Annotated in this window: 50 protein-coding genes and 16 pseudogenes; 59 read left to right on the top strand and 7 right to left on the bottom strand. The window is 49.3% G+C overall.

The genetic code is table 11. The annotated features are described in order from the left end of the window. The first annotated feature begins 538 nt into the window (after positions 1 to 538). A pseudogene (locus JCM2765_RS04955) lies at positions 539 to 1,695 on the top strand (5-methyltetrahydropteroyltriglutamate--homocysteine S-methyltransferase). Between the two features lie 146 nt (positions 1,696 to 1,841). Beyond that, positions 1,842 to 2,189: a hypothetical protein gene (locus tag JCM2765_RS04960; RefSeq protein ID WP_225351969.1), complete on the top strand. Its 348-nt coding sequence runs from the start codon at positions 1,842 to 1,844 to the stop codon at positions 2,187 to 2,189. Positions 2,190 to 2,676: 487 nt separating this feature from the next. Here the strand turns inward: JCM2765_RS04960 and JCM2765_RS04965 are convergent, their stop codons facing one another. From JCM2765_RS04965 to JCM2765_RS04980, 4 genes and pseudogenes are all read right to left on the bottom strand, one after another. Continuing rightward, on the bottom strand, positions 2,677 to 3,750 hold the full coding sequence (locus JCM2765_RS04965; protein WP_054734506.1) for an ABC transporter substrate-binding protein: 1,074 nt from the start codon (positions 3,748 to 3,750) through the stop codon (positions 2,677 to 2,679). Then, positions 3,750 to 4,555 (bottom strand): annotated as a pseudogene (locus tag JCM2765_RS04970) (ABC transporter permease). The gene JCM2765_RS04965 and the pseudogene JCM2765_RS04970 overlap by 1 nt, the downstream one beginning before the upstream one ends. Then, a pseudogene (locus tag JCM2765_RS04975) lies at positions 4,552 to 5,372 on the bottom strand (ABC transporter permease). Before JCM2765_RS04975 ends, JCM2765_RS04970 begins: the two co-directional pseudogenes overlap by 4 nt. Continuing rightward, positions 5,369 to 6,472, bottom strand: coding sequence for an ABC transporter ATP-binding protein (locus JCM2765_RS04980; RefSeq protein ID WP_054734509.1), 1,104 nt, complete (start codon positions 6,470 to 6,472; stop codon positions 5,369 to 5,371). Before JCM2765_RS04980 ends, JCM2765_RS04975 begins: the two are co-directional and overlap by 4 nt. A gap of 324 nt (positions 6,473 to 6,796) precedes the next feature. Here JCM2765_RS04980 and JCM2765_RS04985 point away from each other — a divergent pair, with 324 nt between their 5' ends. The 6 genes from JCM2765_RS04985 (at position 6,797) to JCM2765_RS05010 (ending at position 10,607) form a co-directional block, all read left to right on the top strand. Then, a complete protein-coding gene (locus JCM2765_RS04985; RefSeq protein ID WP_054734512.1) occupies positions 6,797 to 7,477 on the top strand; it encodes a Crp/Fnr family transcriptional regulator in 681 nt (226 codons plus the stop codon). A gap of 15 nt (positions 7,478 to 7,492) precedes the next feature. Then, on the top strand, positions 7,493 to 7,852 hold the full coding sequence (locus JCM2765_RS04990) for a YxeA family protein (protein ID WP_054734513.1): 360 nt from the start codon (positions 7,493 to 7,495) through the stop codon (positions 7,850 to 7,852). A gap of 524 nt (positions 7,853 to 8,376) precedes the next feature. After that, positions 8,377 to 8,805: a MarR family winged helix-turn-helix transcriptional regulator gene (locus JCM2765_RS04995; protein ID WP_054734516.1), complete on the top strand. Its 429-nt coding sequence runs from the start codon at positions 8,377 to 8,379 to the stop codon at positions 8,803 to 8,805. A gap of 4 nt (positions 8,806 to 8,809) precedes the next feature. After that, on the top strand, positions 8,810 to 9,538 hold the full coding sequence (locus JCM2765_RS05000) for an SDR family oxidoreductase (protein WP_054734519.1): 729 nt from the start codon (positions 8,810 to 8,812) through the stop codon (positions 9,536 to 9,538). 99 nt (positions 9,539 to 9,637) lie between these two features. Continuing rightward, a complete protein-coding gene (locus tag JCM2765_RS05005) occupies positions 9,638 to 10,195 on the top strand; it encodes a nucleoid-associated protein (protein ID WP_054734522.1) in 558 nt (185 codons plus the stop codon). A 4-nt stretch (positions 10,196 to 10,199) separates the two neighbouring features. Beyond that, positions 10,200 to 10,607, top strand: coding sequence for a nucleoid-associated protein (locus JCM2765_RS05010; RefSeq protein ID WP_054734525.1), 408 nt, complete (start codon positions 10,200 to 10,202; stop codon positions 10,605 to 10,607). 123 nt (positions 10,608 to 10,730) lie between these two features. Here JCM2765_RS05010 and JCM2765_RS05015 read toward each other — a convergent pair whose 3' ends face one another. Together JCM2765_RS05015 and JCM2765_RS05020 are read right to left on the bottom strand one after the other, a co-directional pair. Beyond that, on the bottom strand, positions 10,731 to 11,039 hold the full coding sequence (locus JCM2765_RS05015) for an AP2 domain-containing protein (protein WP_156301685.1): 309 nt from the start codon (positions 11,037 to 11,039) through the stop codon (positions 10,731 to 10,733). A 1,070-nt stretch (positions 11,040 to 12,109) separates the two neighbouring features. Then, positions 12,110 to 12,672: pseudogene (locus JCM2765_RS05020) on the bottom strand (cob(I)yrinic acid a,c-diamide adenosyltransferase). A 473-nt stretch (positions 12,673 to 13,145) separates the two neighbouring features. On the opposite strand from JCM2765_RS05020, the pseudogene JCM2765_RS05025 reads away from it, so the two are divergent. The 31 genes and pseudogenes from JCM2765_RS05025 to JCM2765_RS05160 all read left to right on the top strand — a co-directional run bounded on the left by JCM2765_RS05025 (position 13,146) and on the right by JCM2765_RS05160 (position 37,330). Then, a pseudogene (locus JCM2765_RS05025) lies at positions 13,146 to 13,660 on the top strand (ECF transporter S component). Then, complete coding sequence (cobD, locus tag JCM2765_RS05030; RefSeq protein WP_054734531.1) at positions 13,657 to 14,730, top strand: threonine-phosphate decarboxylase CobD; 1,074 nt, start codon at positions 13,657 to 13,659, stop codon at positions 14,728 to 14,730. The pseudogene JCM2765_RS05025 and the gene cobD overlap by 4 nt, the downstream one beginning before the upstream one ends. A gap of 15 nt (positions 14,731 to 14,745) precedes the next feature. Continuing rightward, positions 14,746 to 16,120: pseudogene (locus JCM2765_RS05035) on the top strand (cobyrinic acid a,c-diamide synthase CobB). Next, positions 16,107 to 17,068 (top strand): annotated as a pseudogene (gene cbiB, locus JCM2765_RS05040) (adenosylcobinamide-phosphate synthase CbiB). The pseudogenes JCM2765_RS05035 and cbiB overlap by 14 nt, the downstream one beginning before the upstream one ends. A gap of 76 nt (positions 17,069 to 17,144) precedes the next feature. Further along, positions 17,145 to 17,737, top strand: a pseudogene (locus JCM2765_RS05045) (cobalt-precorrin-8 methylmutase). A gap of 11 nt (positions 17,738 to 17,748) precedes the next feature. Beyond that, positions 17,749 to 18,888, top strand: coding sequence for a cobalt-precorrin-5B (C(1))-methyltransferase CbiD (gene cbiD, locus JCM2765_RS05050; protein WP_054734534.1), 1,140 nt, complete (start codon positions 17,749 to 17,751; stop codon positions 18,886 to 18,888). Beyond that, complete coding sequence (locus tag JCM2765_RS05055; RefSeq protein ID WP_054734537.1) at positions 18,885 to 19,484, top strand: cobalt-precorrin-7 (C(5))-methyltransferase; 600 nt, start codon at positions 18,885 to 18,887, stop codon at positions 19,482 to 19,484. Before cbiD ends, JCM2765_RS05055 begins: the two co-directional genes overlap by 4 nt. After that, positions 19,477 to 20,036 (top strand): annotated as a pseudogene (locus tag JCM2765_RS05060) (decarboxylating cobalt-precorrin-6B (C(15))-methyltransferase). Before JCM2765_RS05055 ends, JCM2765_RS05060 begins: the two are co-directional and overlap by 8 nt. 5 nt (positions 20,037 to 20,041) lie before the next feature. Further along, a pseudogene (locus JCM2765_RS05065) lies at positions 20,042 to 20,820 on the top strand (cobalt-precorrin-4 methyltransferase). Further along, positions 20,801 to 21,856 (top strand): cobalt-precorrin 5A hydrolase, encoded by a 1,056-nt coding sequence (locus JCM2765_RS05070; protein ID WP_054734540.1) that lies wholly within the window; start codon positions 20,801 to 20,803, stop codon positions 21,854 to 21,856. Before JCM2765_RS05065 ends, JCM2765_RS05070 begins: the two are co-directional and overlap by 20 nt. A 30-nt stretch (positions 21,857 to 21,886) precedes the next feature. Next, positions 21,887 to 22,612 carry a precorrin-3B C(17)-methyltransferase gene (cobJ, locus tag JCM2765_RS05075; RefSeq protein ID WP_054734542.1) on the top strand — a complete coding sequence of 242 codons (726 nt, stop codon included), beginning with the start codon at positions 21,887 to 21,889 and terminating at the stop codon, positions 22,610 to 22,612. After that, the gene (cobK, locus tag JCM2765_RS05080; RefSeq protein ID WP_054734546.1) at positions 22,609 to 23,361 is read left to right on the top strand and encodes a precorrin-6A reductase; all 753 of its coding nucleotides are present in this window, start codon (positions 22,609 to 22,611) and stop codon (positions 23,359 to 23,361) included. The genes cobJ and cobK overlap by 4 nt, the downstream gene beginning before the upstream one ends. Before the next feature lie 21 nt (positions 23,362 to 23,382). After that, positions 23,383 to 23,883, top strand: coding sequence for a uroporphyrinogen-III C-methyltransferase (cobA, locus tag JCM2765_RS17915; protein WP_225351972.1), 501 nt, complete (start codon positions 23,383 to 23,385; stop codon positions 23,881 to 23,883). Then, complete coding sequence (locus JCM2765_RS17920; RefSeq protein WP_225351973.1) at positions 23,874 to 24,491, top strand: hypothetical protein; 618 nt, start codon at positions 23,874 to 23,876, stop codon at positions 24,489 to 24,491. The genes cobA and JCM2765_RS17920 overlap by 10 nt, the downstream gene beginning before the upstream one ends. Then, on the top strand, positions 24,452 to 24,805 hold the full coding sequence (locus tag JCM2765_RS17925; protein WP_225351974.1) for a uroporphyrinogen-III synthase: 354 nt from the start codon (positions 24,452 to 24,454) through the stop codon (positions 24,803 to 24,805). The genes JCM2765_RS17920 and JCM2765_RS17925 overlap by 40 nt, the downstream gene beginning before the upstream one ends. Further along, positions 24,777 to 25,568 (top strand): sirohydrochlorin cobaltochelatase, encoded by a 792-nt coding sequence (locus tag JCM2765_RS05095; RefSeq protein ID WP_054734552.1) that lies wholly within the window; start codon positions 24,777 to 24,779, stop codon positions 25,566 to 25,568. The genes JCM2765_RS17925 and JCM2765_RS05095 overlap by 29 nt, the downstream gene beginning before the upstream one ends. Further along, the gene (locus tag JCM2765_RS05100; protein ID WP_054734557.1) at positions 25,568 to 26,278 is read left to right on the top strand and encodes a cobalt-factor II C(20)-methyltransferase; all 711 of its coding nucleotides are present in this window, start codon (positions 25,568 to 25,570) and stop codon (positions 26,276 to 26,278) included. Before JCM2765_RS05095 ends, JCM2765_RS05100 begins: the two co-directional genes overlap by 1 nt. A 245-nt stretch (positions 26,279 to 26,523) precedes the next feature. Then, on the top strand, positions 26,524 to 28,035 hold the full coding sequence (locus JCM2765_RS05105) for a cobyric acid synthase (RefSeq protein WP_054734559.1): 1,512 nt from the start codon (positions 26,524 to 26,526) through the stop codon (positions 28,033 to 28,035). Continuing rightward, entirely contained in the window at positions 28,028 to 28,501 is a 474-nt protein-coding gene (locus JCM2765_RS05110) for a precorrin-2 dehydrogenase/sirohydrochlorin ferrochelatase family protein (protein WP_054734562.1), read from the top strand. Before JCM2765_RS05105 ends, JCM2765_RS05110 begins: the two co-directional genes overlap by 8 nt. A 3-nt stretch (positions 28,502 to 28,504) precedes the next feature. Next, positions 28,505 to 29,352: pseudogene (gene hemA, locus JCM2765_RS05115) on the top strand (glutamyl-tRNA reductase); the annotation flags it as partial. 93 nt (positions 29,353 to 29,445) lie between these two features. After that, positions 29,446 to 29,796, top strand: coding sequence for a glutamyl-tRNA reductase (locus JCM2765_RS19355; protein ID WP_500797375.1), 351 nt, complete (start codon positions 29,446 to 29,448; stop codon positions 29,794 to 29,796). Continuing rightward, positions 29,786 to 30,696, top strand: a pseudogene (gene hemC, locus JCM2765_RS05120) (hydroxymethylbilane synthase). Before JCM2765_RS19355 ends, hemC begins: the two are co-directional and overlap by 11 nt. 54 nt (positions 30,697 to 30,750) lie before the next feature. Continuing rightward, complete coding sequence (gene hemB / locus JCM2765_RS05125) at positions 30,751 to 31,719, top strand: porphobilinogen synthase (RefSeq protein WP_054734564.1); 969 nt, start codon at positions 30,751 to 30,753, stop codon at positions 31,717 to 31,719. A 20-nt stretch (positions 31,720 to 31,739) separates the two neighbouring features. Further along, complete coding sequence (gene hemL, locus JCM2765_RS05130) at positions 31,740 to 33,035, top strand: glutamate-1-semialdehyde 2,1-aminomutase (RefSeq protein ID WP_054734566.1); 1,296 nt, start codon at positions 31,740 to 31,742, stop codon at positions 33,033 to 33,035. 2 nt (positions 33,036 to 33,037) lie between these two features. Then, positions 33,038 to 33,778, top strand: a complete 741-nt coding sequence (locus JCM2765_RS05135; RefSeq protein ID WP_054734570.1) for a hypothetical protein — start codon at positions 33,038 to 33,040, stop codon at positions 33,776 to 33,778. A gap of 5 nt (positions 33,779 to 33,783) precedes the next feature. After that, a complete protein-coding gene (locus JCM2765_RS05140) occupies positions 33,784 to 34,377 on the top strand; it encodes a bifunctional adenosylcobinamide kinase/adenosylcobinamide-phosphate guanylyltransferase (RefSeq protein WP_054734573.1) in 594 nt (197 codons plus the stop codon). Positions 34,378 to 34,391: 14 nt separating this feature from the next. Then, complete coding sequence (locus tag JCM2765_RS05145) at positions 34,392 to 35,153, top strand: adenosylcobinamide-GDP ribazoletransferase (RefSeq protein ID WP_054734575.1); 762 nt, start codon at positions 34,392 to 34,394, stop codon at positions 35,151 to 35,153. Further along, on the top strand, positions 35,153 to 35,584 hold the full coding sequence (locus JCM2765_RS05150; protein ID WP_225351977.1) for a histidine phosphatase family protein: 432 nt from the start codon (positions 35,153 to 35,155) through the stop codon (positions 35,582 to 35,584). Before JCM2765_RS05145 ends, JCM2765_RS05150 begins: the two co-directional genes overlap by 1 nt. 2 nt (positions 35,585 to 35,586) lie before the next feature. Next, on the top strand, positions 35,587 to 35,739 hold the full coding sequence (locus JCM2765_RS17935; RefSeq protein ID WP_225351978.1) for a hypothetical protein: 153 nt from the start codon (positions 35,587 to 35,589) through the stop codon (positions 35,737 to 35,739). A 28-nt stretch (positions 35,740 to 35,767) separates the two neighbouring features. Next, positions 35,768 to 36,472 (top strand): uroporphyrinogen-III synthase, encoded by a 705-nt coding sequence (locus tag JCM2765_RS05155; protein ID WP_162231393.1) that lies wholly within the window; start codon positions 35,768 to 35,770, stop codon positions 36,470 to 36,472. A gap of 150 nt (positions 36,473 to 36,622) precedes the next feature. Further along, entirely contained in the window at positions 36,623 to 37,330 is a 708-nt protein-coding gene (locus JCM2765_RS05160; RefSeq protein ID WP_054734581.1) for an MIP/aquaporin family protein, read from the top strand. Positions 37,331 to 38,221: 891 nt separating this feature from the next. Here the strand turns inward: JCM2765_RS05160 and JCM2765_RS05175 are convergent. Continuing rightward, the gene (locus tag JCM2765_RS05175; RefSeq protein WP_054734589.1) at positions 38,222 to 39,340 is read right to left on the bottom strand and encodes a helix-turn-helix domain-containing protein; all 1,119 of its coding nucleotides are present in this window, start codon (positions 39,338 to 39,340) and stop codon (positions 38,222 to 38,224) included. Between the two features lie 324 nt (positions 39,341 to 39,664). On the opposite strand from JCM2765_RS05175, the gene JCM2765_RS05180 reads away from it, so the two are divergent. The 20 genes and pseudogenes from JCM2765_RS05180 (at position 39,665) to JCM2765_RS05275 (ending at position 55,837) form a co-directional block, all read left to right on the top strand. After that, positions 39,665 to 39,958, top strand: coding sequence for a BMC domain-containing protein (locus JCM2765_RS05180; protein WP_054734591.1), 294 nt, complete (start codon positions 39,665 to 39,667; stop codon positions 39,956 to 39,958). A gap of 46 nt (positions 39,959 to 40,004) precedes the next feature. After that, a complete protein-coding gene (pduB, locus tag JCM2765_RS05185) occupies positions 40,005 to 40,829 on the top strand; it encodes a propanediol utilization microcompartment protein PduB (protein WP_082405000.1) in 825 nt (274 codons plus the stop codon). A 21-nt stretch (positions 40,830 to 40,850) separates the two neighbouring features. Continuing rightward, complete coding sequence (locus JCM2765_RS05190) at positions 40,851 to 42,527, top strand: propanediol/glycerol family dehydratase large subunit (RefSeq protein ID WP_054734596.1); 1,677 nt, start codon at positions 40,851 to 40,853, stop codon at positions 42,525 to 42,527. 28 nt (positions 42,528 to 42,555) lie between these two features. Further along, positions 42,556 to 43,230, top strand: a complete 675-nt coding sequence (locus JCM2765_RS05195; RefSeq protein ID WP_054734599.1) for a propanediol/glycerol family dehydratase medium subunit — start codon at positions 42,556 to 42,558, stop codon at positions 43,228 to 43,230. 18 nt (positions 43,231 to 43,248) lie between these two features. After that, entirely contained in the window at positions 43,249 to 43,761 is a 513-nt protein-coding gene (locus JCM2765_RS05200; RefSeq protein ID WP_054734602.1) for a diol dehydratase small subunit, read from the top strand. Positions 43,762 to 43,783: 22 nt separating this feature from the next. Then, positions 43,784 to 45,613: pseudogene (locus JCM2765_RS05205) on the top strand (diol dehydratase reactivase subunit alpha). A 2-nt stretch (positions 45,614 to 45,615) separates the two neighbouring features. Next, on the top strand, positions 45,616 to 45,966 hold the full coding sequence (locus JCM2765_RS05210) for a glycerol dehydratase reactivase beta/small subunit family protein (RefSeq protein ID WP_054734606.1): 351 nt from the start codon (positions 45,616 to 45,618) through the stop codon (positions 45,964 to 45,966). Positions 45,967 to 45,983: 17 nt separating this feature from the next. After that, complete coding sequence (locus JCM2765_RS05215) at positions 45,984 to 46,637, top strand: BMC domain-containing protein (RefSeq protein WP_054734609.1); 654 nt, start codon at positions 45,984 to 45,986, stop codon at positions 46,635 to 46,637. A gap of 10 nt (positions 46,638 to 46,647) precedes the next feature. Continuing rightward, the gene (locus tag JCM2765_RS05220) at positions 46,648 to 46,926 is read left to right on the top strand and encodes a BMC domain-containing protein (protein ID WP_275453041.1); all 279 of its coding nucleotides are present in this window, start codon (positions 46,648 to 46,650) and stop codon (positions 46,924 to 46,926) included. 32 nt (positions 46,927 to 46,958) lie between these two features. After that, positions 46,959 to 47,617, top strand: a pseudogene (gene pduL / locus JCM2765_RS05225) (phosphate propanoyltransferase). Between the two features lie 29 nt (positions 47,618 to 47,646). Next, positions 47,647 to 48,150 carry a PduM family microcompartment protein gene (gene pduM / locus JCM2765_RS05230; RefSeq protein ID WP_054734615.1) on the top strand — a complete coding sequence of 168 codons (504 nt, stop codon included), beginning with the start codon at positions 47,647 to 47,649 and terminating at the stop codon, positions 48,148 to 48,150. Next, positions 48,132 to 48,401, top strand: coding sequence for a EutN/CcmL family microcompartment protein (locus tag JCM2765_RS05235; protein ID WP_054734617.1), 270 nt, complete (start codon positions 48,132 to 48,134; stop codon positions 48,399 to 48,401). Before pduM ends, JCM2765_RS05235 begins: the two co-directional genes overlap by 19 nt. Before the next feature lie 17 nt (positions 48,402 to 48,418). Next, on the top strand, positions 48,419 to 48,997 hold the full coding sequence (locus tag JCM2765_RS05240) for a cob(I)yrinic acid a,c-diamide adenosyltransferase (RefSeq protein ID WP_054734620.1): 579 nt from the start codon (positions 48,419 to 48,421) through the stop codon (positions 48,995 to 48,997). A 2-nt stretch (positions 48,998 to 48,999) separates the two neighbouring features. Continuing rightward, positions 49,000 to 49,497 (top strand): GlcG/HbpS family heme-binding protein, encoded by a 498-nt coding sequence (locus tag JCM2765_RS05245; protein WP_054734622.1) that lies wholly within the window; start codon positions 49,000 to 49,002, stop codon positions 49,495 to 49,497. A 2-nt stretch (positions 49,498 to 49,499) separates the two neighbouring features. Then, positions 49,500 to 50,944, top strand: a pseudogene (locus JCM2765_RS05250) (aldehyde dehydrogenase family protein). A gap of 3 nt (positions 50,945 to 50,947) precedes the next feature. Beyond that, a complete protein-coding gene (locus JCM2765_RS05255) occupies positions 50,948 to 52,069 on the top strand; it encodes a 1-propanol dehydrogenase PduQ (protein WP_054734625.1) in 1,122 nt (373 codons plus the stop codon). Positions 52,070 to 52,402: 333 nt separating this feature from the next. Next, a complete protein-coding gene (locus tag JCM2765_RS05260; RefSeq protein ID WP_054734627.1) occupies positions 52,403 to 53,593 on the top strand; it encodes an acetate/propionate family kinase in 1,191 nt (396 codons plus the stop codon). Between the two features lie 26 nt (positions 53,594 to 53,619). Beyond that, the gene (locus JCM2765_RS05265; RefSeq protein ID WP_054734630.1) at positions 53,620 to 53,964 is read left to right on the top strand and encodes a BMC domain-containing protein; all 345 of its coding nucleotides are present in this window, start codon (positions 53,620 to 53,622) and stop codon (positions 53,962 to 53,964) included. A gap of 16 nt (positions 53,965 to 53,980) precedes the next feature. Continuing rightward, on the top strand, positions 53,981 to 55,054 hold the full coding sequence (locus tag JCM2765_RS05270; protein ID WP_054734632.1) for an oxidoreductase: 1,074 nt from the start codon (positions 53,981 to 53,983) through the stop codon (positions 55,052 to 55,054). A gap of 46 nt (positions 55,055 to 55,100) precedes the next feature. Beyond that, positions 55,101 to 55,837, top strand: a pseudogene (locus JCM2765_RS05275) (tyrosine-protein phosphatase). Positions 55,838 to 56,086 lie beyond the last annotated feature (249 nt).

Below are 56,086 nucleotides of genomic sequence, written 5' to 3' on the forward strand. Positions count from 1 at the left end.
TTTAAGTGACGCCGAATTTTGTAGCCTGAGAGCGCTGATTTTTATGCGGCTTTGGCGAGCGAAGCGATGACAAACAGCCTTCACCCAAAATCCACCCAATGCTTACGCTGGACACACGCGTCAGCAAAAAATAATCCACTCTTGACAATATGAGAAAGCCCGATTATAATCTAACTTAAATTTAATGAACGTTTTTAATTGCGTTGATGAGAAGAGTAGTAGTGCGAGCGGTTTACAAGGGAGTCGTGATAGTGGAACACGATAGCCGCAACCATTACGAAGATGAGCTCAGAGCAGAAGTTAGGTTCACGCTTAATTTCCGGTAGCCACCGATAACTGGCCGGGTATCAACAGGTACCTCGAGGTGTTGGCTGTGAAGCCAGTACGAACTAGGGTGGTAACGCGAGCTTTCGCCCCTATAACCGAGTCAGTCGGTGTAGGGGCGAAAGCTTTTTTCGTCAACAAGTGCCAGCAAATGAACGTTCATTAAAAAATTAAAACTAACGGATAGATTTCTAATTAAAGGGGATTACACATTATGAGCGAACAAACAGCAGTTGAATACACGAAACGAACAACATCACCATTCCGGTACGACGTGGTCGGCAGTTTCTTACGGCCTGAATCATTGAAGCATGCCCGGCAACAATTTGCCAACAACGAGATCAACGCTGCTGAATTAAAGCTAGTTGAAGATCAATCCATTATTGAACTGTTACACCAAGAAGAAAAGGCTGGGTTGAAGGCCGTAACCGATGGCGAATTTCGGCGGAGCTGGTGGCATTTAGACTTTTTCTGGGGCTTACAAGGGGTTGAAAAGGTTGACCTTGATAGTGGGTACGCCTTTCATGCCGAAGAAACACGGCTGAAAGTGCGCGCTTAACTGGTGAACTGAGTGGCGAAGACCATCCATTCGTTGAGCATTTCAAATTCACCCAAAAGCATGCTAGCGACAACGTGCTAGTGAAGCAAACGATTCCAGCGCCTGCGCAATTCTTAGCAGAATTACAACGTCCTGAAAACTTGAAGGCTACCCAAGCCGTTTACGCAACGGATGACGAATTGATCGAAGGCATCGCTAAGGCCTACCACAAAGTGATTTTGGACTTGTACGCTGCTGGTTGTCGCAATGTGCAATTGGATGACTGTACGTGGGGCATGTTAGTGAGTCGCCATGATGGCGCTCGCCCTGGCGATCCAACCCCTGAAGAAGAACAGTTAGATATTTTGAAGTTACAATACGTGACGGTCAACAACAAGGCCATCGCTGATTTACCAGCTGATTTGACGGTTAACACCCACATTTGCCGTGGTAACTATCACTCAACTTGGGCTTCTGCTGGTGGTTACGAATCAGTTGCTGAACCACTATTCACGAAGGAAAACGTCTCGGCATACTTCTTGGAATATGACAGCGAACGCGCCGGTGGTTTTGAACCATTGAAGAAGGTTGCGACTGACAAATTAGTTGTTTTAGGCCTAATTACGTCAAAGGATGGCAAGTTGGAAGACCCACAAGCCATCATCGACCGGATTCACGAAGCTGGCAAATACGTGCCATTGGACCGCCTCTGCTTGAGCACCCAATGTGGCTTTGCGTCAACTGAAGAAGGAAACATTTTGACCGAAGCCCAACAATGGGAAAAAATCGCGCTGGTTCGTAAGATTGCTAACAGCGTTTGGGGCGAAGAATAAGTCGTTGAAATAGTTGATTAATGATTAAATAGTCCCACAACTTCTCATACCGGAGGTTGCGGGACTATTTGCATTTGTGCTGGGTTAAATTTAGGTGATCAAAATGCTAAACAAAATCACCTTCAAGTCTAAAATAGACTGGAGAGGTGATTGGATTGAAACGGTCTGAACGAAACGTAAAACAAGGTGTCATTATTGATATGAATGATTTTCTGATTGCTTACGGCGCGCAAAAGCTAGGTAAGCGAGCGGATTTAGCTGAGGTGATTTACAACGCAGCTAAGCAGGATTTGAAGGGGTTAGATGACCTGTTCAAAGATAACGGTAATGCGCGCCAGCAAGTCTTTGAAGCGGTTGGCGAAGGCTTTATTGCCGACTACTTTGGTGACGATGACCCAGATCAACGTCAAAAACGCGCGGATGCGTTGACGCAAGAGGCGATTTCGTATCTTGGGGCGCATTTGAGGGATTTTGATGATTGGGAGAATAATTAGAGCTTAAAATAAAACGGTTAGAGACTGGAGCATAAGCCCCGCTCGCCAGAAGTCCCGGGCTTTGGGACTTGTGGTGAGCGGGGCCTATGTGCAAGTCTCTGTTTTATTTTAAGCGTTTCGGCGTGGTGGCCGGAAGGTGGGAAAGTTGGCGATTTCTAAAAGTAAATGGAACCCCAAGAAATATCAGTCTCACCCAAGCCGAAAACCAGTTGTCAGGAGCAGTGTCTTGACGTAGCGCTTTAAATTTACTGAGTATTACTGGCGACGCGCATTGCGATTACATATTTTCGGCGCCACTTAGGCTGTAGTTGGCAATGAATGGCATCATTATGAAGCCAATTTAGATTACCGCCTTGATTAGCCTGCGCCGAAACGAACTCCGCAAAGCAAAGACTTGCACATAAGGCCCTCCCAGCACAACCCCCAAAACCGGGGGTTATGCTGGGAGGGCCTTATGCTCCAGTCTTTAAACGCTTTGCTCCGCTCTCTAATGATGCATCTTAAACTCCAAATACAAATCATTATACTTCCCAACCATCACCGGCGACAGGTTTTTATAAATCTGCAGATGCGCCATGGTTTGGTCGTTTGGATAGAATTGTGGGTCGCTTCGGACTGATTTTGGTAAAAGGTCCTGCGCTTTTTTATTTGGGGTCGCGTAGCCCACGTAGGTTGCGTTTTGGGCTGCGTTTTTTGGTTGCATCATGAAGTTGAGGAAGGCGTAAATCGCTTTATAGTGCTTGGCCGTTTTGGGAATCACTAGGTTGTCGAACCAGAGGTTGCTGCCTTCCGTTGGGACCACATAGTGCAAATGCGAATTGTTGGCCATCATTTCGGCCGCTTCACCCGACCAGTCCACCGCGATGGCGGCTTCGTTTTCGGCCATGTACATCTTGATTTCGTCGGCAACAACGGCCTTCACGTTTGGACTCAGTCGATTCAACTTATTCTTAGCGGCCAGCAATTGTGCCGAGCTGGTCGTATTCATTGAATCACCGTTGGAGGCCAACGCAAAACCCATGATGTCGCGCGCCGAATCCACCAACATGATCTGGTTGCGGTACTTGGGTGACCAGAGCTGGTTCCAATGTTGCAGACTGCCTGGTTTGACCATTTTATCGTTATAAACGATGCCTAACGTTCCCCAGAAATAAGGAATTGAGTAGCGGTTGTCGGGGTCGAAATCCAGATTCATTAACCGCGGATCAAAGTTGTTGAGACCGGTCAACCGGGATTTGTCCAACGGTTTCAACAAATGCGCTGCTCGAAGTTTTTCAATCATATAGTCGCTGGGAACAGTCAGATCATAACTGGTACCACCTTGCTTGATCTTCGTGAACATGGCTTCGTTACTGTCAAAGGTTTCCACGTTCACGTGAATGCCGGTTTGCTTCTGGAATTTAGTAATCAAAGCGGGATCAATATAGTCGCCCCAGTTGTAAAGGTTTAACACGTTGTCACCGCCACCGGTGTTGTCGCTGGCAAGGAGTCGGTTGGCCGAAAAGCCCAACAGGCCACAAGTTGCCAAAATTAAAATGGCGAGGGTCATTAATCGTTTCATCAGCGCGCCTCCCGTCGTTTGGCCTTGGTTGCCGACTGTTGAACGAAGTAGTAGCCAACGATCAACGCTAGGGTCAGGATGAAGAGTAGGCCGGACAGAGCATTGATCTCCAGACTAATGCCTTGGCGGGCCCGCGAGTAGATTTCAACGGAGAGCGTTGAGAATCCATTCCCCGTCACGAAGAAGGTCACCGCAAAGTCATCCAACGAGTAGGTCAGTGCCATGAAGAAACCAGAGAAAATCCCCGGCGTAATAAACGGCACGATGACGTGGCGAAGAATCTGTGCTTGGTTGGCGCCAAGGTCAGCCGCCGCGTCCAGCATACTGCCGTTCAGTTCCTTTAAACGTGGCAACACCATCAGTACCACAATGGGAATCGAGAAGGCCATGTGACTGAGCAACACGGAAGTAAATCCAAGTGGAATGCTCAACGTTGTGAAGAAAATCAGGAAGCTGGCCCCGATGATGACGTCCGGTGACACGATCAGGATGTTGTTGAGGGATAGCAGGGTATTTTTAAATACCGGCCGGCTCGTTTGATGGATCCATAACGCACCCAGTGTCCCAATGGCGGTGGCCATTAACGCTGACAATAGCGCAATCACCAACGTTTCTAATACAATAGCGATCAGGCGCCGGTCCGCAAATAATTCGCCGTAGTGGGCGAGGGTAAAGCCCTGAAAGTGTCCATAGTTTGACCGCTGTTGAAGGAGTAAACGACTAGAAAAATAATCGGCGCGTACAACATGATGAAAACTAACGTCAAGTAGAGTCGCGACCATTTAAATGATTTTAAGCGGGTCATCGTGTCACCCGCCCTTCGAGTTTCCGGTCACCAGTTAAAATCATGATGACAACCATGGCGATGATCAACACGACGCCAATCGTGGAGCCCATGCCCCAGTTCATAGTAGTCAGAAAGTGTTCTTCAATCGCCGTCCCTAAAGTGATGACTTTGTTACCACCAATCAGGCGAGTCAACATGAAGAGCGAGAGTGAGGGAATGAACACCGATTGGACGCCAGCCTTAACGCCGGGCAGGGTCAGTGGCCAGATAACCTTTGAGAAGGTTTGCCAACCAGTGGCGCCTAAATCGTGACTGGCGTTTATATAGGAAGGATTTAAATCGTCCAACGCGTTATAAATCGGTAAAATCATGAACGGAATCTGAATATAAGTGGCCACGAACACGAAGCTAAAGTTCGTAAACAAAATCTGTTGGGGCCGATGCCAAATACCTGAAGGAACTGATTCACCACCCCGGACTGACTGAAAATGCCAATGAACGCGTAGGCCTTCAGCAGCAAGTTGATCCAAGTGGGCAGAATCGTCAGCAACAGCCAGAGTTGCCGGTGCTTGAGTTGGTGAATGTAGTAAGCCGCGGGATAGCTGATCAACAGCGTAAATGCGGTGATCAAGAAGGCCCACCACAGTGAGTTCACGGTCATCATCAGGTAGGTTTTCGATTCAAAGTAGGTCTGGTAATTGGCCAGGGTAAAGTGGTGATTTAAACTTAAAAAGGATTGGTAGATGATCAGGCCGACTGGCGCCAAAACGAACAGGCCAATCCAGAGCCCGTAAGGTACGTAGTAGGACCAGTTAGCAAATTGCCGACGATTCATTGCGCGACCTCCTCATCATCGTAGCTTTCCAACCGGGCGTCGAAGTCGGCTTCGGTTTCGTGAAGTCGCATAACGTGGATGTCATAGGGTTCGAAGGTCAGACCGACCACTTCGCCGTCTTTGGCCGGATTGATCGAGTGAATCAGCCATTCGTTGTGGTCGTCATCGTAGGCCACGATTTCGTGGTAGTCGCCCCGGAAGAGCTGGCTGTCGATGGTGACGGTCAACTTACCTTGATCAGGCGTGGTGATATCGAGGTCTTCAGGCCGTAAAACGACTTCGACTGGTTCGTTAGGTTTCATCCCAGCATCGGCACATTCAAAATGCTTACCGACGAACGCCACTTCGTAATCCTTGATCATGGTCCCCGTCAAAATGTTACTTTCGCCGATGAAGTCGGCAACGAAGTGGTTGATCGGTTCATCGTAAATATCCACTGGCGTCCCGCTTTGGAGGACGTTACCGTTATTCATGACGAAAATTTCATCACTCATGGCAAGGGCTTCTTCTTGGTCGTGGGTGACGAAAAGGAAGGTGATACCAAGTCGTTGTTGCAGATCACGTAGTTCGTACTGCATGTCTCGACGGAGTTTGGCATCCAACGCAGAAAGGGGTTCATCCAACAGTAACATCCGCGGTTTCATGACAATGGCACGGGCGATGGCGACCCGTTGCTTTTGGCCGCCAGAAAGTTCACTGATTTGGCGAGAGCCGTAGTCGGTGAGGCGAACGGATGCGAGGGCTTCGTTAACGCGTTGGTTGATGTCAGCCTTACTGATTGATTTTTGAAGCCGTAGTCCAAACGCCACGTTATCGTGCACGTTCATGTGCGGGAATAACGCATAGTCTTGGAAGACGGTGTTAACTTTACGTTGGTTAGCGGGCAGGTTATTGATGGCTTTGCCGTCAAATAAAATCGTACCCTCAGTTGCGTCAGTAAAGCCAGCGATGATGCGTAGAATGGTTGTTTTACCACAGCCGGAAGGACCGAGCAGGGTGTAGAACTTCCCCTGTTCAAGTGTAATGTCGATGCCCTTGAGAATCTCAGTGTCCCCGTAACGCTTCACAATGTGGTCTAAACGAATAATTGGTTCGGTCAATAAAAAGGCCCCCTTGAAGATCTAATTAAATAAGTGCAAGTTGCTTGCTATTTGGTGATATTTAGGCAATAATCACTTGTCATTATAAGTGGTTTAATGGGCAAAACCAAGCCCTGAGATCGTTGAATTGGTTCGGTTGATTAAAATACCCAGCGGTTCAAATTTTACACGACTTTTTAGCAAAAAAATCTAAAAATTTCATGGCAAAAACCGCTGAATTTTTCAGGTTCAACTTGACTTATGTCAAGGCAATCAGCGGACTGGCCTGTTACGCTAAACTATGATAGATTGATAGTAGTGAAACCATCCGAGGAGGGGTTTAACATGTTAGGTCATCATGATGCAATTGCGTGTGTTCAGTTAGTGCCGATTTTCCAAGATCTTGATCACGCCACGGTGTCAGCCGTTGCGGAGTTAGTTCAGGAACGGCACGTTGCGAAGGGTGAGTTTGTCTTTTTAGCGGGTGATCATGCGGATTCGTTGGTGATTTTAGCCCATGGTCAGGTCAAAGTGACGCAGAGTACGGCTAGCGGTCGGGAACAGTTGATCCGGCTATTACAACCAGGCGACTTTGACGGTGAATCAGTGTTGTTTGAAGAAACCGACCGGCAGACCAGTGCCCAAGCGTTGGTCGATTCTCAAATGTGCTTGATCACCCGGCAGGATTTCCAACAGCTCGTGCAACAATCACCAGCCGTTGCGCTGAATATGTTGAACGCGTTGGGCAAACGGGTGGCTGACTTGGAGGCGCAAGCAGCTGCCACGCTTACCACCAGTGTCGGTGAACGCCTAGCAAACTACCTCGTTGAAACCAGTTCCGAAATTGGCACGGCGTCATTTGACCTGCCACTCCAAAAAAAGGATCTGGCCCTGTATCTTGGAACCTCACCAGAAACGATCAGTCGCAAGCTCAGCCAATTTTCAAAGCAGGGCCTGATCAGTCAAAGTGGTCGAAGTCACATTACGATTCAGGACGAAGATGGGTTAGCACTAGTTGAAAATTAATTGGAGGACGTTAGGATGAAGAAGGGACTTTGGTGGCTTGTAGGGATTATCGTGGTGCTCGTCGGTATCGGCGGTGCCCTGTACGGCATTCAAAACTACGGCCGTAGCTACTACGCACAGGTTGGTAATATCAGTCATACCTACTTGCAAAAGCAAAAGGACGGCACCGTTATGGGCAAGAGTTACACCTATAACATGACCGGCTACGACAAGAACGGTAGCGCCAAAAAATTATCAGTCAACTCAATGACTGGTGTCAAATTCACGAAGGGCCACTACGTGAAAGTACTCTGGTCACCGGCTAAGGGTGTTAAGAGCTACGAACGTGTCAGCTGGTCACAAGTACCGAAAGCGGCACAGGCTAAATTGAAGTAGATTAACGTGGAACGTTGCGATGATTGCAGCGTTTCTTTTTTTGTTACGCTTGTGTCCGGCGTAAGCATTGGGTGGATTTTGGGTGAAGGCTGTTTGTCATCGCTTCGCTCGCCAAAGCCGCATAAAAATCAGCGCTCTCAGGCTACAAAATTCGGCGTCACTTAAACTGTCATTTCTAGGGTTCCTGAAGTTATGGAAACTTGTCAACCACGCGCTTTCTGGCCACCACGCCGAATGGTGCTGCGCGAGACTGAGAGCTGCATGTAGGGGCACATCGATAAAACCGCCAGGCCCGGGCGCTTTCACCGAAGTGCCCCTACACACCGCTCTCAACCCGTCTCGCTCCGCACACTATCGCTGGACACAAACGACAGTAATCGTTAAAAGTCGCAGAAAAGGTTAAGTCGCACGGTAATTCTTGATTTTCCGCAAGAACCATGCTAGCTTTAAACTGTTACCTCACTAACGATTTGGTGAGGAACGAACAACGGCCTGCCAACTGAGAGGCAAGGAGCGAATAATAAATGGAAGCAAGTGACACGGGGCGCTTATTACGGAAAGCAGCCAATCAATTGATCTATAACTTCGACCAGTTTGCTGGTCAGTATGGGTTAACCAGTATGCAGATGTCAGTGATCGATTATTTGAGTCGGCAAGGAAGTCACGTGGTGATTCAGCGGGATTTGGAACGCGAATTTAACGTGCAACGCTCAACGATGACCCTGCTATTGCAACGAATGGATAAAAAGGGCTTGGTGAAGCGACAAAAAGCGGTGACTGATGGTCGTCAAAAAGAAGTGACGTTAACGGCGAAGGCTCGTGAGATGGAGCGGATCATTCAAGATTACATGCAAGGTCAAGACCGCAAAATTCGCGCAACGTTTGATGATGAAACAATTGAACAATTTCAAGAGATCTTAACGTACTACATTAATTTGACTGAAGGGAAATGATGAGTTGAGTTTAGCGCAGCAACGGGTGTTGATTCTTGGTGGCACGTCTGGGTTCGGACTACAAGTTGCCCAACAGGCGTTGGCGGCTGGGGCCGAAGTGACGATTGTTGGTCGGCACGCTGACCGATTGATGAAGGCCCAACAAGCAATTATCGTAGCGCAACCAGAAGGCATTCTTGAAACGGCGCAGTTTAATGCGAGTGATGTTAAAACGCTAACGGCGTTCTTTGAAACGAACGAGCGGTTTGACCACGTGGTGTCGATGCTGGGTGGTGCCCTAGGTGGCGGTTTTTTAGCTAATTCGGTGGCGGATATTCGGGCGGCAATTGAGGCGAAGTTCTTTGATAACCTGAAAATTGCGCAGGTTGCTAGTCGGTATTTAAATGCCGGCGGGAGCTTAACGTTTACCTCGGGTTCGGGTGGCAGTCCCGCGACGGCATCTGGCGCAATTGTTGGTAACCAAGCAATCAATTTGATGGTACAGGGGCTAGCCGTTGAGTTAGCGCCCGACAAACGGGTTAACGCTGTATCGCCAACTTGGACGCCAACTGGTTTGTGGCGAGAGTTGTCCGACGATGAGGTTGCAGAACAGACCAATGCGTTTGCGGCAAACGTACCGTTGAAACGGGTCGCTAAGCCAGCGGAAGTTGCGTCAGCTTATCTCTACCTGATGCAAAATCAGTTCGTAACTGGACAAGTACTAGCAGTTGATGGTGGCGTTGATTTAGCTTAAGTTTAAAAAGTATCCGGTCGGCATTACAGGTTGTCACGGATACTTTTTTGATATGATATAGAGAATAGGCAACATAAAAAGTAGAGTAGGTGGCTTCAGATGAGAATATTAACGGCAGTGGTTCACGTTTTGGATAAGGATTCGGGTAACGTGGTCTTATCCCACAAGGATATGGACCCCAACGATGTTGTCGTTGAGGAGTATCTGCAAAAGGTCGTCCAAAAATTTGTGAATTCGGAGTACACGGAAACGGCCCTTGATGACTGTCCAATCGTTAAGTCATTGGTTGATGATCCGGCTAGTTTTATGGACCAAACGACTGAACTTAGTTTGGCTTTTTTTGAAGCAATTAAGGGTGCTGAAAAAATCGGTGGCGGTGATCTGCTGTTTTTCCGGGTTGAGAACGATGATCTGGCCGAGCTGACCGGGATGGTGAAGTTGGACTACAACGCGAAGTATTTACACACCATCGAGTACCAAGATGATGTGTTGGTCAACACGATCATTCAGAATAAAACCATTTTGCCGTCACCAGTTCAAACGATCAACGATGGCTTTTTAGTGATTGGTAACACGATTCGGGTTCGGTCGAAGAAGTATGACAACAATGGTGAGGACTGGAGTTTGCGCAAATATTCTAAAGATTCCGGCCGTTAAAAAGGTGTCAGAAGAGATTAAAATCATCGAAAAAACGGTGCAAGAAACGACGAAAAAATACACTGAAACTGATGTGCTAACCGCACCAGAAACGCGAAAGGCCGTTCATGATAGTATCAAGAAGGATGAAACGATCGATAGCAATTATGTTGCTGAGGCGGTTTTCCCGGATAATCCGGTTGCGAAGGAAGAATTTAAGGCAACGTTGAAAGAACGCGGCGTTGCTGAAACGGTGCCGGTACCTAACGCACCGATTTTTGAGAAGAAGTACCAAAAGCAAAAAATCAAGCTGGGTAACGGCATTGAAATGACGGTACCGGTTGAACTGTTGAAGAACAAAGACGTGATTGAATTTCGGACCAATCCGGATGGGACGATGTCCGTAATCGTGAAAAATGTTGAACGTGATTAGTTGTCCGCATTAAGGCAACCAATAAAAAAGGTTCAGACCAGTTACGGTCTGAACCTTTTTTATGATTTCAGTTGAAAAACAACCGGTTGCAATCAAACAACGGCGGTTATCTTGATCAGCGGTTTACAGGTACCGCTTCTCAGCTTCCTTCCGGGCTTCAACGGCGTCGCTCTTATCGGTAAACGTCCGGTTTAAGACGTACCGACCATTGAAGTATAACCGGGCGATCCAGCGATCCTGCGCTTGATCGTAACTCACACCAGTGACCCCACTCTTGTTGTTCGCCCGTCGCTCATCGGACTTAGGGTGCCACGTTTTTTGAAGCACTTCCCAGTTACCGATGTATTTACGAGTAGCTGGGTTTTCCCGGATCATTTGACGCGACCGTTGCTTGCGGATACAGCCGCAGCTCAGGGTTTTCTTGGTCCGCAATTGGTGACCATCAACCACACAGCTGTTACCACAATCACAGTGACAGTTCCAGGTAATATTGCCGTTGGGTAATTTACGGCCCGGCTTAAAACGGTTAAGCGACCGATGCGTTGCCCACGCATATCGATCATTTTCTGAGGCATGCTAATCCATCCTTCGTATTGATTTCAGTCCATTTTTAAGACATACAGGACTGTTTGTGTTGTTTCCTAGTATACCCGATGTGCTATGAAATTGATATGTCAAATTTCGGAGAGTGCTGGGTGATGGGGGTAAAATGCAAACGGGAAAAGGTTGGGTTGAGTTGATGATGGCGGGGTTAGTAGCGGGTGAGTGATGACTGATTTTTGGGGTAAAAATTTTTTTAAATTTTTGGTTTGGTTAGGGAAATTCGGTTGGTTTAGATTAAATTTAGGTGTTGTTAAGATAGTTGTCAGGTGGCGGTTGAAAAGGTGTTTGGTTGGTTTTGGTTGTCATGGAAGTTGACAATTGGGGTGGTGGGATGGTGCTTTTTTGATTGGGTAAATGGGTGTGAAATTGTCTCTTGAGTTGCTGCGTATGAGGCATGTCAGGCGGTCCCTATATTAAGTCGAGGGGCGTGACTTGGGTGGGTGACTGAGTGGGATAGGCGATGAGCGTTTAGGCAGCGTAGTTTTCGGCTAACGTTGGGCTGAGATTTTCCGGATCATCGTAACTATGGTGAAGTTTGTCAGCTTGACTTGGGTTAGGCGACCACGCCGAAACGCGTCAAATCGAGCGCTTAGAGACTTGCACATAAGGCCGCCTCACCATAAAGTTGAGGGTCATGACTTGGGTGAGTGACTGAGTGGTGGGAGGCGACGAGCGTTCGGGCGGCGTTATTTTCGGCTAAGGTTGGGCTTGAATTTTCCGGATAATCGCCACTATAGTGAAGTTTGTCAGCTTGACTTGAGTTAGGCAGCCACGCCGAAACGCGTCAAATCGAGCAGAGACTTGCACATAAGGCCCCCAGCACTAAGCCCCCGAAGTTCAGGGGCTTAGTGCTGGGGGCCTTATGCTCCAGTCTCTAAGCGCTCGATTTGACGCTCTCTCTATCTAAAAACCGGCTTACTATTCCGATACAAAATATCATCATGCTTCTCCAACATGTTTGCATAGCGCGCTGCTGCGAAGAAGTAGTCTGATAAGCGGTTCATGAAGACCAATACATCGTGGTTGATGTCGTCTTCGCCTTGTAATGTCACGATGCAGCGTTCTGCCGACGGGTGATCGTTCTTGCAACGTGCAATGCGGATGCTGGTTGCGCACCACCTGGCAGGATGAATTTTTGGACGGCTGGGACGGCTTCGGTGTACTTATCGATCTTGCCCTCCAACCACGTGGTTGCTTCTGGGTTGAAGATGAAGTCGCGCTTCGGGTCGTCGTTTAAGGTTGCTAAATCAGTGCCGGCGTCGAAGAGTTGTTGTTGAATCTCTTCCAGTTCGTCGTGAAGTTCAGCAGTGTTAGCCGTTAATAATGAGATGGTATAGCCCACCCAAGAGTTCAGTTCGTCAACGGTGCCGTACGCTTCAACCCGCGCGTCATCCTTGGTCACGATTTTCTTACCAATGATCCGAGTAGACCCTTTGTCGCCTTTTTTGGTATAAATCTTCATGTCAAAATCCTCCTTAGTGTGTGGTGCTCATGTGTGTCCATTGTACTCAAAAATCCCGGCAAGTCACGCTTTAGACGTTATAGAAACGCCAAAGCACCAGAATCGGGTGAAAAGTTACCGCGTGACCGGCTAAATTGTGGGGACAATGGGGTGATTTAGTCAAAAATGTGCTATTTTTACCGAAATTAGCAGTTATTTTCATTCCAAAAATAACAATCTAAAAATTCGTAAATTATAACGACCCCATTATACCAGTTCCGAAACGAAATACCAGCGTGAATCTTAACTGGTCCAGAACGAACTGATTTGCCAAAATTAGTAGTTTTTTATACTGATATTGAGAAGCGTTCCACAAATTTGTTAGACCGGTCACAAGCCGTTGAAAGACCGGCCCGGCTATCATATCTTTATATCAGGACGTTTTGTAAGCGACCTCATTTTAGCTAAAATTTGGACGAAGAAGGTTTACTGGTATGGATAATTCTGCAAGGTTAAAGCGAATTGTGTTGGCAGCCATGTTGCTGGCACTGTGTGTGGTCGGGGCCAACGTGAAGATTTAGGATCAATCGCGTTTGATTCCTTGCCCGCATTTTTAGGGGCGATTTTATTGGGTCCCGTTTTCGGTGCTTTTTTAGGCGTATTTGGTCACTTAGTCTCAGCTGGGTTAGCGGGGTTCCCTTATACGTTGCCAGTTCACTTGGTGATCGCCGTGATGATGGGCGTCTGCATGTTTGTTTTTGGCTGGATCCGTCAGCGATTCGGTAAGGACAAGCTCAGTGTCGTTTTGATCGCTGATGTGATCGGTTATGTCATCAACGTGCCATTGGAAGTGCCGTTGATGTACCCGTTCTTGAAAGGCACGATTTTCGCGCTCTTTATCCCACTGACGGTCGCCACCATCGTGAACCTTGCAGTTTGCGAAGTTGTCTACGCTTTCTTGCCACAACGCGTCAAACACGCACCATTTTTAAGGAGTGAGGCATCATGATCAAAGTGATTCATGGTGGTAACCGGGAGGCAATTGCACAACGAACTGGTCTTAACGCTGCGACGTTGATCGATTTTAGTGCCAATATTAATCCCCTGGGCCTATCGCCAAAGTTAAAAACGGTTTTGACCGAGTCGCTAGACGAACTGGTCTACTATCCCAATCCACAGTATCCGCAATTAAAAGCAGCTATTAGCCATTATTTAAACGTTTCTGCGGATGACGTGTTTGTTGGGAACGGGGCGGTTCAGATGATTTTTGACACGGCCACGGCGTTGCAATCAACGCACGCTGTTGTGTTAGCACCCACGTTTGGTGAGTACGAGCGCTCGCTGCGGCGGGCCGGGGCAACGGTTGACCATTATCGACTACGGGCAGAAAATCAGTTTCAAATTCAGCTGCCTGAGCTGATCCAGTTTCTGGACCAGCAACCGACCGTTGATCTGCTCTGCCTGTGTAACCCCAATAACCCGAGCGGCCAAGTCCTCTTACCAGATGAGGTGCAGCGGCTAGCCGATTACTGCCGCCAACACCAGATTTGGCTGATTTTAGACGAAGCTTTCATGGACTTTATTGACCACGACCGCCTCAGCTACATTAACCGGTTAAGCGAAACGGATCCGGTAATGATTATCCGGTCGGCTACCAAATTCTTTGCGATTCCAGGGCTACGGCTCGGGTTTGCAGTGACAAAACACCCGCAACTCAAACAACAGTTGCTTGAACAAGCCGAACCGTGGTCGGTCAATACGCTGGCCGCCCGGTTTGGAGAGCACATGTATGATGACCAGGCCTATATTCAAGCGACCTACGCTTGGTTATTAGCAGAAAAGAAAGCGCTTTACGAGGGCCTACAAACGGTCTCATACCTGACCGTGTACCCGTCATCAGCCAACTACTACCTCTTCAAGAGTGGCATTCCCCAACTACGAGAACGGTTGTGGCCAAAGGGGTTAATGATTCGAGACTGTTCCGATTACGTTGGCTTAGATGCGAGTTACTACCGGGTTGCGGTGCGGTCACATGATGATAATCAAACATTATTAGCAGCATTACACGACTTAGCTTAAGGAAGGTGACGGACGTTGAAGAAACTACTGATTGCGGGCGCAACGAGTGGTTCTGGTAAGACCAGTGTGACGTTAGCATCTTGGCGGCGTTACACAAGCAGTACCGAATTCAGCCTATAAAGTGGGCCCCGATTACGTGGATACGAAGTTTCACTCCCGGATCACTGGTCGCCAGTCACGTAACATCGACAGTTTTTTGGTGCCAGATCCGCAAACGTTACGGCAGTTGTTTGCGCGAGACACCAGCGATGTTGATTTGGGATTAATCGAAGGGGTGATGGGCCTGTATGATGGGCTTGGCACTGATAAGGACGCCCATTCAACCGCCAGTATTGCCAAACAGCTAGACGTCCCCGTAATTTTAGTTGTTAACGCTCGTTCAGCTTCTACCTCGGTGGCCGCTATCGTGAAGGGGTTTATGACCTTTGATCCGGCGGTTCCAATTGCGGGGGTGGTGGTCAATAACGTGATGAGCGAGAACCACTATCAGCTGATCAAAGGCGCCATCGACCGTTACGTTGGGTTACCAGTATTAGGGTATTTGCCCTTTAAAAAAGAGCTGGCCCTACCTTCTCGGCAACTTGGGTTGGTTCCCGATAATGAGTTACCGGAGATCGACAGTAAGATTGCAGCGCTGGGTGAGTTAGCAACTAAACATCTGGATTTAGACCGACTCTTGGCGTTGGCTGGGACGAGTACGGCCATTGAAAATCCACAACCGTTGGCCCGTCAGCGCGTTCGGTTACGGTTAGGGATTGCCCAAGACGATGCGTTTAGTTTTTACTACCGAGATAACTTGACCGCGCTGCGAGAAGCGGGGGTGACATTGATACCATTCAGTCCGATTCATGATGCTAAGTTGCCTGACGTTGATGCGCTATACCTTGGTGGCGGTTATCCAGAGGAGTTCGCCGAACAACTGGTAGCTAACGGCACCATGAAACAGTCGATTCGAGTATTTTCCGAAGCTGACAAGCCAATCTATGCCGAGTGTGGTGGCCTGATGTACCTTGGTCAGCAATTGCGCACGGCAGACGGGACGTTTGAAATGGTCGGAATCTTTAACGGTGACAGTCAGATGACGCCACGCTTGAAGCGGTTTGGTTACTGTCAGGCAACGCCAAGAACAACTACGGTGATAGGTGACGCCGGAACGGTCATTTACGGCCATGAGTTCCATCACTCGGTTTTTACCACGCACGACAACCAACTAAAACCAGTCTTGGAGATGGCAAAGGTGCGCGATGGTCAGACAGTGGCGACTTGGACTGGCGGTTATCAGGTTCGGCGGACGTTTGCCAGTTACCTGCACGTTCACTTTTATCAAAGCCGAGCGTTGTTTGAACGCTTGCTGCAACAGCTAGGGGCGGTGCGTGATGCAACTGATTAGCATGATCGTGATTGGTTTTGTGCTCGACTTGCTACTAGGTGATCCACCGAGTTGGCCGCACCCCATTAAGATAATTGGTCATGCCATCGGTGGTTTGACCAAGCTGTTTAACCGACCGAAGTACGCCGCAACAACGCGCCAATGGTTAGGGTTATTGATGTGGGTCATCATCGTTGGTGGCACTTGGTTGATCGTAGCTGGCTTGATGTGGTTGGTCCGCGACGTGCTCTGGTTGAAATTGGTGCTCGGTAGCTACCTGTGCTACACCTGCCTGTCGATCAAAGGACTGGCAGTGGAAAGCCGTAAGATCATGAGAAGCCTGAAAGCGGATGACCTGGAGAAGGCCCGTTATCAGGTAGGAATGATCGTTGGCCGTGATACAGCGGCACTTTCTGGTGAAGACGTCTGCAAGGCCACCATCGAAACGGTGGCGGAAAATACCAGTGACGGGGTCATCGCCCCGCTGCTGTTCCTGATTATCGGCGGACCAGCACTGGGACTAGCCTATAAGGCAGTCAACACGCTGGACTCAATGGTTGGGTATCAAAATGAAAAATACCGGGACATCGGCCGCGTGCCGGCGCGTCTCGATGACGTGTTCAATTACATTCCAGCACGGTTAACGTGGCTGTTCTTGGTGATTGCCAGTGCGCTGTTACGGTACGACGTTCACAAGGCGGTTTCAGTTGGTTTGCGTGACCGGGAGCATCACAAAAGCCTAATAGTGGCTTTTCGGAATCGGTTGTGGCGGGTGCACTCAACTTACGGTTGGGTGGTCCCCACTACTATTTCGGCGAGTTAGTGCCGAAACCCTACATCGGTAATGCGGATGCCGGGCCGGCGGATGCGCACGCTATTAACCAAACTTTGAGGCTATTGTACACGGCGTCAACGCTGGGCTTAATTGTTGTGATTGGCGTTCGCTGGAGCATTTTAGCACTGTTGTAACAACGAGTGAGAAGGAGGGATTCTCGTGACGGACTACATCACGATTCCAAATCAAATTACGGATAAGAGTTTTGAAATGATTCAAGCTGAAATTGATAAAATCGCACCGAATTACCACTTTGAATCACCGGTGGAAGAGGCGACCATTAAGCGGGCCATTCACACCACGGCGGATTTTGATTATTTGCATAACCTAAAATTCACCCATGATGCAATCAGCAAAATTGCCCACGTCATCACCAATGGTGGCACGATTTTTACTGATACGACGATGGCGCTATCAGGCATCAACAAGCGTAAGTTGGATGCGATTGGCTGTCATTATCACTGCTATATCAGTGACCCGGCGGTATTTGACCGGGCGAAACAACAGGGAATCACCCGCTCCATGGCAGCCATTGAGCTGGCGGCGGAAGTCCCAACCGAGAAACTGTTTGTGGTGGGCAATGCGCCGACTGCCCTCTATAAGATCCTTGAAATGACAAAGGCCGGTACGTTGAAGCCGGATGCGGTGATTGGGGTGCCAGTTGGTTCGTGGAAGCTGCCGAAAGTAAGCAGGCGCTCTACGAAAGTGAGATCCCCGCAATCGTTGCGTTAGGTCGCAAGGGTGGCAGTAACTTGGCTGCCGCGATGGTCAACGCGGTGTTGTACAACTTAGATTTAGTTTAGGCGGTGAGTAGATGCCAGCGGCAAAGGATGAGAATGATTATGTGTACTATAACGGTCGCAAGCTCCGAAAAGGCTACACGACTGGGACGACGGCAACAGCGGCGGCGGTGGCAGCGGCCCAAACGATTTTAGAGCAACAGGCCACTACAACGGTTCACGTGAACGCCGCCAACGGTCAGCCCGTTGACTTTGAAGTTCAGGATTGTCAGTTTGATGACCGGTCCGCACGAGTTGCGATTACCAAGGATGGCGGTGATGATCAGGATGCCACTGATGGGATGCTGATCGTTGCCACCGTGACGTTGCGCTCGGATGCTGAGATCACCCTCGATGGGGGTCAGGGCATTGGGCGGGTCACGCAGGAAGGGTTAGCGAATAAGCCCGGGATGCCAGCCATTAATCCAACACCGTATAAGTTGATCCAACAGGGCGTTCGGCAGGTGATAGGCGATGACCGGGGTGCGGACATCGTGATTTCGGCGCCCGAGGGTGAACGAGTGGCCAAGCTGACTTACAACCCGAAATTGGGCATCGTTGGCGGCATTTCGATTCTTGGGACTAGCGGCATTGTCACGCCGATGTCCGAAGAGAGTTGGAAGCACTCGATTTCAATTGAAATGAATATTCACCGTAAACGCGGCGATACTGCCTTGATCCTGACGCCCGGCAACTACGGCGAGGATTTTCTAACCGGTGAGATGCACATTGGCACCGAAAAGCAGGTGCAGATGAGTAACTTTGTTGGTTACGTATTGAAGGAAGTTCAGCGGTTGGGCTTCACCAAGCTGCTGATCGTCGGCGACCTTGGCAAGATGATTAAAGTTGCCGGGGGCATCTTCTCCACGCACAGTAAGGATGCGGATGCTCGGGCTGAAATTATGGTGGCCAACTTAGCACTGCTGGGCGCGCCGGTTGAGTTGTTAAAGCAGGTCAACGATTGTTTAACGACGATCTCGATGATCAAGCTCGTTAACGAAGCCGGTTACCAAGCGGTTTACCAAGTGTTGGTGGATAAGATCAAGGGCCGGGCCGAGAAACTACTGGCGCACCGGGAACCCCACATTGACATTGACGCGGTGATTTTTTCCCGCGATACCGGCTTTTTGGCGGCAACGCAACCACTAGCAGTGATCGAGGAGGCTTGGCAATGATTACGGTACTTGGCATTGGTCCGGGAAACTCGTACTTGATGTTGGCCGGGACTCAGCGGTATCTGGAAGACGCCACGCTAGTCATTGGGTCTAAGCGGCAACTGTCGCTTTTTCCCCAAGTTGCTTCTAAGCAGCTATTGCTGCCGAAGTTGAGCGTGCTCCGGGAGTTATTGACGACCCGGTTGGACGATAACGTGGTGCTATTAGCTTCTGGTGATCCACTTTTGTACGGCATCGGGACTTGGGCGTTTCATCAATTTGGTCGGGCGCGGGTTCAAGTCGTGCCGGGAATCAGCTCGATTCAGTATCTGTTTCACCAAACCGGACTGTCCATGAACGAGTGTTACTTCACTAGTAGTCATGGTCGCGTGCCGGACTTCGATTTTTTGCTGATGCACGACACGATCGGCATGGTGACGGATGACAAGATTGGGCCGTACGAAATTGCTCAAGCAATCGTCAAACGGCACCAGCATCGGCAAGTGATTGTAGGTGAGATGCTCAGTTATCCAGAAGAAACCATTACAACTTATCCGGCGGAAGCAGTTGAACAACGAGACTATCAAATGAACGTGGTGATTATAACAAATGCGTGATGAACTCTTTTTACGAACGAAGGTCCCGATGACCAAGGCAGAAGTCCGGGCGATTAGCATCGACCACCTGCGATTACAGGGAAAACAGCAGTTCCTCGATATTGGTGCGGGGACTGGTAGCGTGAGCTTACAAGCGGCGTTGATGTACCCCGACTTACAGGTGACCGCAGTTGAGAAAAGCGATGCGGCAATCGATATTATGCGTCAAAACATGGCCCAGTTTGGGACGACTAACCTGAACTTGATTCAGGGTGAAGCGCCAACGGCCATTCCGGATCAACAGTACGACGCCATTTTCGTTGGCGGCAGTGGCAGCAACCTCGATGAGATCATCGACTTTGCGTTAGCCCACCTCACAGCGGGAGGCGCATTGGTCCTGACTTTATTTTGCAGGAAAATGCGTTACAGGCCTACCAGTATTTGACCACTAAAAACGTGACCGATTTAGACATGACAGAAGCGCGAATCGCCAAATGGCACGCGCTTGGCAAGGGTCACTACTTTAAACCACAGAATCCCACGCTGATCATCAGCGCAACTCGAAAGGACTGAACAAAATGACATTAGTAAGCTTTGTTGGGGCGGGCCCCGGCGATAAAGATTTGATCACATTAAAGGGGTACCGGCGGCTTTCGGAAGCCGACGTCGTGATTTACGCGGGCTCGTTAGTGAACCCAGCACTCCTCGACTACTGTAAGGATGGCGCGGTTAAATCCGACAGTGCCAGCATGACGCTGGAAGACATTATTAACCAAATGGCTGAGGCCGTTGCGAATGACCAAACGGTGGTTCGGCTTCAAACCGGTGACTTCTCAATCTACGGGTCAATTCGCGAACAAATCGAAGAACTCAAGAAGCGTAATATCGGTTATGAATGCATCCCAGGGGTTAGCTCCTTCTTGGGCGCCGCTTCCAGCATGGGTGTTGAATACACGGTGCCAGACGTTGCTCAGTCGGTGATCATTACCCGAATGGCCGGCCGGACACCAGTGCCAGAAAGTGAATCGCTGAAGTCGTTAGCGCAACACCAAACGTCGATGGTGATTTTCTTGTCCGTTCAAGGTGTTCGCAAAGTGGTTCGGGAACTATTGGCAGGCGGTTACACTGAAGCCACCCCAGCAGCCGTGATCTACAAAGCTACTTGGCCAGAAGAAAAGATGGTCAAAGGCACCTTAGGCGACATTGCCGATAAGGTGAAGGAAGCGGCATTCGCCGGACAGCGCTGATCATGGTGGGTGAGTTCTTGGGCGATGAGTACAACTACTCAAAACTTTACGATGCTCAGTTTACGCACATGTACCGGAAGGGTGTTCCGGATGACAGCGACAACCAGTAACGCCAAGGTCGCCGTCATTGCGCTAACGGTTCACGGCGCAACGTTAGCGCGGCGGTTGAGCCAAGCGTTAACCAGTCAGTTAGTGTTACCCGCCCGGTTCGCACAGCCCGGTGAGCAGTCGTTTGAAAAGGGCATGTTCATCGCGACTTGTCAGCAGCTATTTCGAGATGTTGATTGCGTCATTTGCGTGATGGCGACTGGCATTGTGGTTCGTACGATCGCACCGTTGATTACTGACAAGACGGTTGATCCAGCAGTACTTGTGATTGATGAACAAGGCCATCACGTGATCAGCTTGTTATCAGGACACGTGGGCGGGGCCAACGCCTGGACAACGCAGGTGGCAACGATTCTGGATTCGGATCCGGTGATCACCACCGCAACCGATACGGAAAACGTGCAGGCGCTAGACACGCTGGCTCAGCGGGTGAACGGCTGGTATCCAGAATTCAAACGCAATACCAAACGGTTTAACGGTTTATTGGCGGCGGGAAAGCCCGTTGCCATTTACGTTGACCCGGTCTTTCGGCCCCAACTCACTGACTTAAGGGGCTGGACGGTGGTTGAACGCGTTGCTGACGCGCCGGCCGAGGCACCGCTTGTGATTGTGTCTGATCGGACTGATTTTGAGAAACGCGCTGACACGTTACCCGTAATTCCGCGGCTGAATGCCTTAGGAATCGGGTGTCGCCGAGATGTAACGACCCAAATGATGCAGGACACCTTTACTAAATTCTGCGCTGCCCATCACTTGGCTTGGCGGTCGATTGCCCAACTCGGCTCGATTGATGTTAAGCAGCACGAAGCCGCTATTCAGATGTTGTCAGCAACGCTAAATGTACCGGTTAAATTTTTCACCGCTGACACGTTACGACCAGCCAGTGCGCACTATCCCGAATCGGCCTTCGTGGCAAAAACGGTGGGGGTGGGCAACGTGGCGGCTGCCAGCGCTGAGGTTTTAACCGGCCAGTTAGCGGTGACGGACCGGTTCGCGCAAAACGACATCACCATGGTGTTAGGACGCCAACTCAATTAAACACAAACAACTTAAAAGGATGATGATGACATGCTATACATTGTTGGCTTAGGCCCAGGTTCACGAGATTTAATGACCCAAGAAGCCCTCGACGTAATCAAAAAAGTGCATACGATCGTGGGGTACGCAACCTACGTGCGGTTGATCCGTGACATGCTTGAAGGTAAGGAATTAGTCGTTACCGGGATGCGCGGTGAAGTTGAACGCTCCAAGAAGGCGATTGAAATTGCCGCCAGCGGTGAAGACGTTGCGATTATTTCTAGCGGTGATGCCGGTATTTACGGCATGGCAGGCTTGGTCCTAGAATTAGCCTCCAAAATGGATCAACACATTGACGTCCGCGTGGTGCCTGGCGTTACGGCTAGTATCGGGGCGGCAGCTGCGTTGGGTGCTCCGCTCATGAACGACTTTTGTCACATTAGTTTGAGCGATTTGATGACCCCTTGGGACGTGATCAAACAGCGGGTCGACGCTGCAGCAAAGGCCGATTTCGTTATCTGCCTCTACAATCCACGTAGCAAGGGGCGCCCAAACAACTTACGTGAAGCCCTAGATATTATGTTGAAATACAAGTCACCGGACACCGTTGTGGGTCTTGGAAAGGACGTTGCCCGTAAGAACGAGATCGAAACGATCACCACGATCAAGGATCTCAACGAAGAAGACGTTAACATGACCACCATCGTCATCGTGGGGAATCAAAACACCTACGTGGCTGATGGTCGCATGATCACCCCACGGGGCTACACCCTATGATTTTGTTACTTGGTGGGACGAGTGAAAGTCTGGCGGTTGCGGACTGGTTAACGGCACACCAACGGCCGTTCATTTTATCGGTGACGACCGACTACGGTGCCACTTTGGCCCGACAGCACGCCCAGCAGGTTTCAGAAGCGGTGCTGACACCGGCGACGTTCAGTCATTTTTTTGAAACACACGCGATTACGATGGTTCTTGATGCGACTCACCCGTTTGCGCGGGTCATCTCAACCACCATCATCGAAGCCGCTGCAACGGCGGGCATTCCTTACTTACGGTTTGAACGCGAAGACGGGTTAAAATCCAGCGCAAACCTAGTTTTAGTTGACAGTTTGACGCAAGCCTGCGACTATCTTAAACAACGGGTCGGAACAGTGTATCTATCAACGGGTAGTAAAACAGCCGCTGATTACGCCGACCAGCTAGGTGTCGACCGGCTGCACGTTCGGGTGTTACCGACGACCGGCGTCATGACGTTGTTGACGGCCGCCGGATTTAATTCCGGTCAAATCGACGGGATTCGCGGGCCCTTCACGGTTCAGTTAAACGTTGAGCTGTTTGAACGCGCCAACGCCATTGCGGTGGTGACCAAGGAAAGCGGTCGTCGCGGTGGCGTTCAGGAAAAGATGATGGCCTGTGATCAGTTGGGCATTCCCTGCATCGTCATTCGGCGACCAGCAGTCGATTACCCACAGCGCGTGTCGACCCTAGCAGATTTAGCACGGTATTTTACCGCGACAAACTGAGTGTGATGGAGGATGTTAAGTATGAGTGGACGCGTTTCTTTGATTGGTGCCGGGCCAGGAAATCCGGAGTTGTTGACGCTGCTAGCCCAACGGCGGTTAGCAGAGGCTGACGTGATCGTTTATGATCGGTTGGTCAATCCTGCGTTGTTGGCGCCCTATGCGGCGGAAAAAATTGACGTTGGGAAGTTACCCCATCACCACAAGGTCAGTCAGTATCAAATCAACGATATGTTGGTTGAACTTGCGCAGTCGGGTAAGCGGGTAGCGCGGCTTAAAGCGGGCGACCCCTACGTCTTTGGCCGGGGTGGTGAAGAAGGGCAGTATCTGAAACAACACCACGTGGCTTTTGAAGTGGTGCCCGGACTAACCAGTGCAATTGCTGGGTTAGCGGCAGCGGGGATCCCCATTACTCACCGGGACTACGCCTCAAGTTTTCACGTAATCACTGGTCACCGGAAGGCCGAGGGTAAGGAACTGGATTGGGCCAACATTGCGCACCAGGAAGGGACCTCGTGTTCTTGATGGGCATGGAACAACTGGCCACGATTGCTGACCAATTGATGGTTAACGGGATGTCAGCAACGACGCCCGTAGCGGTGATTCAGTGGGCGACCCACTGGAAGCAGCGGTCAGTCTCAGCTGATTTAGCAACGATCGTGGACGTGGTTACAGCGGCTAAGATTGGTGCGCCGGCGTTGATCGTTGTGGGTGGCGTTGTGAAGCTGATGCCTGAGCTGCAGCCACAGTTAGCGTTGCAGGGCTTGCACCTCTTGATTCCGTTTAAAGCAGAGTCCAAGCTATTTGCGGCGTTACAAGATGAAGGCGCCTCGGTCAACTACTTTGATCGGCGCAAGAAGCAACCACGCGCGGTGGCCTTACCAGATATGGCCGCCGGTGGCACGCTGGTGATCACCGACTTTGCGGCGTTTCATTACTTCCAGCAACAGTTACTCACGCTGGGCGTTGATGGTCGGAGTTTGAACCACTGGCAACTAGTGGCAATGAATCAGGTCGTGGCCAATCGGCTACAAGAAACCGGGTTGTTGGCGGATGCCTTATACGATGAGCAACAGTTGGATCTGACCCAACCGTGGTTTACCTTGGTGAACAGGCCGCGTTGGCTCAGTTGAATGGTCCAGCAACGGCCCAGTACTTGGCAACTTATGAAAGGATTGCAGTGCCACAATCAGTGGATCTAGCAGATTTTCACGCGGTTGTTTTTCCAAGTTCAGCCTCGGTCAACGACCTGTATGCCGGTTGTGATGAAGCGCAACGTGCGCAACTGCAAACGATGACCTGCTTTGCGATGGGTCAAACGGTTGCCGATGAATGTCAAAAATTAGGCTTGCACGCCATCGTGGCGGCTCCAAGTTATGATGACGTAATTCAAGCCGTTAAAAAGGAGTTTTCAACGGATGAGTCGAATCGCGTTACTGGTCGTTAGTTTCGGCACGACCTACAAACAAACGCGCCAAAAAACGATTGCCGCAACGGAACAGGCCTTTCAACGGGCTTTTCCAGAAGCGGACGTTTTTCGCGCCTTTACCTCTAAAATTGTGATTTCACGAATTCAGCAGCACGAAGGGGTGGTTGTGGCTACCCCGGCACAAGCGCTTGAAAAAATCCAAGCGGCTGGCTACGATACGCTGTACGTCCAGTCGTTGCACCTGATTCCGGGTATCGAATACCACCAACTCTTGCAGCAGGTTCGCAAAGTGACGCCGGCATTTAAACAGGTGGTCATCGGCAAACCATTGCTAGAGACCTTTGAAGATTACCAACAAGTGGTCACCTTTTTAGAGCAGCTGCACCAACCATTGGATAAAAATGCGGCCGTGCTCTTCATGGGACATGGGACCGCGCATCATGCCTTTACTGCCTACGCCTGTTTAGATCACATGTTGCGAGGCACCCGGCACTACGTTGGGGCCGTTGAAAGCTACCCGGATATTGACTTGGAACTGGCGCGACTAAAGGCAAATGGCATCACTAAAGTGACGTTACAGCCGTTTATGTTGGTGGCCGGCAACCATGCCCATCAAGACATGGCTTCGACTCAACCAGAGTCGTGGCGTTCAAAGTTAGAGGCGGCTGGTATCAAGGTGGCCAGTGACCTCACTGGGATGGGCGAGTATCCAGAGATTCAAAACCTATTCATTGCACACCTTAAACAACAACTCAATCAACAAGGGACGGTGACGGCATAATGGCAACGTTTTATGGTATCGGGGTAGGGCCAGGCGACAGTGATTTATTAACACTCAAGGCAGTCAACACGCTACAGGCGTTAGACATTTTATACGTGCCTCAAGCCCATAAGGGACAGGCAAGCGTGGCGGAACGAATCGCAATGCCACACTTACCCGCAACCTTAGTGGTGAAACGTCGGCATTTTCCAATGGTCAAAGACCTGACAGAAAAGCAGCAAAGTTGGCGTGAAATTGCGACTGAAATTGTTGCTGACGTTCAGGATGGCAAAAACGTTGGCTTTGTGACGTTAGGCGATCCAAGCGTTTACAGCACTTACAGTTACCTCGTAGAACTGATCGACCATCAAATCGACGTTCAAACGATTGCGGGGATCTCGGCGTTTTCACAGATTGCTGCCAGTATCTCCGTTCCGCTGACGTTGGATGACGAATTGCTGGAAGTGTTACCGGCAACCGCAGACCTCACCACGATTGAAAAGGCCATCGACGTCAACGATAACGTGGTCATCATGAAGATTTCGGCGAACTTCCCGGCGATTTACGACTTGTTGGCACAACGCGACCTGTTGCAACACGCCATTTTGATTTCAAATGCGTCGATGGACCAACAGACCAAGCGAACGCTAGCTGACATCGCGCCGACGGAGAAGTTACCGTATTTCTCAACCCTATTATTGAAGAAACGGGTGCAGTTTGCGACTGAATAGCGTGACTTCGTTTTGATATTTAAAGCGTTCTGGCGATGTGGCAGTGCCAAAATGGTGCAAAGCCACGTCAGTCGTTGTGTTATCGGTGATAAATCAAATTAATCAGGCAACGGTGACGTAATGGACGCAACGTTTTCTAATCAACGTTTAATATGATATAAATAAAGTACGTGTCATTTCAGGTTAAGCTGGAAGTGATACGCTGGCGGGGCTTCGGTCGCCGTCGTATTTTGGGAGGGACTCACATGGGTACACAATCGATCATGTTTCAGGGGACGGCGTCAGATTCCGGCAAGAGTTGGGTGGCTGCTGGCCTATGTCGAATTTTACATAACCGTGGCTTAAAGGTGGCGCCCTTTAAATCTCAGAATATGGCGTTAAATTCCTACATCACGAGTGACGGCAAGGAAATGGGCCGGGCCCAGGTTTTCCAAGCAGAAGCTGCCGGTATCGCACCAGATGTGCGGATGAACCCGCTGCTGTTGAAGCCCTCAACCGATCAGGATTCACAAGTCGTTTACATGGGCAAGGTGCTCAGTAACATGAGTGCTGCAGCCTATCAGGACTACAAACCCCAGTTGAAGCAACAGATCTTTGAAACCTACCGTTCACTGGCTGATGAAAACGATGTGATGGTGCTTGAAGGCGCAGGCAGTCCAACGGAAATCAACTTGAACGAGCGCGACATCGTTAACATGGGGATGGCTGAAATTGCGGATGCACCGGTGATCTTGGTGGCTGACATTGATAAGGGTGGCGTTTACGCCTCGATCTACGGGACGATTAAACTGTTACCCGAAGCTGACCAACGCCGGTTTAAGGGCATCATCATCAACAAATTCCGCGGTGATGCCACCTTATTGGAATCAGGCAACCGAATGATTGAAGAACTGACGGGCGTGCCAGTGATTGGCGTTGTGCCCATGACGGATGTTGACTTAGACGAGGAAGACAGTGTGGTCTTGGCTCGCAAATCCCGGACGAAGGATGCCACCAAAGCGTTGGACGTGGCCGTGCTGGCCCTCCAAAAGATTTCTAACTTTACTGATTTTCATAGTTTAGAGATTCAACCCGATGTGTCGGTCCGTTACGTGGTGCGACCAGAAGAGTTGGGCCACCCAGACTTATTGATTTTGCCGGGTAGTAAAAATACCAATCAGGATATGGCCGCCCTGCGTGAACAGGGCTTTGTGCCATTGATCCAACAACTGCATGCCGATGGCACCCAAATTATCGGCATCTGCGGTGGTTACCAAATGCTAGGCACCCAGATGTTTGATCCCAACCACGTGGAGTCTGATCTGTCGCAGCAAGCCGGCTTTGGCTTACTGGATACGACCACTACCTTTACAGGTGAGAAGACGACGACCCAAGCCGTTGCCCGACATCACGATATCGAACTTCACGGTTACGAGATCCACATGGGCGAAACGGTGCTGGGACCGACAGCCAAACCATTTTCAACGATTATCGAAAATAACGGTCGACCTGTTGATCGCCCAGACGGGGCCGTTGACGCTACTGGTCGGGTGTGGGGGACTTACCTCCATGGTATTTTTGACAACACCGCTTGGACTCGTCAGTTGCTCGACCAACTACGGCAAGCGAAGGGGTTACCGGTGTTGCACCAGAGTAGTCCCGCAATGGCGGCCTACAAAGAAGCCCAGTATGAGAAACTCGCTAAGGTGATCGAAGCCAACGTTGATATGGCGAAACTTGATCAAATCTTGGCCGATTCAGCTAAAGGAGATGCGTAACGTGAAACACCCATACCCAATCAACATCGACCTGAGTCGAAAAGCGGTCGCCGTTGTGGGCGGTGGTGCCGTTGCAACGCGAAAGATTCGGGCACTATTGGATGCCGCAGCCAACGTGACGGTGATCAGTCCGGTATTAGCGCCGGAAATCGACACGAGCCAGGTGACTTGGCGACAAAAACGTTATGAAACTGGCGACATCCAGGCGATGGATATGATCATTGCCTGTACGGATGACGCCGCCGTGAACGCCCAGATCACGCAGGACGCCACGCATTTTCAACTGGTGAATAACGCTAGCGATAAGACCCAGTCAGACTTTTTTAACGTGGCGAAGCTTGAAGATGAGACGTTACTGTTAACGGTCTCGACAAAGGGCAAGTCGCCAGCAACGGCGAAACGCATCAAACAAACACTCCGGCGCTGGTTGGACGATCAGCACTGGTTTAAAGGGGAGGATCAGTAAACCATGTTTGTCATTTACGTGAGTTTAAATTATCAGCAATTACCAATTGATATTCGCGAACAGCTGGTCTTTGCCAAGGAGGACCTGGACAAGGCCAACCAACTGCTAAATAGCGAAAAAAGTATCTTAGAAAACGTGATTTTATCGACCTGCAACCGGACGGAAATTTACGCCGTAGTCGATCAGATTCACACGGGCCGTTACTATGTGAAACGGTTTCTCGCCAACTGGTTTCACGTGACGATTGATCAAATGACTGAATGGTCCGTGATTGGCACCAAGGAAGACGCCGTCGCCCACGTGATGCGGGTGGCGACAGGTTTGGAATCACTGATCGTTGGTGAACCGCAAATCTTGGGTCAGTTAAAGAACGCCTTCTTTACCGCCCAAAAGGATGGGACGACCGGTGTGATTTTGGATCACCTCTTCCAAGAAACGATTGCCTTTTCAAAACGGATGCACACCGAATATCGGGTCAGCGAGTTGGCGAAAACGTCTGGTCAAACCGGGTTACACCAAATCAAGGTGCAACTCCAAAATCTGACTGGAAAACAACTTGTGATCGCCGGCATGGGCGATGTCGGGACTCACGTGCTGAAAAATGCCAGCACGATGGGCTTTGACCAGATCACCGTGTTGAACCGAACGGATGCGAAGGCGGCTCAGTTGGCGGCGGATTATGATGCAACCGTTCAGGCGGATGCGTGGTCGGATCTACCACGGCGGTCGCTGACGCCGATGCAGTCATCTTATCGACAGCCGCTAAGGAACCGGTGCTTTCCGCACAGGCCCTTCAAACGACGCGGCCTAAGTTAAAAGTGATGATCGACTTGGGAGTGCCGCGTAACGTTGATGCCCAGACGCTACCAGCTGACGTGACCTACTACGACATTGACCACTTAACTGAAATCATCGCCCAGAACCAACAGACTAAGGATGCGATGATGGACGCGATTGCTGACAATGTGCCGGCGGCGGTGAACGACTTCTACGTTTGGCAACGTCAGCTTCACGTGGTGCCGGTCGTTCGTGAGTTGCGGGAGTCAGCGTTGAGCGTTGAAAAAAACGTCTATGACAGTTTGTTACGCAAATTGCCCGAGTTAGATGCCCATCAACGTAAGGTCATCAGCAAGCACATGAAGAGTATCATTAATCAGATGATCAAGGGCCCCATCAAGGAAATCAAGGAGTTGTCGGTTCGCGATGATGCCGCGCTAGATTTAGCCTTTTTCTGCCAAATCTTTGGCCTCGCAACGGATGACGTTTTACAGGAGGACAGTCACCATGAAAAATAAGTTTACCATGGGGACGCGCCGGAGCCAGTTGGCGCTGTGCCAAACGAACCTCGTGGTCGCCGCACTGCAGGCACAATTTCCCGATGTCGAGATTACGGTGAAGGAAATCGTGACGCAGGGTGACCGCAACCTCAAGGATAGCCTCCAAAAAATTGGTGGTAAGGGCGTTTTCGTCAAGGAAATCGAACACGATTTGCAGACAAACGAAATTGACTTTGCGGTTCACAGCCTCAAGGATGTCATGCCAGTACTACCGGATGATTTGACGATTGGCTCGATTCCGAAGCGCAACTCGCCCTTTGATTGTTTGATCACACCCAAGCCGGTTGCGAGTTTAGCGGATCTGCCGAAAGGCGCTCGCATCGGCACTAACAGCCTCCGCCGGCAAGGCCAGCTGCTACACGCTCGACCAGATATTGCCATTATTCCGATCCGGGGGAACGTTGGGACCCGGATCAACAAAATTGAGAGCGAGCACTTGGATGGCGTCGTGTTGGCTGAAGCCGGCCTTAACCGGTTGAACTTTGACCTGACTGGGTTGTACCGCATCAGTTTGAAGGACGTGATCTTACCCGCAACTGGCCAGGGTGCCATTGCCATCGAGTGTCGGAAAAACGATGCCGATACGCTGGCATTGCTACACAGTATTGAAGACGCCGCGACCCGAACTAGCGTTGTGGTGGAGCGCGATTTCCTGCGCGAACTTGGCGGGAGTTGTACGTACCGATTGGGGCGTATGCTTACTTGGAAGCCGACACCCTGCATTTTCACGGGTTAGTTGCTTCAACCGATGGTCAACACCTGTTTACGAAGCATCAGACCGGAGTTGCCGGTGACCAGTTAGGCCGCAAAACCGCCCAAGCGTTGATTGCGGAAGGCGCGTTGAAATTCATTGAATAATTCGCTATGCTGGAATTAACTTAAACTAAATGATTGAGAAAGAAGATTGTTATTATGGTAAGTTTTGATCGTCACCGTCGTTTAAGAAGTAGTGCTGCTATGCGTGATCTTGTTCGCGAGACGCACTTAGCCAAGTCTGATTTGATCATGCCCGTGTTCGTGGACGCCACGATCACCGGTAAGGAAGCCATCGACTCCATGCCCGGGATCTACCGTTTCGGCTTGGATTCGATTTTGGATGAAATTAAGGAAATCGTGGACTTAGGCATTGAATCGATCATCATCTTCGGGATCCCCGACCACAAGGATGACCTCGGCACCGGTGCTTGGGAAGCGGACGGCATCGTGCAACAAGCCATTCGTAAAATCAAGGCCGCATACCCTGACCTAATCGTCATCGCCGACACCTGCATGTGCGAATACACGTCAACCGGTCACTGTGGCATCGTCAAGGATCACGAAGTGTTGAACGACGAATCACTCAAATACAACACGAAGACGGCTGTCAGCCAAGTTGAAGCCGGTGCCGATATGGTTGCCCCTTCAAATGCCATGGACGGCTTCGTTGCTGCGATTCGGTCGGGCTTAGACGAAGCAGGTTACGAAAACACCCCAATCATGGCTTATTCAGTCAAGTACGCTTCTAGTTTCTACGGTCCATTCCGGGACGCTGCGGATGGCGCACCAACCTTTGGGGATCGCAAGGGTTATCAGATGGATCCTGCTAACCGGTTGGAAGCCCTCCGTGAAATGGCTAGTGATGAAGCAGAAGGTGCCGATTTCACGATGGTTAAGCCAGCGATGGCGTTTTCTGATATTATTAGAGATGTTCGGAACAATACCAACCTGCCATTGGTGGCCTACAACGTGTCTGGCGAATACGCCATGGTGAAGGCCGCCGCGCAAAACGGTTGGATCAACGAAGAACAGATCGTCAACGAAGTGCTGGTCGGCTTGAAGCGGGCTGGTGCGGACTTGATCATCACGTATTTTGCTAAAGAAGTCGCTGCTCGAATGAAGTAGCCAAAGGGAGTGCTAATTTAATGAAGCAGTTTGAAAATTCCAAGCGGGCTTTCGCTGAAGCCAGCGAATACATGCCGGGCGGGGTCAACAGTCCGGTTCGGGCTTTTAAGAACGTCGGTGGTGACCCACTGTTCATCGAACGGGGCAAGGGTGCCCACATCGAAGACATTGACCACAATGTGTTCATCGATTACGTGTTATCGTGGGGACCGTTAATTTTAGGTCACGCCGATGACCAAGTAGTGGCGGACCTCCAAGCCGCGACGGCAAAGGGGACCAGTTACGGCGCCCCAACCGAGCTTGAAACGGAACTCGCCAAAAAGATCCAAAGCATCGTGCCATCAATGGAAATGATGCGGATGGTGTCTTCCGGGACTGAAGCCACGATGAGCGCGATTCGCTTAGCTCGGGGCTACACCCACCGGGAAAAAATCGTCAAATTCATCGGGAACTACCACGGCCACAGTGACTCACTGTTAGTCGATGCTGGGTCTGGGGTTGCGACGTTCAACATCAACACCTCACCAGGGGTGCCAAAGGACTTGGCTTACGATACGTTGACCGTGCCCTATAACGATGTTGAAGGCGTGAAGGCGGTTTTTGAAGCCAATGGTGACGATATCGCCTGTGCCATCGTGGAACCAATCGCCGGCAACATGGGCGTCATTCCGGGGACGCAGGAATTCCTGCAAACCTTGCGTGACGTAACCACAGCACACGGTAGCGTTTTGATTTTTGACGAAGTGATGTCTGGGTTCCGGGCAGCCTACCACGGTGCCCAAAGTCTCTACGGCATTACGCCTGACCTAACGACCTTAGGCAAGGTTGTTGGTGGCGGGTTACCAGTCGGGGTTTTCGGAGGTCGTCGTGACATCATGATGAACATTACGCCAGCCGGGAACGTTTACCACGCCGGTACTTTGTCTGGGAACCCACTGGCGATGACCGGTGGCTTGAGTACGTTAGCCCAGTTAAACGAGTCATTGTACGCTGAAATGAGTGCGAAAACGACCCGTTTAGTCGAAGGCATCAAACAAGCTGCTGACGCGCATAACGTGCCAGTCACGGTGCATCACGTTGGCACCATGTGGAGCTACTTCTTCAACGCCGGCCCAGTCAATAACTTTGATGACGTGCAGGCTAGCGATGTGGCGTACTTTGCGAAGTTCTACAAGCAATTACTCCAACAAGGCATCTACACGGCACCATCACAATTTGAAACCAACTTCATGTCCAGCAAACACACGGACGACGACATTCAAGCCACGATCAACGGCTTTAACGCCGCGTTTGATGCGGTCGAAAACGAGGACTAATAATGACAACAACACAATTTCGCGACCTTTCATTAATACCGCTAACGGCAACCGAAGCGTTAGTGATTGCTTGTGATAGCAGCGCCGGAATTGGGGAGAAGCAAGCGGACGTGGTAGCGATTGACCCAGCTATTACGGCCGCTTATTCTTTGCGGGTCCCCTTACTGGAGCTCCTATGTTTTGGCGCAACCCCGGTCGCCATTACGGATACGATCGGTAACGAGTTACACCCAACTGGAGAACGAATTATCTCGGGTATCCGGAGCGAAATGCAGCGGGCGGGTTTGGCTGATTTACCGCTGAATGGCAGCACGGAAGACAACATGGCCACCCTAACTACCTCAATTGGCGTGACGGTGGTGGCGCGGATCGAAACGGCGAAGTTACCGGTAGTCGGTCGACACGAACTGGCTGTCTTTCAGATGGGAACGCCTTACGTTGCGGATCAAGTGGTGGCGCACCTCGACAGTATTTTTAGTTATGACGCGGTTCGACAACTGGTCCAGCGTGATGACGTGGTGGACTTGCTGCCAGTTGGGTCAAAAGGGGTGGCAAACGAAACGGCGCAGATGGCGCAAACTCACGGTCTGAACGTTGAGGCCATCGTTGACTTGACCGATGAGGCGTTCACTCAATCAGCCGGACCGGCGACGGTGTTACTGGTCGGTGTGCGTGCGGACCAAGCAACCCAATTTCAAGCGGCGTATCCGGATTGGATTCGGGTAGCCACTTTGCGGAGGTAATCAAGATGACAGGACAGTTAACCTTAGTGACCGGTGGTGCCAAGAGCGGTAAATCGGTCTTTGCAGAACAACGGTTGTCGGATGATGACCGAATCTGTTACATCGCTACTGGTGTGATGACGGCGCCAGACCCGGAGATGCAGCTTCGAATTAAGACGCACCAACAACGCCGCTCTGATAAGTGGACCACTGAGGAACGCTACGAAGATGTGGCCGGGTTTATTCGGGCACACCAGTTTGACGGGTACTTGTTAGACGATGCGACCATGCTGATTACGAACCGCTTTTACCAAATGATGCTGGCGCAAGCTGACAAGCAGGGAAAGCCATTAGATGACGTGATCGAGCGGATGGGGCGTGATGAGATTGCCCAAGTTGGTGACGTGATCTTTAACGACTGGGACGAAATCGTAGCAGCGCTACGCGAAACCGACCAATCGATGTTCATTGTGACCAACGAAGTGGGGCTGGGCATTGTGCCGGCAACCAAGCAGACACGTATTTTACGTGATTTATACGGGCAGGTTAATCAACGCCTCGCTCAAGCGGCCGACCACGTTTACTTTGTCATCAGTGGATTGCCACAAAAATTGAAATAGAAAGGTGTTTGATCATGGGACAAGCGATGATTTTATTCACGCAATTTTTCACCCGGATCTCCGTCCCAATTGAGATTCCGGACGCAACGAATAAGTTTAAGCAAAATATTCAGTACTTTACCTTTTTTGGGTTCTTGGTAGGGTGCGTTGAAGCCGCTATTTTTTGGGTGTTTACCCTGATTTTTCCACTTTGGTTTGCCTGGATCCTGTACTGGATCACGGATGGGCTGATCACGGGTGGCTTTCACTTGGATGCGCTGGCGGATACGGCGGATGGCTTGTATTCGTCTCGCGCACCGGAGAAGATGCGCGCCATTATGAAGGACAGTCGGTTAGGGACGATGGGCAGCTTGGGCCTGTTGTATTTTTACCTGATCGTCATCAGTTGTGGTATCATCATTGCGCCACAGTTGCCACTATGGCAGTTGGTGGGCTTAACGGCCGTGACCACGATGATGGCCAAGACCGGGATCGCCGTTTTGTTTTATAAGATGGTGTACAACGGCAGCGGTCCCAGCCTATCCAGTTTATGGGTCGGCGTGACTACTTGGCGGATCATTGTCGCCCAGATTTTTTCAATTATCGTGATTGGCGCTATTTTACAAATCCCGGGTTTGATCGCCTACGCCGTTGTGATGGTGCTGGCCTACTTTTACCGGCGGTTCCACATTCACCTGTTACACGGGTTCAGTGGGGATACGATCGGCGCTTACGGTGATTTATCACAGGTCATTTTCTTACTGGTTTACGCTGGCTTAGCGGGAGTGATGTTGTAATGCACCTATTAGTGACGCGTCATGGTGAAACGGCGCTTAATAAACAAAAGAAATTTTATGGGTCGTTAGATTGTCCGGTAGATGCGCTGGGCGAGTCGCAGGCGGCGCAGTTAGCTGAGAAATTAACGAATGTGCCAATTGATGTGACGCTTCGAAGCGACATGCTACGGACGGCGCAAACGGCGGCCCCAATCATTGCCACCCACCCAACGACTGAGGTGCGCGTCGATGCCCGGTTAAATGAAATGGGCTTTGGTAAGTGGGAAGGGTTGAATGCTGACGAAATCCAAGCCGCTTACCCGCAAGATTGGCAGACGTGGCTGGATCACCCGTTTGAGGCGTTTCCAACGGGCGCTGAATCGTACCCGGTGTTTAAGACCCGGGTGTGGCGGCACTTGATGACTATCAAGAGCTCATTAATAGTGATTTAACAGTGTTACTGGTCGCCCACCTTGGCACGTTGCGGACGTGGCATCAACACTGGTTCCCAGATACGACTTACTGGGATCTGCATTTTGAGGCAGGGTGTTACTCGACCTATGAGGTGACGGCGACCGAAGCGACGTTAACGGGATTAAATTTGTAAGAAAGCTGGTGATTGGATGGGGTTTCTAGTGACATATCCGCAAGAAAAGGTGGCACCGGACCTGCAGGCACAGTTAGCGGCAATGGGGCCAACGCAGTATCTGCCGTTACGCCATTTGACGTCAGTGACGCTGACGGCGCCGGATGAGCACTTAATTGCAACCAGTGACGTGCTCGTTCTGACCAGTCCGTTTGCACTCACGGTGTATCTTGGCCACTTACGAAACTTAGCGCCACAGGCAACCGTTGCGGTTTTGAGCCAGAAAATGGCCACTAAGTTAACGAACGCGGGCGTGCAGCGACTCGTCGTAGCGCCGCAAGAAAATCAGGCCAGTTTACAACGCGTGCTCCAAGACTATCCGGGGGGCACGATCATGACGTGGCTCCGGGGCAATTTAACGGTGGCCCACGCCATGGATCAGCTCCCAAAATTGCAAATGGTACAGGTGTATCAAAATACCTGGTCGAAGGCACAAACGCAACTTGTTGCCGACCAACTGGCCGCCCCAATTACCAGAATTTTAGTCACCAGTCCCGCTAGTTTTCAGCGCTTGCAACAAGTTATACAACTAGTTCCGGCGAAATTTGGTCAAATTACCTACTATGTTTTAGGAAAAAGTACCCTGGAAATAATCCGTGATACGCACCAATCAGTGATTGGACCGACCCAAATGAAAGCGGTTTTAAGGCAGATGCTCCAGAAAATGTGCCGTGATGAAGCTGAATCGCGGTAAAATTTTGACTTGTTATATTTTTTTGTGATAAAGAATTAAATTTGTGCGGAAAAAGAGCTAAAAATATTTCAGATAAAGCGCTTTCAAATATGCTAAACTAAGAACTGTTAATTGTGAATTAACAAACTAATATAAAGGTGGGTGTCACTTATGGATGGTTTTATCGGTGAATTTTTCGGAACCGCTATCCTAATCCTTTTGGGGGCCGGTACTGGTGCCGGACTTAACTTGAAGAAGACCTATTCAAGAGGATCTGACTGGACCTATGTCTGCTTGTCTTGGGGTATGGCCGTTACGATGGGGGTTTACGTTGCTGGTTTGTTAGGCTCAGATGGGCATTTAAATCCAGCTGTTACAATTCCATTTGCAATTTTTGGTCTCTTTCCTTGGCATGAAGTTTTGCCTTATCTTGCTGGTCAATTCTTGGGTGCGTTCGTCGGAGCAGCGCTTGTTATGGTTGCGTTCGGGGCACACTTCAAAGAATCTAACGGCGCAGAAGAAGGTAACACAGTCGGTATCTTCGCTACTGCACCAGCAATTGCATCGCCATTATTCAACTTCTTCTCAGAAGTTATTGCAACATTCGCGTTTGTCTTTATTCTGTTGAACTTAGGTGACTTTACGACTGGTTTGAAGCCATTAGTTGTTGGTTTCTTAATCTTCGTTATCGGTACTGGTTTAGGGACGACCACCGGGTTCGCCATCAACCCAGCTCGTGACTGGGGTCCACGGTTTGCCTACACGGTTATTCCTTTACCTGGCAAGTCCTCAGCAAATTGGGGCTACTCCTGGGTACCAATGTGTGGCCCACTTGTAGGTGGCTTCATTGCTACTTGGATCGAATCACTGGTTCACTAATACTCACTTTGACACCACCCACTTGTTGGGTGGTGTTTTTGTGTGCGCTTGTGTCCAGCTTGTGAAGTGCGGTGATTTGCGTGAACTTACGATTCCGGTCAGCGGCTAGGTTCCTGCTGTGGTGCCGGCCTGAGCCGAAGAGCGGTCTCAGACCTCCAATTTCAGCCTCGCCAAAACCCATGCGAGTCTGAAATTCGTCCCCGATAATTGGCGGTTGTTGGAAAGTCGCCAACAACCACCAATTATCGCGACACAGCATCCACCTAGCCGCTGACCTGCATCTCACAATGTGCAAGCAGACACTATTGTAGACCAGCTCAAGTGCTTAACTGAACGGCTTGCGACAGTACTGCAATGACTGATATTGAGTCGACAAACGCCAAAGTTGATTAACAGTCGATGTTTCGTCATCGTAACGGACAAGACGTCGATCTATTCTGAACGTTGACTTAATGCGCTTGAACAGACTGTGACATAATGCTGTAACGTTATCGTTTAACGTTTACTGAGATGTTCTCGATTGTCATCGTACGACGGTTTAGCCCTTCATGATAGATTTTCGAGAGTGTGGTAATCGATGCCGAAAACCCGCAAACAAGAGGTCGGTCAGAAAATTGGGCTCAGCCGTGAAATTTCACTTAGCTGGTGAACTTCCAGCTTAGTGAAAGGCCGAATTCTGAGACGTGTTTTTCCGGCTCAGAATCGTACCCACGGCGTTCCAGCCCAAATTTTCTGACCGACCGGTTGTGCCCACAATATCACCCATGATTAACGCGCCAACGAAGCCAAATTTCACAAGCTGGATACAAGCGACAGCACAAAAAACGCCACCCGCAAGCATGCAGGTGACGCTAATTTCATATCTAAAGTGATATACAGAACCGCTACGAACTAGTTTGGATTGGTCATGTAGGCGGTGTAGATCCACTGCACAACGGATTTGCCTTTCACGCTGACGGCGCTAGACGGAATCGTTGGTTGTTTGCAGTCGATGGTGTAGATCCAGCCACGGGCACCCGTGGAATCGGCGAGGTTATCGATGTTGTTGATGTAGGGATAGCCGTTGACCGGTTGTGAGAAGTAGCTGATGTGGTTCTTTTGGAAGAAGCGTTTGGACACATCAAAAACAGTATCAGTTTCCTTCCAGGTCATGTCCCGGTGAATTGTGTAGATTTTTTGAATCGATGTGTTTTGGTGTCGATATTCGGAAGGGGTCAACCCAGTCCGTTGCTTAAAGATCTTGGTAAAGTAGCTGGTTTGCGAAAAACCAATTTGGTTAGCAATGTAGTTGACCGGTAACTTGGTCAACGCTAATTTTTCACTGGCAATCGCAATTTTACGGTTGTTAACGTAATCGATAAAGTTAACATCGAGTACCTTTTTGAAGATTCGGCTGAGGTAAGAGGGCGACAAGAAGACTTCTTGGGCGACCTTGGACAGTGAAATTGTCCGACGAATGTTCTTTTCGATATATTGAATGGATGCTTCGATACTTTGATGCACCCCTTCACCGTCTTCAGAGAAGGCCGAGGGTTCCGTTGTGAACCGGTTCATATCGGTTTTGACGGGCGTGGTTACTAAGGACTTATCATCTGATGAAGCTGACCGTAAAAAGGTATCAAAGTAGCGAATCTTTGAAAGTTGCTCCATATCAAGAGCGTCCCAAACTGAGACAGTGATATTAAACTGTGGTTCCAAGAGCTGGTTGAAAATGTTTTCCAAGTAGCTACGAGATAGGTAGATCCGTTGTTGCGACACGTCGATTGAATTGCAGATCACGAATCCCCAGAGTCGATGCTCAATCGTGACCGGAAAAATGGCGTAAACTTTGAGTCCATCTAAGTCGATGTGTTGTTGGACTTCTTCGATCCCCGTGTATAAAGTCCCATCTTTTAGAAGTTGCTCATCTAGCGTGTAAAAAACGGTTTCGATTTGTGTAATCCCTGAAAAAGTATCCACCGCACCGGCGAGGGTTCGGTAGTCTTCCTGTTTCAATGGATAACTGATCATATTGCTACCTCCATGAATGACAAATACTTACTTAATGGAAGCGTTGTCACATTCGTTTGCCTTTAATTCTAGGATAAAAAAGTCCTAAATTCAAGGAAAGTTTCAAAAACTAGTACTATTTTGTACAATTGCTATTTTTTATTGTAAGCGTTTTCCATATTTGTGTTTCGAAAAATTCACTTGATTAAAATATCACAAGGATTATCGCTTATACTGAAAGTGTTTTCAAAACCAATTGGAGATATTCCGGCATCAACGAAGAATCAAGTTTACTTGATAATTTAGTGAAATTGGGATAGTTCCAAATTTTAGGAGGAAGCTCTTATGGATCAAGAGGCTTTAGGATTAATCGAAACAAAGGGTCTCGTTGCTTCAATCGAAGCTGCGGATGCTATGGTCAAGGCTGCCAACGTTAACTTGGTAGGTCAAGAAAAGATTGGTCACGGATTGGTTACGGTTATGGTACGTGGTGACGTTGGTGCCGTTAAGGCTGCCGTTGACGCAGGGGTACAAGCTGCTGAAAACATTGGCGAAGTTTTATCTAACTACGTTATCCCACGTCCACATACTGACGTTGAAAAGATTCTCCCAAATCCTGATAAGTTATCAGCGGAATAATCAATTACTAGCAAATTGCTAGCTAGTTGATTTTGAGGGTGAGATTATGAGCAATAAAAATGACGCGTTAGTTGAGCAAGTGATGCGTGAGCTCCTCAAAAAGGGTATCTCGCTAGATGACAAAAATCAGTCTAAATCATCGGGAGGATTTAAAATGAATGATTTTTTAAACTCTACTAGTGTCGTCCCTGAATTCGTTGGCACCCGAGAAATCGGTGACACGATCGGGATGTGCATTCCTAGTGTTGACCCAATGTTGTTGGATCAATTACACATTTCAAAACGTTACTCAGTTATTGGTGTTCTAAGTTCTCGTACCGGTGCCGGTCCGCATATCATGGCGGTCGACGAAGCGGTTAAGGCAACGAACACCGAAGTTATTGACATCGAATTACCTCGTGATACTAAGGGTGGCGCTGGTCACGGTTCCCTTATCTTGATCGGTGGTTACGATCCTTCAGATGTCCGTTCAGCTATCAACGTTGCACTTGATAACTTGAGCAAGACATTTGGCGATGTTTACGGTTCCGATGCTGGTCACTTGGAACTTCAATTTACTGCCCGTGCTGCCGGTGCATGTCACATGGCATTCGGCGCACCAGAAGGTAAGGCTTACGGATTAATCTGTGGTGCACCTGCTGGTATTGGTGTAGTTATGGCGGATACAGCTCTTAAGACTGCTGGTGTTGACGTTCTTGCGTTTGGTTCTCCTGCCCATGGCACGAGTTTTTCAAACGAAGGTATGGTTCACATTAGTGGTGATTCTGGCGCCGTACGTCAAGCTGTTATCGCTGGTCGTGAAGTCGGCTTGAAGTTGTTAGCCTCAATGGGCGAAACACCTACAAACGATTTCCCATCATACATCAAGTAGTAGCAGGAAGGAGGAAACACATTGAAACGTCAAAAAAGATTTGAAAAATTAGAGCAACGCCCAGTTCACTTGGATGGTTTTGTTAAGAATTGGGACGCCGAAGGTTTAGTCGCAGAAAACGGTGTTAACGATCCAACACCAAGTATCAAGATTGAAAATGGTGTCGTTACTGAAATGGACGGCAAGACTGCCGATGAATTCGATTTAATCGATCAATACATTGCTAAGTACGGGGTTAACCTCGAAAAAGCTGAACAAGTGATCAACACCGATTCATTGAAGATTGCTAACATGATGTGTGACCCTAACGTCTCACGTTCTGAAATCATCGAATTAACGACTGCGATGACCCCAGCCAAAGCCGCTGAAGTTATCAGCAAGTTGAACTTCGCTGAAGAAATCATGGCTGCTCAAAAGATGCGTCCACGTCGGACTCCTATGACGCAAGTGCACATCACAAACACTTTGGATAACCCAGTTCTCTTGGCTGCCGATGCTGCCGAAGCTGCCCAACGTGGTGTTCCTGAACAAGAAACCACGCCAGCTATCGCACGTTTCGCACCAATGAACGCCATTGCCGTTATGGTCGGCGCTCAAACTGGTCGTCCTGGCGTTATCTCACAATGTTCTGTCGAAGAAGCATTGGAACTTTCAATGGGGATGCGTGGGTTTACCGCTTACGCCGAAACCATTTCCGTTTACGGGACTGACCGGGTCTTCACCGATGGTGATGATACGCCTTGGTCAAAAGGTTTCTTAGCTTCTTGCTACGCTTCACGTGGGTTGAAGATGCGGTTCACTTCAGGTGCCGGTTCAGAAGTTATGATGGGTTACACGGAAGGTAAATCAATGCTTTACCTTGAAGCTCGTTGTATCTACATTACCAAGGCTTCTGGTGTTCAGGGTCTTCAAAACGGTGGTGTTAGTTGTATCGGGATGCCTGGTGCCGTTGTTGGCGGGATCAAAGAAGTCCTTGGTGAAAACTTACTATGTATGGCACTTGATCTAGAATGTGCTTCTGGTAACGACCAAGCCTTCTCTCACTCAGACATTCGTCGTACTGGCCGGATGATTGGTCAATTCATCGCCGGGACCGACTACATTTCTTCTGGTTACGCTGCCGAAGAAAACATCGATAACACCTTCGCTGGTTCTAACATGGACGTTCTTGATTACGATGATTACATTACGCTTGAACGTGATATGGCCGTTAACGGTGGTATCATGCCTCTTGAAGAAGAACAATCGATCAAGATCCGTAACAAAGCCGCTAAGGTTGTCCAAGCCGTATTTGAAGGCTTAGACTTACCAAAGATCACCGATGAAGAAGTCGAAGCTGCTACTTACGGTAGTGGATCAGTTGACATGCCAAAACGTGACCTTGTTCAAGATATGAAGGCTGCTCAAGGCTTGTTCGACCGCGACATCACTGTCATCGACATCGTCAAAGCATTGAACAACACTGAATACAAAGACGTTGCCGAATCTGTGCTTAAGTTAGCACAACAAAAGGTTACAGGTGACTACCTGCAAACTTCTGCTGTCTTTGAAGCTGGTTGGAAGTGTGTATCAGCCATCAACGATGCTAACGATTACGAAGGCCCAGGTACTGGTTACCGTGTATGGGAAGACGAAGACAAGTGGAACCGTTTGGAAAATGTTCCTTGGGCTTTGGATCCTCAAAAATTGGAATTCTAACCAGTAAGGTCGAAAGGAGGTAAGCACAGTGACAGAAATCGATGAAACATTACTCAGAAATATCATCAAAGGTGTGTTAAGTGAGGTAAGTAGCCAAGATACCCCAATTAATTTTGGAGGTGAAGCTGCTCCTAAGGCTGGTGCCGACACACCAAACTCATTGGACTGGTTCAAACACGAAGGCGTTGCTAAGCCAGGCTTATCAAAGGACGAAGTTGTGATCGCGGTTGCCCCTGCATTTGCAGAAGTTTTGACCCAAACCATGACTAAGATCCAACACAAGGATGTCTTGCGTCAAATCATTGCCGGGATCGAAGAAGAAGGTCTTAAAGCTCGGGTTGTTAAAGTTTACCGGACTTCAGACGTTTCCTTCTGTGCCGCAGAAGCCGACAAATTATCTGGTTCTGGAATTTCAGTTGCCGTTCAATCAAAAGGTACTGCAATCATTCACCAAAAGGACCAAGCACCTTTGAACAACTTGGAACTGTTCCCACAAGCACCAGTTATTACGCTTGAAACTTACCGTGCTGTTGGTAAGAACGCTGCGCAATACGCTAAGGGCATGTCTCCTAACCCAGTGCCAACGGTCAACGACCAAATGGCTCGTGTTGCATACCAAGCACTTTCTGCTTTGATGCACATTAAGGAAACGAAACAAGTAGTTCTTGGGAAACCAGCTGAAGAAATTTCAGTAACCTTTTAATTGAGGAGGATTTGAGACATGAGTGAAGTAGACGACTTAGTAGCTAAAATCGTGGGTCAGCTTCAAAGCGGTAACACTTCAAGTGCTACTACGGCTGCACCTGCCGCTTCTGGTAAGGAATTAGGTGGCGCTGACTACCCACTTTACCAAAAGCACCCAGATTTAATTAAGACTCCAACCGGCAAGAACGTTGACGAAATTACCATGAGCAACGTTGTTAACGGCAATATCACACCTAAGGATATGCGGATCACGCCAGATACGTTACGTTTGCAAGGTCAAATCGCAGCGAACGCCGGCCGTCCAGCTATCCAACGGAACTTCGAACGGGCTGCCGAATTAACCGGTATTCCTGATGATCGGGTTCTTGAATTATACGAAGAATTACGGCCATTCCGTTCAACTAAGCAAGGCTTGTTGGATACGGCTGCTGAATTGAAGAACAAGTACAACGCACCTATCTGTGCTGGCTGGTTCGAAGAAGCTGCTACCAACTACGAAAAGAACAAGAAGTTAAAGGGTGACAACTAATTTTTAGTTAGGGGCTTTTAGTATGACACGTGTAATTGGTGTTGATATTGGGAATTCCTCAACTGAAGTTGCTTTAGCTGATGTCACCGACAATGGTGAAGTAACGTTTATCAATTCTGGAATTGCCGAAACAACAGGCATCAAAGGAACAAAACAAAACTTGATTGGTGTTAGAAATTCCATTAACCAAGTTTTGGAAAAGTCGCATATGGCCATCTCAGACGTGGATTTGATTCGGATCAACGAAGCGACACCGGTTATCGGCGACGTTGCGATGGAAACTATCACTGAAACGGTGATTACCGAATCAACCATGATCGGTCATAACCCTGGGACCCTGGGGGCATCGGCACTGGTTCTGGTTACACGGTTGAATTAGTCAAGTTACTTCAAGAGAGCGATAAGTCTCGTCCATACATCGTCATCATCCCTAAGGAAGTTGACTTTGAGGACGCGGCCAAGCTGATCAATGCTTATCATGCATCTGGCTATAACGTCACCGCCGCATCCTGCAAAGCGATGACGGGGTGCTGATCAACAACCGGTTGGATAAAAAGATTCCAATCGTTGATGAAGTTGGCCAGATCGATAAGGTGCCACTGGGCATGTTAGCCGCTGTTGAAGTTGCTGCACCTGGTAAGGTGATTGCACAACTCTCTAACCCATACGGGATTGCCACACTGTTCGACCTTTCATCTGAAGAAACGAAGAACATTGTGCCAGTTTCACGGGCCTTGATCGGTAACCGTTCCGCGGTTGTCATCAAGACGCCAAAGGGGGACGTTAAGGCACGGGTCATCCCAGCTGGGAAGATCTTGATTAGCGGTCAACCTGGCGGTAGAGGCGAAGTGAACGTCGCCGCTGGTGCAGACGCCATCATGAAGAAGATCAATGAGTTTGACAACATCGCTGACATTGCCGGTGAGTCCGGTACCAACGTTGGTGGCATGCTCGAAAAAGTTCGTCAGACGATGGCCGAATTAACCGGTAAACAAAACAGTGAAATTGCCATTCAAGATTTATTGGCCGTTAACACCTCCGTACCCGTTACGGTTCGTGGTGGCTTAGCCGGTGAATTTTCAATGGAAGAAGCGGTCGGAATTGCCGCCATGGTTAAATCCGATCACTTACAAATGCAACAAATTGCTGACTTGATTCAGGGTGAATTCCACGTTCCCGTTGAAATCGGGGGCGCCGAAGCTGAATCCGCTATTTTGGGAGCGTTGACAACGCCTGGGACCACGAAACCAATTGCCATCTTGGACTTGGGGGCTGGTTCTACCGATGCGTCGATCATCAACCAAAAAGATGAAAAAGTCGCAATTCACTTGGCTGGGGCCGGTGACATGGTTACCATGATCATCAACTCTGAGCTTGGTTTGGAAGATCCTTACTTAGCCGAAGATATTAAAAAGTATCCGTTGGCTAAGGTGGATAACCTGTTCCAACTTCGTCACGAAGATGGCGCAGTTCAATTCTTCGAGGATCCACTACCAGCTGAATTATTTGCGAGAGTTGTCGCAGTTAAGCCAGATGGTTACGAACCACTACCAGGTAACTTGAGTATTGAAAAAGTTAAGATCGTTCGCCAGACCGCTAAGAAGCGGGTCTTCGTTACCAACGCGATTCGTTCACTGCACACGTGAGCCCAACTGGTAACATCCGCGATATTCCATTCGTGGTTATCGTCGGTGGCTCAGCACTTGACTTTGAAATTCCACAACTCGTTACCGATGAACTGTCGCACTACAACTTAGTTGCCGGCCGTGGGAACATTCGCGCCGTCGAAGGTCCTCGTAACGCCGTGGCAACCGGATTAATTCTTTCATATGCGAGTGAAAAGAGGGGATAGTTATGGCAATTGATAAAGACCGGCCGACAATCATTATTGCTTGTCCAGCAGGTTCCAACGATCAACTCCCTGAAAAACTAAAACCAATGTTGCTCGGCATTGAGGAAGAACAAATTCCGTATCAATTCACCGACATCGACAAACCAACCGCGGTTGAACGGGCGTATGACGCTTCCGTAATCTCCCGGTTGTCCGTCGGAATCGGCTTTGATGATGATCAGGTGATTGTTCACTACAAGAACCTGAAGCCCGACAGTCCACTGTTTAAAGTCGCTGAAACCGGCTATGACGCAATTCGTAAAGTTGGCGCCAACGCGGCTCGACTGGTTAAGGGAGTACCATTCAAGAAGTAAGGACAGGTGAGGGTTTTATGCAATCAGAATCAATTGGCTACCTTGAAGTCGAAGGACTTCCTGGCGCAATTGTTGCTGCTGATCGAATGCTTAAAACTGCTAATGTCAGTCTCCGGTATGTTGAAAATACCAAGGGTGGCGGCTGGATCACCGTCTCAGTTGTGGGCGACGTTGCTGCAGTTAATGCGGCGATCGACGCCGGCAAGGGCGAATTGGGCGATCACGTGTATTGCTCAACCGTCATTGCCAGACCCGCACCAGGCATCGATACCTTAGGGAAAAACGATGCCATTAAGGGCGCGCAATCGAATAATGACGGACCAGATGATCCTCAAGGGCCAGATGACCCACAAGGACCTCAAGGACCCGATGATGACGATCCTACCGAACCTGATGGACCATTAGCCTCATCAACGGATGCAGCGCCGACAGGGTCTGTCGACGACAACAAAGGCGCTAATGCAGCGCCTTTGTCTGTTAACGGAGATGACAAAGGAACTACTGAGCAAGCAGCACCAAAACAAGACGCAAAAACAACTGCTAAACCAGTTGCCAAAAAGAAAAAAGCAACGTGTAACCTCTGTGGTGATCCCGATTGCCCACGCAAGTTAGGCGAACCACGTAAAAAGTGTATTCACTACGCTGAATTAGAAGGCAAGAAGAAGAAATAGGAGGAATTTTATTATGAACAACGCATTAGGAATGATTGAAACCAAGGGTCTCGTCGCATCTATCGAAGCAGCCGATGCAATGGTTAAAGCCGCTAACGTTGAAATGGTTGGCCAAGAAAAGATCGGTTCAGGTCTTGTAACTGTTATGGTTCGTGGTGATGTTGGTGCCGTTAAAGCATCCGTTGACGCCGGCGTACAAGCTGCCGAAAACATTGGCGAAGTCTTAACTTCATTCGTTATTCCTCGTCCACACGCTGAAGTCGAAGCTATTTTACCAGAAAAGAAATAATTTATAATTCAACAAAGGATGGTTGTTAATTTATGGAATTAACAGAAGAGAAACTCAGACAGATCATTAAGAAAGTCATTCAAGAACAAACCGGTCAGGCATCTGATCCGCACCGCGTTCAAGTGAGTGTTTCTAACCATCATATTCATTTAACTGAAGACGACTTTAAGACGTTGTTCCCAGGCCAAAAGATGACACCATTCAAGCCATTGAAGCAACCTAAAGAATTTGCTTCAACTAGCGTGGCTGATGTTGTTGGGCCTAACGGTAAAATTTCTCACGTGCGGGTGCTTGGCCCATGCCGGTCACACTCACAAGTTGAAATTTCACGCTCCGAAGCCATCGCAATTGGGTTGATGCACCAATTCGTTTGTCCGGTCACTTGGATGGTGCGCCTAGCGTTAAGCTAGTTACGCCAGACGGTGAAGTTACCGTGCAAGGGGTTATCGTAGCAAAGCGTCACATTCACATGAGTAATGATGATGCTGCTAAGTTGGGTGTTAAGTTGGGTGACTTGGTTTCAGTTGAAATCAAGACGCCAGACCGTTGCACCATCTACAACGACGTGGTTGCACGTCCTCGTGAAGACTTTGTGGAAGAAATGCACATTGACACTGACGAAGCAAGTGCTGCAAACGTCGGGATGGGTGCCCCAACATTCGGTCGGATCATCGTTCCCGAAAAAAAGTAATCGTCAGTAAATGAAGGTTGGTGGCCAAATTGGATCATATTATTGAGCAAGTACTGGCTAAGATCAAGCAGCGCGAACACCAATCTTACGAAGTTGATTATCACAATCAGGGCTTACCGCCTGATGAACAAGTGTACACGGAATATGGCAACATCGCGATCAACGATGTGACCATTGAACTGTTACTTGAGCTGTACCGGGTCAACGTTAATGACCCGTGGACACGCTGGATCTTGCAAGGGATTAGCTTTCAAGAGAACTTTACGTTCCACATTAGCCAGTATATGATCAAGTTTATTCCTAAGAAGATGCTGTTAGATTGGCCAGTGACATTTGTTGTTGATAAAGAACATCCCGTGTTTTCGTTTTACCAGAAGTCTGTTAGCAGACAAGATTTAGCAGCTATACCGGATCAGTCAATTGTGGTGGTCACACCGACCCAAAAATTGACAACGGAAGCTAAGGAAGTTAGCCAATATAAACAGCTGACAATAAAGATTAGGACTGATGAAGATTGTATATGGCAAAAGTAGTTGGGAGCGTCGTCTCCACGCAAAAAGATTCTTCGTTAGTGGGTCGTAAACTCATGATCGTCCAACCGGTCAACTCTGATGGGCAAACCGTCCGTCACGAAGAAGTCGCCGCAGATACAGTGGGTGCCGGCATTGGCGAGTACGTGTTACTCGTTCGTGGTGCGGGTGCTCGGCGGGCTTCTGCTGAGGCCGTGTCGAATGACGTCAACGACTGTTCGATCGTCGGCATCATCGACCGATTTGATAAGTGATAAAGAAGGGGTAGCTAATGGCCATTTATACTAAGGGTGGCGATAAAGGTACAACAAGTTTATTCGACGGCAAACGAGTTCCGAAGAATTCACTACGTGTGGAGACCTACGGAACGTTTGACGAGCTGAACGCGAACGTAAGCCTAGCAGACAAGTTCTGCTTGAGTGCTGACAACCGTAAGATCCTTCAGCGGGTCGAATACCGGATGTTCTTCCTTCAAGGTGAGATTGCAACTGAGGAACCGGAAAAGTTCCGCAAACAAAGTACGATCATCACCGATGAAGACACCCACTACTTGGAGTCCATTATCGACAAATACACCGCAGAACTACCAAAAGTAACCAGCTTTATCCTACCTGGTTCAAGTTGTGCAGGTGCACAATTGCATGTTTGCCGGACGGTTTGCCGTCGGGCGGAACGTCAATTCGTTTCGTTCATGGAGAGTAATGACGTACGTCCCGAACTGGAACGTTACGTGAACCGACTTTCCGACTTCTTCTACATCATGGCCCGGTCAGAAGACCAAGTTGCGATGAACGAAAAAGTTGTCGACATGGTAGTCGACCGGTATAAAAAGGCAATGGAGGAATCCTAATTATGAATAAAGAACAATTAAGTGAAATCATTAGCCAAGTGTTAGCCGATAACGGCGGCGCTGCAGCAGCTTCTGCTACAAGCGACAACCTGTTTGACAAGCACAAGATGGAACGCGCGATCGATGCGGGCGTTGCCAAGGCTGATGAACTTAAAGTGGGTGTGACGATCGCCATTGAAGATATCACAACCACGGTTCAAATGTCATACCACATGCCAAACGGTAACTTGGTAGGCACGTACCTCGCACCAAAGAAGGCTTGGTCAGCAATTGCCATGAAAGAACCGACAAAGGATATCAGTAAAGATATTCAACCTGGCGGGCCTTTGTACCAAATGGAAACCATGTTGGATGGGAAACTCGTTTCCTTCCCAGGTGGCATTCCACTAGTCCTCAACGGTGAAATCGTTGGCGCTGTCGGCGTCAGCGGTGGGTTGATTGAAGAAGATCAAGCAATCTGTGAAGCCGTTGTTAATGAATTTTTAAAGGAGAGTAACTGAGTATGGCAGATCAAAGTATTGAAGCAGCAATTAGAAAAATTCTGCAAGAAGAATTAAGCGGTAACGCCTCTTCGAGTGCAGCGACAACCAGCGAAGTTCAACCTGAAGGTCTTGGCAACGGGATCTTTACCGATGTTAACGAAGCCATCGCTGCTGCTAAGCAAGCTCAAGAAATCCTTGCAGACAAGCCAATGGACTTCCGTAACAAGGCTATCCAAGCAATTAAGGACGGCTTTGGCCCATATATCGAATATATGGCAAAGGAAACCCGTGACGAAACTGGCATGGGGACCGTTGAAGCTAAGATTGCTAAATTAAAGAATGCATTATACAACACCCCAGGGACTGAACTGCTTCAACCAGACGTTGAAACTGGTGACGGTGGGATGGTCATGTACGAATACACCCCATTTGGGGTTATCGGGGCCGTTGGTCCAAGTACGAACCCATGTGAAACTGTTATTAACAACAGTATCATGATGATTGCTGGTGGGAACACCATCTTCTTCGGTGCTCACCCAGGTGCCAAGAACATTACCCGTTGGGCCGTTGAAAAGTTAAACGAATTCGTTTACGATGCAACTGGCTTACGTAACGTCTTGGTTTCATTGGATACCCCATCAATCGAATCCGTTCAACAAATGATGCAACACCCAGACATCGCAATGTTGGCCGTTACTGGTGGCCCAGCCGTTGTGCACCAAGCCTTGATCAGTGGTAAGAAGCTGTCGGTGCCGGTGCTGGTAACCCACCTGCAATGGTTGATGCAACTGCTGATATCGATTTGGCAGCCCACAACATCATCACGTCAGCTCAATTTGACAACGAAATCCTATGTACTTCAGAAAAGGAAATCATTGTTGAAGCACCCGTTAAGGATGAATTGTTGACCAAGATCCAACAAAATGGTGCCTTCCTTGTTAAGGACCAAAAGGATATTGATCACTTGGCTGAAATGACCATCGGCGCTAACGGTGCCCCTGACCGGAAGTACGTTGGGAAAGACGCAACCTTCATTCTTGAAGAAGCTGGCATCTCATACACCGGTCACCCAACTGTGATCACCATGGACGTTGACAAAGACAACCCATTGGTTAAGACAGAAATGTTAATGCCAATCTTGCCATTAGTTTGCGAACCTGATTTTGACGCCGTATTGGCAACTGGCCTTGAAGTTGAAGGCGGCAACCACCATACTGCATCAATTCACTCAAACAACATTCAACACATCAACAAGGCTGCACACCGTATGAACACCTCGATCTTTGTTGCCAATGGACCTACCTTTGCTGCAACCGGTGTCGGTGACAACGGCTACTACAGTGGTGCTGCTGCATTAACAATTGCAACGCCTACTGGTGAAGGGACAACTACCGCGAAGACCTTTACGCGTCGTCGCCGGTTCAACTGCCCACAAGGGTTCTCATTACGTTCATGGGAGGTCTAGCTCATGGAAGAATTCAAAATTCCTACTAAGGTCTACTCTGGCAGCGATAGCTTAGAGTGGTTACAACGCTTATCAGGCCGTAACATCCTGATGGTTTGTGACGCCTTTTTGCCCGGCACCCCAACCTTAGACCGTATCAAGAAAAACATCGAAGGTAAGAACCAAGTGACCATCTTCTCAGATGTGAAACCTGATCCTCCTTTGGAAAACATCATGGCCGGTACTGAAGTGTTCAACTCAGTTAAGCCGGACGTTGTGTTAGGTATCGGTGGCGGTTCTGCCATTGATACTGCCAAGGCAATTCGTTTCTTTGGTGAAAAATTACAGAAGTACGAAATTGACTTGTTTGTTGCCATTCCAACGACCAGTGGGACTGGTTCTGAAGTGACCCAACACAGTGTGGTCACTGATACGGAACATCATAAGAAGGCCCCAATCATGGAAGACCACATCATTCCTGATGTTGCCTTGCTTGATCCACAGTTGGTCATGTCCGCACCTAAGAGTGTGACCTGCTTCTCTGGCCTTGATGTGTTGACCCACTCCCTAGAAGCTTTAGTTTCTAAGGATGCCAACACGATTACAGACGCCTTAGCTGAAAAGGCTGCCTGCATCATCATCAAGACGTTGGTTACGGCTTACAAGAACCCAACGGACGAAGCTGCCCGTAAAGTGGTTCACGAAGCTTCATGTGCAGCCGGGATGGCCTTTGCGAACGCTGGTTTGGGCTTTGCTCACTCCATCGCTCACCAATTAGGTGCTAACTACCACATGCCACACGGTTTGGCTTGTGCCATCATGTTGCCACACGTTATCATGTACAACGCCACTCACGATGAAGAAGCGATGCACAAGTATGCAAATGCCTTCAAGAAGACTGGCTTGGTATCCTTCGGCATGAACGACAAGATCGCGGTTAAGCGCTTGGTTGCCGAGATCCACCACATGATGATCGAAATGGATTGCCCACAGACCTTAAAGGCCTTTGGTATCGATCCTAAGGTTGCCTTAGAAAACACCGACTTAGTTGTCCAAGGTGCTAAGGCCGACGGTACCTTCCCAGGTAACCCAGTAACGCCATCTGATGAAGACTTGGCTGCTGTTTACCACGAAGTTATCAAATAGTCACGCCAGTGTGCGCGATGATTATCGTAACTGCTTGAATTAAAAGCGGTTGCAGGGTAGGCGTCAGTCTTCCCGAGTACTCAGCGAGCCGTACGCCAGTGGTTGACGTATGACTCGCTGTTTGCTTTTTCGGGTGAGTTGAGGGGTGTCGTTAGTAACGGTCGGTCAGTCAGAAAATTAGGTAGCTAAAAAAGCCGACTAGTTGCCAGCAATATACCCGACCAATTTCATAGAAAGCCCGAAATCATGGTGTGTTCGCCAATTACCCGTGTTAAAATAGAGGGTATGAAAGCGCCATCAAATTAATTTTAAAAGTCAGAGAGGAAGCACAATATGTCGAAGAAAATCCTGGCCATCAATGCCGGTAGTTCCTCATTAAAGTTCAAGTTATACAACATGCCTGAGGAAGAAGTTTTAGTTAGTGGATTAGTTGATCGGATCGGTCATCAAGACGGGGTCTTTTCATACAAGATCGCGGGTCAACCCGATAAGCACGAAACTACTCAACCCATCGAAGATCATACCGCTGGGGTCCAGTTGGTGATCGATGCGCTCCTTGGGAGTGGCACCATTCAGGATAAGAGTGAAATTATTGGTGTTGGACACCGGGTTTCTCACGGTGGTCGTTACTACACGCAATCCGTTGAAGTCGATGACGCCGTTGCCAAGAAGATCGACGAACTTTCCGTGCTTTCTCCATTGCACAACCCAGTGAACCTGTTGGGGATCGAAGCGTTCGAAAAACTGTTACCAGAAGCCAAGGACGTCGCTGTATTTGACACCTCCTTCCATAGCACGATGCCAGCTAAGGCTTACACTTACGCCTTACCTTACAAGTTCTACGAAGAAGATGGGATCCGGCGTTACGGCTTCCACGGTCAATCACACCAGTACGTTTACGGCGAAGCTAAGCGGCACTTGGGTGAAAAGGCAACGAATAAGTTGATTTCGTGTCACTTAGGCAACGGGGCCAGCATCTGTGCCGTGAAGAACGGCAAGTCCGTTAACACGTCAATGGGCTTCACGCCACTGGCCGGACTTGTGATGGGGACGCGTTCAGGTGACATTGATCCTGAGATCCTGCCATTCATCGAAGAAGAGCACAACATGAGCCCTGAAGATGTTCGGAGCATGTTGAACCACGATTCTGGTTTGAAGGGGATCTCTGGGGTTTCTAACGACGTGCGTGACGTGTTGGAAGCTGAAAAGGCTGGCAACGACCGCGCTAAGTTAGCAATGTCGATCTACATTCACCAGATTCAACAATTTATCGGCGCATACACCACCGACTTGGAAGGCTTGGAGACCTTGGTCTTCACTGCCGGCGTTGGTGAACATTCCGCACCAGTTCGCTCACGGGTTTGTGCTAACCTGGGCTACTTAGGTGTTGAAATTGATGAAGATAAGAACTTAGCCAATGATTTTGAAATCTCAACGCCAAACAGTCGCGTTAAGGTACTCGTCATCCCAACCGATGAAGAGTTGATCATTGCGCGTGACACCTTAAAAATTGTGGGTGCCTAAATTTGTTGTAACGGAGGCCTTCAATCATGGCAAGAGATATTGAACGGACAATTCAAGAATACGTTCCTGGTAAACAGGTCACGTTGGCGCACATTGTCGCCAATCCAACGGAAGATATCTACGAAAAATTGGGGATTCAGATTCATCGAAATGCCTTGGGCATCTTGACGATCACCCCAAGTGAAGCGTCGATCATCGCTGGTGACGTGGCCACTAAAGCCAGCAACGTGCAACTTGGCTTCATTGACCGGTTCAGTGGCTCTGTCGTCCTAGTTGGTGAGGTTTCTGAAGTTGAGTCAGCATTACGGCAGGTTATTGATAAGCTTCACACCCTGCTTGGATTTGATATTCCGGAAATTACGCGAACGTAGATATGGAGTGGTGAGCATGAAACTTGATCAACTATTCAGCCCATATCAACTGACTAAGGATGTCAGGTTACAGAATCGACTCGTCATGGCACCGTTGAACATGCAATCGTCATTGTTTAACGGCGCGGTGAGCCAAAATGATTTGATTTTTCACGCCCGAAGAGCCAAATACGTCGGCATCGACGTCGTTGGTTCGGCGTACATCTCCGATTCAGGCAATACCGCCTATGGATCGATCAGTGCGGCGGACGATGGGAAAGTCAAAGGGTTGAAACAATTAGCAACGGTGATTCGTCAAGGGGGCAGCGCCGCCATCTTACAGTTGGTGCACGCTGGTCGAATGACCAACCATCTCGTCACCAAGGGGCAGCCGGTGTTAGCACCGAGTCCCGTTGAGGCCCAACATGGCCGGGTGGAAACACCGACCGAGATGACTTCAGCACAAATTGAAACGGTGATCCAGGAATTTGAACAAGCTACCCATCGGGCAATTGACGCGGGCTTTGACGGCGTGGAACTTCACGGTGCCAACACGTTCCTGCTTCAGCAGTTTATGTCACCGGCATCAAACCAACGGACGGATGAGTTCGGCGGTTCCTTAGCGAACCGGATCCGGTTTGCCGCAACGGTGGTGAGCCGCATCATGAAAGTGGCCAACAACGTGTCACGGCCGTTCATCATTGGCTACCGATTATCACCAGAAGAGATCGAGCCTAACGGATTGACCTTTGGCGATAACTTGGTCTTGATGAAGACGTTAGCGGCCCTTGGAGTTGACTACATCAGTTTATCCATGAAACAGTACGACCAAACGCCAACGACCTGTCCTGAATTAAAGGATCAGCGCGTGGCGGACGCCGCTAAGTTAGCGGTGGGTGATCAGGTGCCGATTATGGTGGCCGGTCACTTAGGCACCCAGTTTGGCTTTGAACGCGCCACTGGGGACCTGATGGCAGTCGGGATGAAGTTCTTAACCACTCCCGATTGGCCAGCCCACGTTAAAAACAGTGGGATTCAGCCGGGGGAGAACCAGGCGTCTCGATTCCCTACACGGCAATTTAGTGGGGAGGTGATCGATGATGACGAGTAACGACCAGCGCGTCATTCCAGTGACCGGTGGTGTCAACTACCGCGATATGGGTGGCTACCGGGCTGCCGACGGGAAAACCGTTAAGTGGCATAAACTCGTGCGAACGGGCTACCTGTCGGAATTGACCACTGATGACGAACGGTTATTACAAGATTACGGGATCACAACGGACATTGATTTTCGGTCAAGCGCCGAAGTGACGGCATATCCGGATCAGGTACCGGCGGGTATCAAATTCATCCATATGCCGGTCTTCGATGACGATGAAACGGAAAGTACCGGGACGGCCAAACGCCTGCAACGCTACTACTCAAGTGGCCGTAAAAGCGGCTATTGGCGGATGCTTTACGTTTATCGGCGACTGGTGATCAATGAGCAACCGCAACGCGCTTACCGCCGTTTTTTCGACTATTTACTAGCACATGGTGAAGACGAGTCCATTCTCTTCCACTGTTCTGCTGGCAAGGATCGCACCGGCATGGGCGCCATTCTGGTACTGTTTGCCTTAGGCGTCAGCTCGAGGATGTTCGTAACGACTATCTGTTGACGAACAAGTACTCGGTACCACGGATCGAAAAACGGGTTGCTGAGGCGAAAAAGGCTTACCAAAACCCGTGCTTTATCAGCTCCATCCGCGATCTCTCATCGGTTTCAGTCGACTACTTCGACCAATCGATGACCCTGATCAACTACGTCTACGGTGGCATCCACGCTTACCTGCGCGATGTCATCGGCGTCACGGATGCTGAAATTGCACAGTTGCGAGCCATATATCTGGAGTAACGTTATCTAAAAACAGCATCGATGAACTGCACTGTTATGCGGATCATCAATGCTGTTTTTGTTGTCGTTTGTGTCCAGCATAAGTGTGCGGAGTTTGTGAAATTTGGCTTCGTTGGTGCGTTAATCATGGGTAATATTGTGGGCACAACCGGTCGGTCAGAAAATTTGGGCTGGAACGCCGTGGGCACGATTCTGAGCCGGAAAAACACGTCTCAGAATTCGGCCTTTCACTAAGCTGGAAAGTTCACC

The sequence above is a fragment of the Secundilactobacillus similis DSM 23365 = JCM 2765 genome, from assembly GCF_001311075.1.
GTDB classification, from domain to species: Bacteria; Bacillota; Bacilli; order Lactobacillales; family Lactobacillaceae; genus Secundilactobacillus; species Secundilactobacillus similis.

Excerpts from the sequence above, each read along its gene's own strand:
- JCM2765_RS04965 (WP_054734506.1), bottom strand. The coding sequence starts at position 3,750 with ATGAAACGATTAATGACCCTCGCCATTTTAATTTTGGCAACTTGTGGC.
- JCM2765_RS04985 (WP_054734512.1), top strand. The coding sequence starts at position 6,797 with ATGTTAGGTCATCATGATGCAATTGCGTGTGTTCAGTTAGTGCCGATT.
- JCM2765_RS04990 (WP_054734513.1), top strand. The coding sequence starts at position 7,493 with ATGAAGAAGGGACTTTGGTGGCTTGTAGGGATTATCGTGGTGCTCGTC.
- JCM2765_RS04995 (WP_054734516.1), top strand. The coding sequence starts at position 8,377 with ATGGAAGCAAGTGACACGGGGCGCTTATTACGGAAAGCAGCCAATCAA.
- JCM2765_RS05005 (WP_054734522.1), top strand. The coding sequence starts at position 9,638 with ATGAGAATATTAACGGCAGTGGTTCACGTTTTGGATAAGGATTCGGGT.
- cobD (WP_054734531.1), top strand. The coding sequence starts at position 13,657 with ATGATCAAAGTGATTCATGGTGGTAACCGGGAGGCAATTGCACAACGA.
- cbiD (WP_054734534.1), top strand. The coding sequence starts at position 17,749 with ATGCCAGCGGCAAAGGATGAGAATGATTATGTGTACTATAACGGTCGC.
- JCM2765_RS05055 (WP_054734537.1), top strand. The coding sequence starts at position 18,885 with ATGATTACGGTACTTGGCATTGGTCCGGGAAACTCGTACTTGATGTTG.
- JCM2765_RS05070 (WP_054734540.1), top strand. The coding sequence starts at position 20,801 with ATGACAGCGACAACCAGTAACGCCAAGGTCGCCGTCATTGCGCTAACG.
- cobJ (WP_054734542.1), top strand. The coding sequence starts at position 21,887 with ATGCTATACATTGTTGGCTTAGGCCCAGGTTCACGAGATTTAATGACC.
- cobK (WP_054734546.1), top strand. The coding sequence starts at position 22,609 with ATGATTTTGTTACTTGGTGGGACGAGTGAAAGTCTGGCGGTTGCGGAC.
- cobA (WP_225351972.1), top strand. The coding sequence starts at position 23,383 with ATGAGTGGACGCGTTTCTTTGATTGGTGCCGGGCCAGGAAATCCGGAG.
- JCM2765_RS05095 (WP_054734552.1), top strand. The coding sequence starts at position 24,777 with ATGAGTCGAATCGCGTTACTGGTCGTTAGTTTCGGCACGACCTACAAA.
- JCM2765_RS05100 (WP_054734557.1), top strand. The coding sequence starts at position 25,568 with ATGGCAACGTTTTATGGTATCGGGGTAGGGCCAGGCGACAGTGATTTA.
- JCM2765_RS05105 (WP_054734559.1), top strand. The coding sequence starts at position 26,524 with ATGGGTACACAATCGATCATGTTTCAGGGGACGGCGTCAGATTCCGGC.
- JCM2765_RS05110 (WP_054734562.1), top strand. The coding sequence starts at position 28,028 with ATGCGTAACGTGAAACACCCATACCCAATCAACATCGACCTGAGTCGA.
- JCM2765_RS19355 (WP_500797375.1), top strand. The coding sequence starts at position 29,446 with ATGGACGCGATTGCTGACAATGTGCCGGCGGCGGTGAACGACTTCTAC.
- hemB (WP_054734564.1), top strand. The coding sequence starts at position 30,751 with ATGGTAAGTTTTGATCGTCACCGTCGTTTAAGAAGTAGTGCTGCTATG.
- hemL (WP_054734566.1), top strand. The coding sequence starts at position 31,740 with ATGAAGCAGTTTGAAAATTCCAAGCGGGCTTTCGCTGAAGCCAGCGAA.
- JCM2765_RS05135 (WP_054734570.1), top strand. The coding sequence starts at position 33,038 with ATGACAACAACACAATTTCGCGACCTTTCATTAATACCGCTAACGGCA.
- JCM2765_RS05140 (WP_054734573.1), top strand. The coding sequence starts at position 33,784 with ATGACAGGACAGTTAACCTTAGTGACCGGTGGTGCCAAGAGCGGTAAA.
- JCM2765_RS05145 (WP_054734575.1), top strand. The coding sequence starts at position 34,392 with ATGGGACAAGCGATGATTTTATTCACGCAATTTTTCACCCGGATCTCC.
- JCM2765_RS05150 (WP_225351977.1), top strand. The coding sequence starts at position 35,153 with ATGCACCTATTAGTGACGCGTCATGGTGAAACGGCGCTTAATAAACAA.
- JCM2765_RS05160 (WP_054734581.1), top strand. The coding sequence starts at position 36,623 with ATGGATGGTTTTATCGGTGAATTTTTCGGAACCGCTATCCTAATCCTT.
- JCM2765_RS05175 (WP_054734589.1), bottom strand. The coding sequence starts at position 39,340 with ATGATCAGTTATCCATTGAAACAGGAAGACTACCGAACCCTCGCCGGT.
- JCM2765_RS05180 (WP_054734591.1), top strand. The coding sequence starts at position 39,665 with ATGGATCAAGAGGCTTTAGGATTAATCGAAACAAAGGGTCTCGTTGCT.
- pduB (WP_082405000.1), top strand. The coding sequence starts at position 40,005 with ATGAGCAATAAAAATGACGCGTTAGTTGAGCAAGTGATGCGTGAGCTC.
- JCM2765_RS05200 (WP_054734602.1), top strand. The coding sequence starts at position 43,249 with ATGAGTGAAGTAGACGACTTAGTAGCTAAAATCGTGGGTCAGCTTCAA.
- JCM2765_RS05210 (WP_054734606.1), top strand. The coding sequence starts at position 45,616 with ATGGCAATTGATAAAGACCGGCCGACAATCATTATTGCTTGTCCAGCA.
- JCM2765_RS05215 (WP_054734609.1), top strand. The coding sequence starts at position 45,984 with ATGCAATCAGAATCAATTGGCTACCTTGAAGTCGAAGGACTTCCTGGC.
- JCM2765_RS05240 (WP_054734620.1), top strand. The coding sequence starts at position 48,419 with ATGGCCATTTATACTAAGGGTGGCGATAAAGGTACAACAAGTTTATTC.
- JCM2765_RS05245 (WP_054734622.1), top strand. The coding sequence starts at position 49,000 with ATGAATAAAGAACAATTAAGTGAAATCATTAGCCAAGTGTTAGCCGAT.
- JCM2765_RS05255 (WP_054734625.1), top strand. The coding sequence starts at position 50,948 with ATGGAAGAATTCAAAATTCCTACTAAGGTCTACTCTGGCAGCGATAGC.
- JCM2765_RS05260 (WP_054734627.1), top strand. The coding sequence starts at position 52,403 with ATGTCGAAGAAAATCCTGGCCATCAATGCCGGTAGTTCCTCATTAAAG.
- JCM2765_RS05265 (WP_054734630.1), top strand. The coding sequence starts at position 53,620 with ATGGCAAGAGATATTGAACGGACAATTCAAGAATACGTTCCTGGTAAA.
- JCM2765_RS05270 (WP_054734632.1), top strand. The coding sequence starts at position 53,981 with ATGAAACTTGATCAACTATTCAGCCCATATCAACTGACTAAGGATGTC.